The organism is Methylobacterium ajmalii, from assembly GCF_016613415.1.
Classification (GTDB): domain Bacteria; phylum Pseudomonadota; class Alphaproteobacteria; order Rhizobiales; family Beijerinckiaceae; genus Methylobacterium; species Methylobacterium ajmalii.
This window is the reverse complement of record NZ_JACWCT010000016.1, coordinates 1-51,842: the sequence shown is the minus strand read 5'-3', so window position 1 is coordinate 51,842 and position 51,842 is coordinate 1. Positions and strand designations below refer to the sequence as shown.

Here is a 51,842-nt window from a genome sequence, read left to right as displayed (position 1 = left end):
CGGCGTCGGCCGGACCCGCGCGGCGAGGGGCGCCGGCCCGGCGAACGCCCGGTCGAGGAGGCCTTCCAGGCGGCCGGGGCCCCTGCGATCCGGCAGGGCCTCGGCGGCGGCCACGAGATCGCCGTCCCGCCCGACCGCGCGGCAGGCCTCCTCGCTGCCGCTCGCCGCCATGGCGTCGAGGACGAGGCGGCCGAGATCCGCCAGGGTGGCGTCGTCGGTGCCCAGGAAGGCCGTCCGGATCGCGCCCGCGGCCTCGGCCCGGATGAGGTCGAGCCCCTCGCTCTCGCTGCGGCCCTGGCGGTAGGCGTCGCGGTAGCGGGCGGCGATCCCGTCGAGCACCCCCGGCCGCTGCGCCGCGAACGGGGCGAGGAGGTCGACGGCGCGAAGCACCGCCGCACGGGCGCCGGCGAGGGAATCGTCGTCGTCGAGGGTCGAATCCGGCAGGTCGCCCGGCCCGACCACCCGGGTGACGACGCCTGCGGCGCGCAGGCGCGCCGCGTCGGGGATCCAGATGTCGCGGGAGGGGGTGGCGAGGGCCTGATCGACGAAGCCGGGCTCGAGGCCGGCGGCGAGGTAGCGGCCGCGCTCCTCGGTCGAATCGACCTGGACCATGCTGCCGAAGGCGCCCGGCTCGTAGGGGGCATGGAAGCCGAGCCGGCTGTCCTCGACGATCAGGCGTTCGCGGCCGCGCACGAAGGCGAGGGTGCAGGCCGAGACGCAGTAATCCGGCACGTAGGTGACGAGACCCCGCTCGGCCACCAATTCGCCGATCGCCACCCCCTCGTCGACGAGCCCGCCGTCGCTGGTCAGGTGCAGGCGGGCCACGCCCGGGTTGGCGTCGAGCACGCGGCGCAGCCGCGCGGCGGCGCCGTCGTTGAGGTCGCCCCACAGGCGCACGTCGCGCCCGCCCGGGCCGAGCGTGATCCGGGTCGGCGGCCCGTCGGGCGCGGTGTCGGGGGGAGCCTCGGCGGGGCGGGGCAGGACGGCGAGCGCCGGGACCCCGGCCCGGTCGGCGAAGCCGAGACCCGCGAGGACGACGGCCAGCATGCCGGCCCACACACCCGCCCGCGCGCCGGACCATGCCCGGCGCCGCCGCACATCCGCTCCCACCATCCCGGACCCCCATATGCCCGCTTTTCGCGATGCCTTACGGCTTGACCCCAGTCAGCCACATCGCCGGAGCGATGCGAAGACCCTGGGGCATGGGCAAGGGTCAGCAAGATCCGGGCCGAACTGCGGCCGGAGCATGGTTCGTTTCGCCAGTGCGGCCCGAGAGCGAACAGAGTTGTCGAAATGCGGCGACGCGGGAGAAACTTGCGCCTTGCCCCGCGCCACCATGTCGCTGTGGCGGCTATGCCTCAATCCTTCAGCGGATCATGGCCCCAGTTCATGAGGGAGTAGCGCCAGCGCGAGGTCTCGGCGTCCTTCTCCGGCCCGCCCTGGGCGAGATGACGTTTGACGTAGGGCGCGACCTTGCGCATGTCGGCGTAATCCTCGTCGGTGAGGTCCGCCTTCTTGGTGTGCTTGATCTCGACGATCCGGCGCCCCTGGTGATGGCCGACCGATTCGCCGCCCTTGTCGCTCTCCTTCTTGGCGCCGTCGCTCCAGCCGACCGAGCGGCTCTCCTCGGTGTCGAGCCATTTCTCGAGCTCGCCCGGGCTCATGTTCACCGCCTCGCGGAAGGCCGTCCAGGTTTCCTCGTGGTCGCTCTTCTCGTGATCCTTATCGGATGCCGCCTGCTTGCTCATGCGTCGTCTCCTGCTCGATTCCGGTCGCGCATCAACGTCGCGGGCGCCCCGGCGTTCGTCGTCGCGCGCGGATCTTCGGCGGGCCGCGAGGCGGGCCGCCGGCGGAGCGGCACCGCACTGCCGATTCGCGCGTCGTTCGCCCGCTCCACCGGTGACCGTCCCGGCGAATGATGCTTAGGCTCGGGCGCAGAAGCCCACCCGGATGCGCCCGCCATGACCGAGACCGACGAACTGCTCCACGAGGTCGACGAGGCGGGCATCGCCCGCATCACCCTCAACCGGCCGCAGGCGCGCAACGCCCTCACTTTCGCGATGTACGAGCGGCTGCACGGCCTCGCCGAGGCGATCGATGCCGACCCGGCGGTCCGCGCGGTGGTGATCCAGGGTGCGGGCGGGCGCGCCTTCGCGGCCGGCACCGACATCGCCCAGTTCCGCGCCTTCTCGACGGCGGAGGACGCGCTCGGCTACGAGCGATTCATGGACCGGGTGCTCGGCGCGCTCGAGCGCTGCGCTAAGCCGACCATCGCGGCGATCGCCGGGGCCTGCACCGGCGGCGGCGCGGCGATCGCCGCGACTTGCGACCTGCGCATCGCCACCCGCGACGCCCGGTTCGGCTTTCCCATCGCCCGCACCCTCGGCAACTGCCTGTCGGTCGCCAACCTGCGCCGGCTCTCGGCCCTCGTCGGCGCCGCCCGGGTCAAGGAGATGATCTTCACCGCCCGCCTGATCGAGGCCGAGGAGGCGCGGGCGATCGGGCTGGTGAGCGAGGTGGTGGAGGATGCCGCGGCGTTGGCCGAGCGGGCGAGCGCCCTGGCGCATCTGGTGGCCGGGCACGCCCCGCTGACGCTCGCCGCCACCAAGGAGGGGCTGCGCCGCGTGCGCGACGAGGCGCCGTCCGAGGCCGGGGACGACCTGATCCTGAGCTGCTACACGAGCGCCGATTTCCGCGAGGGGATGGAGGCGTTCCTGGGCAAGCGCCCGCCGCGCTGGACGGGGCGCTGACCCCTTCGCGAAAATTGCCTATCCGGGCACCATGCCCTCCGGCAGCGCCATCGCATGGTCGGCGATGGCGCCGGGGCGGGTGATCCACACCGCGTCCCGGGCCTCGGCGATGTGCGCCAGCGCCCGGCGCAGGGGCCGCAGCCGGTGCGGCTGGCCGACGAGGTAGGGATGGAGCGAGATGCCCATCACCAGCGGGGCGGCCTCGGCGGCGGCGCGCATCTCCTCGAAGGTGTCGACGATCATCTCGGCGAATTGCGCGCCGGAATCCTTGCGCCCGACGATCGACGGGATGTCGTTCAGCTCCTGCGGGTAGGGCACCGAGAGGATGCGGCCGCCGCCGCGGGTCGTGAACCAGGTCGGCTGGTCGTCGTGGCACCAGTCGAGGAGGTAGCGGTACCCGGCCTCGGCGAGGAGGTCCGGGGTGGCGCGGCTCTGCGAGATCCAGGGGCCGAGCCAGCCGGCCGGCGCCTTGCCCTCGGCCCGGGCCAGGACCGCGGTCGCCTCGGCGATCAGCGCCCGCTCCTCGTCCTCGGGCAGGGTGCCCTGGCGCTCGGCGTTGCTGCGGCCGTGACCGACCACCTCGTCTCCGCGGGCGCGAAACACCTCCATCAGGCCGGGACACTCGGCGTAGATGCGGCTGTTGACGAGGATCGAGGCCGGCAGCGACACCTCGTCGAACAGCTCCGCCAGGCGGAAGACGCCGACGCGGTTGCCCCAGTCGCGCCAGGCGTAGTTCAGCACGTCGGGCTGCGGCCCGCCCGGGGCCAGCTCGGCCCCGAGCCCGCCGCCGAACGCGAAGCACTCGACGTTGAGGGCGACGTAGACCGCCAGCCGCTTCCCCCCGGGCCAGTCGTAGACCGGGCGCTGCGGCAGGGCGCTGTAGCCGTAGCGCCCGTGCGGGCGGGTCTCGTCGCTCATCCGTGTCTCCGTGCCGGTCAGGGCTGCTTGGGGGGCGCCGGCGCCTCGGCCGGGGCGGCGGGCAGGAGGATGCCCGGGACGACCTTGCCCTCGGGGCCGTATTCGCCGGCCACCGCCAGGCAGGCGGCGTCCCGGTTCTGCATCATCTGGTTCGACATCAGGGTGAAGATCGTCTGGACCTTGGCGCCGAAGGGCCCGCGCGGCGGGCGCACGTCGTCGATCGTCACCTGGTAGCGGGCGAGCAGCGCCTCGAACGCCTCGGTGCCGATGCGGTAGCCGCAGACGTTAGCCGCCGCGAAGATGTAGGCCGCCGTCTCCAGCGCCCGCGGCGGCGGCGCATTGCGGATACCCTGGGCGGCGGCCCCGCCGCAGGAGAGCGCGAGAAGGGCGCCGGTGAGGGCGGGCAGGCGGGAGAGGCGCATCGGCAAACGAATCCTCCGTCAGGGACGGCCCGGTCTGCGGCCGGGCTCGCTCGACACGAGGCGACATAGCGCGACCCCACCCGCGCGCCAGGGCGGCTATCTCGGTCGTCCCGGGGCACGCCTGTCGGCGTGATGCGGTGCACGCCGCCGCCGGGCGTCCTATAACGGGGACGGGACCCGCACCGCGCCGTTCGGTCGCCTGCCGAGGGGCATGCGGCTTGCCCCGGTGCGGATCGCGGGCCCCCGACCGACTCCGCGACCCGAGCGCCCCCCGTGCCCCGTTCCGCCCGATGAAGCCCGCCCCGATCCGCCGCGGGACCCTGCGCGAGCCCGGCCCCGACCTCGCCCGGTTGCCGATGGCCCCCGACTTCACCGGGATCAATGTGATCGAGGGCCTGCGGGCGGCCCTGGCCTTCGGGTCGATCATCCTGCTGCACACCTGGCTCGCCTGGCCGCCGCTCCTCACCATGGCGCTCGCCGCCAACCTGACCTGCTTCTGCGACATCGGCGGGTCGATCCGGCCGCGGCTGCGGGCGCTCCTCGCCTTCGCGGGTCTCGGCGGCCTGTTCTGGGGCGCCTTCGGGGTGATGGAGGGCTACGGCCCGGCCCTGGTGCTGCCGGTCGCGCTCGCGGTCATCTTCTGCTGCACCTTCGCGCGGGTCTGGGGCGTGCCGGCCCAGACCGTCGGCAACGTGCTGGTGGTGGTGCTCTGCCTCGCCCTCGACCGCGCGCTGAGCCTGCACCAGGGCGTCGTCGTCGCCGCGATGTTCTGGGCCGGCGGGCTCTGGGCGGCCTTCCTCGCCCTCGTGGTGTGGCGGCTCCACCCCTACCGGCCGGCCCATGCGGCGATCGGGGACGTCTGGCGCGGCCTGTCGCGGCTCGCCCGCGACCTGCGCCGGCTCGCGGGCGAGCCGCAGGAGACCGGTCCTGCCATCTGGGAGGCCCATGCCCGCGGCCACCGGCGGGCGGTGCGCGACGCGATCGAGGCCGCCCGCACCCTGGTGCTCGACCTCGCCCGCAGCCGGGCCCGTCTGTCGGAACGCAACGCCCGGGCGCTGATCCGGCTGGAGGCCGCCGAGCAGCTCTTCGGCACGATGATCGCCCTGTCGGACTACCTCGAGCGCGCGACCCCGGCGCAGCGGGCCGAGGCCGCCCGGCTCCTGCGCCTCCTGCCTCCGGCCCTGAAGGTGCTGTCGCGGGCGATCCGGCGCGACCGGCCGGTGGACCTCGCGCGGGTCGAGCGGGCGCTCGCCCGGGCCCGGCCAGGCCCGGGTGCCGATCCGGCGCTGCGGCGGATGGCCGAGCGCATCCTCGACCGGGTGCGGATCGGCGCCAAGCTGTCGGGGCCGGAGGACCTGGCCGGCGGCGGCGGGCTCGCCGGGTCGCCGGCCCCGCCCTGGCGCGAGACCGTGCTGCAGCCGCTGCGCGCCAACCTCACCTGGTCCTCGGCCAACCTGCGCCACGCGGTGCGGGCGACCGTCGTGGCGCTGCCGGCGCTCGCCGTCACCGCCTGGTGGCCGGGCCCGTTCACCCACTGGCTCACCATCACGGTGGTGCTGACGATGCAGCCCTTCTACGCCGCCACCTGGCAGCGGGCGCTGGAGCGGGTCGGCGGCACGGTGCTGGGCGGCTTGATCGGGGCGGTGCTGGCGTTCTACGCCACCTCGCCGCCGGTCCTCGCCGCCATGATGGTGCCGCTCAGCGTCCTCGGCTTCGCCGCCCGCGGCGTCAGCTACGGCACCTTCATCGCCTGCCTGACGCCGCTGGTCGTGGTGCTGGTGGAGCTCGTCGAGCCCGGGCACTCGTCCTGGGAGATCGTCGGGATGCGGGCCCTGTTCACGGTGCTGGGCGGGGCGGTCGCGGTGCTGGCGGGCCTGCTGCTGTGGCCGCTCTGGGAGCCGGCCCGGGTGCGCGACGCGCTCCGCACCGCCCTCGAGACCCATGCCCACTACGCCGACGCCGTGGTGGCGGAGCGCCTGGGGGAGGCCCAGTCCGCCGCCGCCGAGGCCGCCGCCCGGGCGGCGGGGCTTGCCAGCAACAACCTGGAGGCCGCGCTCTCCCGCGCCCTGCAGGAACCGCGCCGCCGCGGGCATTCCCGCATCGAGGCCGCGATGGTCGCCGACGCCACGCTCCGCCGCATGGCCGGGCGTTTGGCGATCCTGCGCCACGAACCGGAGCCCGCGGGCGCCGAGGCCGCGACGTGGCGGGCCTGGCGCGACTGGCTGTCCCGGGCGCTCGCCGCCACCGCTGCCGGCGAGCGGCTGCCGCCCAAGCCCGAGCAGGCGGAGTCGACGGCGTTCGGGCGCATCGCCGCGCAGATCGAGCTTCTGGCCGGAACGCTGAAGCGGGCCGGGATCGGCCCCCGGGAGGCCGGCAGCTCAACGTGAGGCCATTCTGATCGCCGCGTTGCCTCCGTCCTCAACAAAAGGCACGCAACACGAAACGTGATCACGGCCGACGGGAAGGCCCCGGTCGGCGACGATCCGTTACTCCCGCTGGAGCAGGAACACCCCCTGCGTGCCGACGAGGTTCCACACCCACCACGGCAGGGCGAAGCGCATCGGGTGGCCCGAGGCGTCGAGCGCCGAGGCGCGTTCGATCCGGGCGCCGACGAGGCGGCACAGGCCCACGAAGTCCCGGATCGTGCAGTGGTGAATGTTCGGGGTCTCGTACCAGGGATCCGGCAGGGTGTCGGTCACGGGCATCCGCCCGCGCAGCATCAGCTCGCTGCGCACCCGCCAATGGCCAAAATTCGGGAACGACACGATCGCGTGGCGGCCGATGCGCAGGAGGTGCTCCAGCACCGCCTTGGGCTGGCGCGTCGCCTGGATCGTCTGCGACAGGATCACGTAGTCGAAGGCGTCGTCCGGGTAGGCGGCGAGGTCGGTGTCGGCGTCGCCCTGGATCACCGGCAGGCCGTGGGCGAGGCACGCGTTGACGCCCTGACGCGAGAGCTCGATGCCGCGGCCGTCGACGCCGCGCCGGTCGCGCAGGAGCGCGAGCAGCGAGCCGTCGCCGCAGCCGACGTCGAGGACCCGGGAGCCGGGCTCGACGAGGTTCAGCATCACCAGGTGGTCGATGCGCGAGGAGCCGGTGGCGTCCTGGGGCAGGATCGCGGGGGCGAGGGGGGCGGAGGCGTTCACAGGCCGCGCTCCCGGGCGGCGGCCGCGATGAAGCCCTTGGCGGCCGAGGTCATCGCCGGCTCGTCGAGCAGGAAGGCGTCGTGACCCTTGTCGCTCTCGACCTCGACGAAGGCGACCGGCGCCGCCGCGGCGTTGAGCGCGTGGACGATCGCCCGCGAATCGGCGGTCGGAAACAGCCAGTCGGACGTGAACGACATGATGCAGAACCGCGTCCTGGTGCCCCGGAAGGCGTTGGCGAGCACGCCGCCGTGGTCGGCGGCGAGGTCGAAATAGTCCATCGCCCGGGTCAGGTAGAGGTAGGCGTTGGCGTCGAAGCGCTCGACGAAGGTGATACCCTGGTGGCGCAGGTAGCTCTCGATCTGGAAGTCGGCGTCGAACGAGAAGGTCGGGGCGTCCCGGTCCTGCAGCCGGCGGCCGAACTTGCGGTGGAGCGCCGGCTCGGACAGGTAGGTGATGTGGGCGCCCATCCGGGCGACGCCGAGTCCCTTGGCGGGGCGCGTGCCGACGTCGAGGTAGCGCCCGCCATGCCAGTTCGGATCGGCGAGGATCGCCTGCCGTCCGACCTCATGGAAGGCGATGTTCTGGGCCGAGTGGCGCGCACCCGTCGCGATCGGCATCGCGGCGAAGACCCGTTCGGGGTAGCTCGCCGCCCATTGCAGCACCTGCATCCCGCCCATCGAACCGCCGATGCACAGGAACAGGTCCTTGATGCCGAGCCGGTCGAGCAGCATCGCCTGGCCGCGCACCATGTCGCGGATCGTCACCAGCGGGAAGTCGAGGCCGTAGGCCCGGCCGGTCGCCGGGTCGAGGGAGGCCGGTCCCGTCGTGCCCATGCACGACCCGACCACGTTGGCGCAGATCACGAAGTAGCGGTCGGTGTCGACCGGCTTGCCGGGACCGACCAGGCGCTCCCACCAGCCGGGCTTGCCGGTGACCGGGTGGGTGTTGGCGACGTGCTGGTCGCCGGTGAGGGCGTGGCAGACCAGCACCGCGTTGCTGCGCTCGGCGTTGAGCGTGCCGGCGGTCTGGTAGGCGATCTGCCAGGGCGCCAGCTCCACACCGGCATCCATCATCAGCGGCGCGTCGGGCCCGAACTGGGCGACGGGGCTCGTCGGCTCGACCGCCTGGGAGGCGGCCTCGGTCCCGGGCTTCAGGAGAGGTGTGGCCATGCTTCTCACGGGGCTGGCGCCGGATGGCGGGCGTTAACGAAAAATCCGGAAGTCGTTCGTTCTCCAAACCGGACCGGCCGTTAAAGCGTCCGAAATTTCCGCTTCAACGGACGAAAGAGGTAGGGCTTCGCTGTCGCGCCGTCAATCGACGGAAGAACGATCTCCGGAGGCCCGCACGATGCCGGCCCTGGTCCGCGGGCGGCGGCGGTCGTAAGACGGATCTTCCTGCCGCCTCATCCCGCGAAGCCATGACGTCGCCCCCGCCCACCGACCTCGCCGCCCTCCGGGCCGACATCGACCGCATCGATTCGGCGATGCACGACCTCCTGATGGAGCGCGGCCGGATCATCGACCGGCTGATCGCCGTCAAGAAGACCTCCGCCTCCGGCTCGGCCTTCCGGCCCGGCCGCGAGGCCTCGATGATGCGCATGATCGCCGAGCGCCACCAGGGGCTCCTGCCGCTCGATACCGTGGAGGGGATCTGGCGCGTCATCATCGCGACCTTCACCTACGTGCAGGCGCCGTTCGCGGTCCATGCCGACGTCTCGGGCGGCGACGCGCCGATGCGCGATTCGGCCCGGTTCCATTTCGGCTTCACGGTGCCGTACCGGCCCCATCCGAGTGCGGCGGCGGTCATCGCGGCGGTCGCCGCCTCGCGGGGCGATCTCGGGGTCTTTCGCCTCGACCAGGGCGTGACCGCCGGGGCCTGGTGGCGCCAGCTCGCGGGACCGGGGCGCCCGAAGGTGATCGCCCGGCTGCCCTTCATCGAGCGGCCCGGCCACCCGGCCGGCACTCCGGTCTTCTGCGTCGCCAAGCCCCTCGACGACCCGAGTGCGGCCCAGCGCGACTGGGTGCTCTACGCCGCCCGGTTCGAGCGCTGGCGCGACGAGGCGATGGAGGCCGTCGAGGCGCTCGGGGGCGAGGTGGTGGCGAGCGCCGGCGTCAGCGGGGGCCTGAGCCAGCTCCTGGCGCTGCCCGGCGACGTGAGCCCGGAGGAGGCGCAGGCGGCGCTCGCGAAGGCCGGGGCGACGCCTGGCGCCTTCGAGGAGATCGGCAGCCACGCGGCGCGGTTCCGGGTGGGGGCCGCCTGAGGATGTGGCACTTCCCTTCCCCCCGTGGGGAGGGGCAGGGGTGGGGGTGGTGCCGGATAGAGCTCGGTGGTGCCTCCTGCACCACCCCCACGCGGGATCTTCGATCCCCACGACCCCTCCCCACAGGGGGGAGAGGAGAGGTGCTAGGCCGACACCCCGAGCCGCCGGTTGAGGCCGAGCGCGCCGAGCGTGCAGACCGCCCCCGAGAGCAGGTAGACGCCGACCCACGGCAGACCGAGGTGGCTCGAGGCGTAGAGCGCGACGAGCGGCGCGAAGCCCGCACCGACGAGCCAGGCGAGGTCCGAGGTCAGGGCCGAGCCGGTGTAGCGGTACTTGGTGCCGAAGTTCTCCGCGATGGCGCCCGAGCTCTGGCCGTAGGCGAGGCCGAGCAGCGCGAAGCCGACGACGACGAAGATCGTCTGCCCGGGCATGCTGTCGCCGAAGAGCAGCGGGGCGATGATGCTGCCCAGCGCGAACAGGCCGATCAGGGCGGCGGCGAGCGCGATGGTCGAGCGCCGGCCGATCTGGTCGGCGATCAGGCCCGACATGATGATGGTCATCGTGCAGATGACGGCGCCGGCGAACTGCACCATCAGGAACTCGCCGACCGAGCGGCCGGTGAACAGGTTGATCCAGCTGACCGGAAATACCGTGACGAGGTGGAACAGGGCGTAGCAGGCCAGCGGCACGAAGGCGCCGACCAGGATGTTGCGGCCGCTCGCCCGCACCGTCTCGACGACCGGCTCGGGCTCGAGCTCGTCGGCCTCGAGCAGGCGGCGGAACTCTTCCGTTGCGACGAGGCGAAGGCGCGCGAACAGGGCCACGACGTTGATCGTGAAGGCGACGAAGAACGGGTAGCGCCAGCCGAAGCCCATGAAGTCGGCATCCGACAGCTGGAGCTGGAAGAACGCGAACAGCCCGCTCGCCAGCATGAAGCCGACGGGAGCGCCGAGCTGCGGCAGCATCGCGTACCAGCCGCGGCGGGTCTTGGGGGCGTTGAGGGCCAGCAGCGAGGCGAGCCCGTCCCAGGCGCCGCCGAGCGCCAAGCCCTGGCCGATGCGGCACAGGCCGAGCAGCACCGCCGACCAGTGGCCGATGGTCTCGTAGCCCGGCAAGAAGGCGATGAGGCAGGTCGAGAGGCCGAGCAGGAACAGCGCGATGGTGAGCTTGGTCGCCCGGCCATAGCGCCGGTCGATCGCCATGAACAGCACCGAGCCGATCGGGCGGGCCACGAAGGCGAGGGCGAACAGCCCGAAGGAATAGAGCGTGCCGGTCACCGCGTCGGCCCACGGGAACACGAGGCGCGGGAAGACCAGCACGCAGGCGAGGCCGAACACGAAGAAGTCGAAGAACTCGGAGGTGCGGCCGATGATGACCCCGAGGGCGATCTCGCCGGGGGCGACGCGGCCGGGCTCCGACGAGGCCAGGCGGGCGTCCCGTTCCGGCTTGGAGGAGGAGGCGGCGGCAGCGTCCGCCGAGATCGTGGCCATATCGGAATCCTGCTCCGTCACTCTACGAAGGTCTCTTCCTTAGAGGAGAACCGGCCGTTTGGGGGCCTGGACAAAACGTCCAATCCCGCGGGGGCCGCGGTCGGCGTACAGGACAGGAGCCGAAAGCTGATCGTCCGGGCTGCCCGTGAAACACTTGCGCCTCCTCCTCGTACTTCCGTTCATCCTCCTCACCGGAGGATGCAATATGGTGCTGCTCTCGCCGTCCGGCGACGTGGCGCTGCAACAGCGTAACCTGCTGATCGCCTCCACGGTGCTGATGCTCCTCATCATCGTTCCGGTGATGGCGCTCACGGTCGCCTTCGCCTGGCACTACCGCGAGGGCAACAAGAAGGCGGTCTACGATCCCGATTTCCATCACTCGACCGGGCTCGAGGTGGTGATCTGGTCGGCGCCGCTCCTGATCATCATCGCGCTCGGCGCGCTGACCTGGCTCGGCACCCACCTGCTCGACCCCTACCGGCCGGTCAGCCGCATCAGCGCGTCGAAGCCGATCGTGTCGAGCGTCGGCGATCCGATGGTCTCGGGCAAGCCCCTGGTGGTCCAGGTCGTCGCCCTCGACTGGAAGTGGCTGTTCCTCTACCCCGAGCAGGGCATCGCCTCGCTCAACGAGGTCGCCGCGCCCGTCGACCGGCCGATCGAGTTCCGCATCACCTCCTCGTCGGTGATGAACTCGCTGTTCATCCCGGCGCTCGCCGGCCAGATCTACGCCATGCCGGGCATGCAGACGCGGCTCAACGCCGTGATCAACAAGACCGGCGACTACGAAGGCTTCTCGGCCAACTACAGCGGCGCCGGGTTCTCGCACATGCGCTTCACCTTCAAGGGCCTCGACGAGGGTGCGTTCAGCGCCTGGGTCGCCAAGGTCAAGCAGGACGGCGGCGGCCTGAACCGGGCCGACTACCTGAAGCTCGAGCGCCCGAGCGAGAAGGAGCCGGTGCGCTACTACAAGACCGTCGACGCCGACCTCTACGACGCGATCCTCAACATGTGCGTCGACCGCGCCAAGATGTGCATGCACGACATGGCGGCGATCGACGCCCGCGGCGGCGGCGGCCGCGAGGGCCTGCACAGCGTGATGAGCCTGACCTACGACAAGGCGGTGCGCCGCGGCACCGGGGCGACCCAGCAGGCGACCTTCGTCACCGCGCTCTGCACCCCGGCCGACGCCTACGGCCTCGGCAACGCCAAGACGGCCGCCGCCAACGCGACGCCGCGCCTGAACTGAGCCGCTTCCGCCGGACCGGTCACCGGTCCGGCGGCGACACTGACGCGGGAACGACGCGCCTCCCGGAACCGCCCCGCGCGGGTCCGCCGGCCCGGACCCCCGACGACGCTACCTGCACTCCAGGCTGAACCATGAACTCCGAGCACAATCCGATCGAAGCCTACCCGCACTGGTGGCGGCTGCTGTTCGGCCGCTTCACCCTCGAATCCCTGCCGCTCCACGAGCCGATCGTGGTGGTGACCTTCCTGGCGGTGGCGGTCGGCGGCCTCGCCGTCGTCGGCCTCCTGACCCGCTACCGGCTCTGGGGCCCGCTGTGGCGCGACTGGCTGACCAGCGTCGACCACAAGAAGATCGGGATTATGTACATGGTCCTCGGGCTCGTCATGCTGCTGCGCGGTTTTGCCGACGCGGTGCTGATGCGCTCGCAGCAGGCGATCGCGCATGGCGGCGCCGAGGGTTTCCTGCCGCCGCACCACTACGACCAGATCTTCACCGCCCACGGCGTGATCATGATCTTCTTCGTGGCGATGCCGCTGGTCACCGGGCTGATGAACTTCGTGGTGCCGCTGCAGATCGGCGCCCGCGACGTCGCCTTCCCGTTCCTCAACAACTTCAGCTTCTGGATGACCGCCGGCGGCGTCGTGCTCACGATGATGTCGCTGTTCGTCGGCGAGTTCGCGGCCACCGGCTGGCTCGCCTATCCGCCGCTGTCGAACATCGCCTACTCGCCGAGTACCGGCGTCGACTACTACATCTGGGCGCTGCAGATCGCGGGTGTCGGCACGACGTTGTCGGGCGTCAACCTGATCGCCACCATCGTCAAGATGCGGGCGCCGGGCATGTCGATGATGAAGATGCCGGTCTTCACCTGGACCTCGCTCTGCACCAACATCCTGATCGTCGCCTCCTTCCCGGTGCTCGGCGCGGTGCTGGCGCTGCTCACCCTCGACCGCTACGTCGGCACCAACTTCTTCACGAACGATCTCGGCGGCAACCCGATGATGTACGTGAACCTGATCTGGATCTGGGGTCACCCCGAGGTCTACATCCTGGTGCTGCCGGCCTTCGGCATCTTCTCCGAGGTGACCTCGACCTTCTCGGGCAAGCGCCTGTTCGGCTACGCCTCGATGGTCTACGCCACGGTCGTCATCACCATCCTGTCCTACCTGGTCTGGCTGCACCACTTCTTCACCATGGGGTCGGGGGCGAGCGTCAACTCGTTCTTCGGCATCACCACGATGATCATCTCGATCCCGACCGGCGCGAAGATCTTCAACTGGCTGTTCACGATGTATCGCGGCCGGATCCGCTTCGATCTGCCGATGATGTGGACGGTCGCCTTCATGCTGACCTTCGTCGTCGGCGGCATGACCGGCGTGCTGCTCGCCGTGCCCCCGGCCGACTTCGTGCTGCACAACTCGCTGTTCCTGGTCGCGCACTTCCACAACGTGATCATCGGCGGCGTGCTGTTCGGCCTCTTCGCCGGCATCTACTACTGGTGGCCGAAGGCCTTCGGCTTCCGCCTCGACCCGTTCTGGGGCAAGGTCTCGTTCTGGTGCTGGGTCGTCGGCTTCTGGGTCGCCTTCACGCCGCTCTACATCCTCGGCCTGATGGGCGTGACCCGGCGCATGAGCTCGTTCTCGGGCACGGAGTACCAGCCGCTCTTCGTCATCGCGGCCTTCGGCGCGGCGCTCGTCGCCTGCGGCATCGGCGCGATGCTGGTCCAGTTCGCCGTCAGCATCCTGCGGCGCGAGCAGCTGCGCGACGTCACCGGCGACCCGTGGGGCGGCCGCACCCTGGAATGGGCGACCTCCTCGCCGCCGCCGGCCTACAACTTCGCCTTCACGCCGATGGTGCATGACGGCGACGCCTGGTGGGACATGAAGAGCCGCGGCTACAAGCGTCCGCTGGAGGGCTACAAGGCCATCCACATGCCCAAGAACACCGGCGCGGGCCTCATCATCTCGGCCATCGCCACCGTGTTCGGCGTCGCCATGGTGTGGCACGTCTGGTGGCTCGCGGCGCTCACCTTCGTCGGCGTGATCGCGGCCGCCATTACCCACACCTTCAACTACGACCGCGACTACTACATTCCCGCCGACGAGGTGACGCGGAGCGAGGACGAGCGCACCCGCGCGCTCGCCACCGCCCCGGCCGCCACCCCCGTCGGAGCCTGAGGACCCCGCCATGGCACACTCACACACGGCCGCAGCGGACGACGGCGAGCTGCACTTCTACGTCGCCGACGAGCACGGTCACGCCGAGGGCGGGACCATGCTCGGGTTCTGGCTCTACCTGATGAGCGACTGCCTGATCTTCGCGATCCTGTTCGCGACGTACGGCGTGCTCGGACGGAACTACGCGGCGGGGCCGTCCGGCACGGACCTGTTCGACCTCAAGCTCGTGGCGGTGAACACCTCCATGCTCTTGTTCTCCTCCATCACCTACGGCTTCGCCATGCTGGAGATGGAGAAGGGCGACCAGCGCATGACCCAGCGCTGGCTCGCGGTCACGGGCGCCTTCGGCCTCTGCTTCATCGGCCTCGAGCTCTACGAGTTCGCCCACCTGATCCACGAGGGCGCCACGCCCCAGCGCAGTGCCTTCCTGTCGTCGTTCTTCACCCTGGTCGGAACGCACGGCGTCCACGTCACCTTCGGGTTGATCTGGCTCGTGACCCTGATGGTGCAGGTGCACCAGCGCGGCCTGATCCCGGCCAACCGCCGCCGGCTGATGTGCCTGAGCATGTTCTGGCACTTCCTCGACGTGATCTGGATCGGCGTCTTCACCTTCGTCTACCTGATGGGGTCCCTGAAATGAGCGCCCGCGCTCCCGTCTCCGACAACGTGCACGTCGAGGTCGTCCACGACCATCACGAGGCCGGCCACGGCAGCCGGCGGGAATACATCACCGGCTTCGTCCTGTCGGTGATCCTGACGGCGATCCCGTTCTGGCTGGTGATGGCGGAGGTCTTTTCGGACTCCCGCGTCACCTCGCTCGTCATCATGGCCTTCGCGGTGGCGCAGATCGTAGTCCACATGGTCTACTTCCTGCACATGAACGCGCGGTCGGAAGGCGGCTGGACCATGATGGCGCTGATCTTCACGGTCGTGCTCGTGGTGATCGCGCTCTCGGGCTCGCTCTGGGTGATGTACCACCTCAACACCAACATGATGCCGATGTCGCCGGGCGACATGCGCAACATGCCGTGACGGTGGCCGACGGCGACCTCGCGAACCCTGCCGGGGCGGCCGCGCCGCCCCGGTCCAAGCGCCTCCTGCTGGTTGCGCTCTGCCTCCTGGCGACGGCCCTGTTCGTCGCCCTCGGCATCTGGCAGGTCGAGCGCCGGGCCTGGAAGCTCGACCTCATCGCCCGCGTCGAGGCACGGCTCGCCGCCCCCCCGGTTCCGGCGCCGGGCCGCGCCGACTGGCCACGAATCACCCGCGACGCCGACGAGTATCGGCGGGTGACGGCGACCGGCCGCTTCCTGTCCGACCGCGCCGTGCGCACCACGGCCCTGACCGAGAGGGGCGCCGGCTCCTGGCTGCTCGTGCCGCTCGTCACGCCCGCCGGCGACACGATCCTGGTCAATCGCGGTTTCGTGCCGCCCGACTGGCGTGCGGTGCCGCCCGACCGGGGCGCGCCGGCCGGGGACGGGGAGGGGACCGTGACGGTCGCCGGGCTCCTGCGACTTCCCGAGCCCGGCGGCGGCTTCCTGCGCAACAACGACCCCGCCCACGACCGCTGGTACTCGCGCGACGTCGCCGCGATCGCCGCCGCCAAGGGTCTCGGGGACGTGGCGCCCTACTTCATCGACGCCGACGCATCCGGCAATTGGCCGGGCGAGCCGGTCGGCGGCCTGACCGTGGTGACGTTTCGCAACCACCACCTGATCTACGCGCTGACGTGGTTTGGCCTCGCCCTGATGGCGGGATATGCGGTCTTTCGGCTGCTGCGCGAGCGGTGAGGCGGGTGTCTTCCGGGTGATGAAGTCGATGTCGGGCGCGCGGGCGAACGGGACAGCCATGACCGACTGGGCGGAACTTCGCCGCACCGCCCGCGCCACCCTGATCGCGGCCGCCCGGCACCTCGGCATCGGCTCGCTCGCGGGCCTCGGCGAGGCGGAGCCGTCCGACGACGACCAGGATGGCGGCCGGCAGAACCTGCTGCTCCTGGTGCAGCTGCGCTGGATCGCGGTGGCGGGCCAGGTCGTCACCATCGCGGTGGCGCAAGCGGGCCTCGGCATCGCCCTGCCGCTCGGGGCGATGGCGGTGGTGCTGGCCGGCCTCGTGCTCCTCAACCTCGTGAGCCTCGCCTGGATCGCCCGCGGCGGCCGCGTCACCGAGGCGACGCTGTTCGTCGCGCTCCTCCTCGACGTCGCCGCGCTCACGGCGCAGCTCTCGCTCAGCGGCGGCGCCACCAACCCGTTCACGTCGCTGTTCCTGCTCCAGCTCACCCTGGCGGCGGTGCTGCTGAGCAGCCGGGCGACGATCGGCCTCGTGGCGCTCACCACCGCGGCGCTCGGCGTGCTGATGCTGGCCTACCGGCCGCTGGTGCTGCCGCAGGGCGAGGGCGAGACCGAGCTGTTCCGGCTCTACCTCGTCGGGATGCTGGTGAGCTTCGTCATCGACGCGGCCCTGATCGCGGTGTTCGTCACCCGGGTCTCGCGCAACCTGCGCCGGCAGGATGCCCGTCTGGCCGATCTGCGCCAGCGCGCGGCGGAAGAGGACCACATCGTCCGCATGGGGCTCCTGGCCTCGGGCGCCGCGCACGAGCTCGGCACGCCGCTCTCCTCGCTCTCGGTCATCCTCGGCGACTGGCGCCGGATGCCTGAGCTCACCGCCTCGCCCGACATCGCCCGCGAGATCGAGGAGATGCAGGAGGCGGTCGGGCGCTGCAAGGCGATCGTCACCGGCATCCTGCTCGCCGCCGGGGCCGCCCGGGGGGAGGCGCCGCACCTCACCACCGTGCGGGGCTTCGTCACCGAGCTCGCCGGCGACTGGCGCCGGATGCGCTCCTGCTTCTGCCTCCAGGTCCGCGACGAGTTCGGCGACGACCAGGAGATCGTCTCCGACACCGCCCTCAAGCAGGTGCTGTTCAACGTCCTCGACAACGCCCTCGACATGTCGCCGACCTTCGTCGAGCTGGTGCTCCTGCGCGACGGCGACACCCTGCGGCTCTCGGTCACCGACCGCGGCCCGGGTTTCGCGCCCGAGATGCTGGCGCGCCTCGGCCAGCCCTATACATCGAGCAAGGGCCGCCTCGGCGGCGGGCTCGGGCTGTTCCTCGTCGTCAACGTCGTGCGCAAGCTCGGCGGCACGGTGGAGGCCCGCAACCGCAGCTATGGAGGCGCCGTCGTGACCATCAGCCTGCCGCTCGCGAGCCTGACGGTGTGAGATGGCCGACGAGGACCGCCTGCTCGTCATCGTCGAGGACGACGACCGCTTCGCCGCCACCCTGACCCGCTCGTTCGAGCGCCGCGGCTACACGGTGGTGAGCCTGCCAGGCCTCGCACCCCTCGAGGCCCTGCTCGCCGAGCGCACGCCGACCTACGCGGTCGTCGATCTGAAGCTCAACGGCGAATCGGGCCTGGCCTGCGTCAAGGCGCTGCACGACCACGATCCGGAGATCCTCACGGTGGTGCTCACGGGCTATGCCAGCATCGCCACCGCCGTCGAGGCGATCAAGCTCGGCGCCTGCCACTACCTGGCGAAGCCCGCCAACACCGACGACATCGAGGCGGCGTTCTCCAAGGCGGCAGGAGACGTCGACGTCTCCCTCGACGGCCGGCCGACCTCGATCAAGACGCTCGAATGGGAGCGCATCCACCAGACCCTGGTCGAGACCGACTTCAACATCTCGGAGACCGCCCGCCGGCTCGGGATGCACCGGCGCACGCTGGCCCGCAAGCTCGACAAGCAGCAGGTGAAGTGACCCGGCCCGTCCCGGGCCGCCAGCTTACGCGGCCTTGGGCTGCCTGCATGGCTGGGCCGTGCGGAATGCGGTTTCGCATCCTGGCGAAGGCGGCGCACCCGCGGTAACGTCCGGCCCGAAATGCAAGGAGGAGACGCCATGAACCCCCCGTCCGCCGCGGTCGCGACCCAGACCAACCTCAGCCCGGTGAAGCCCCATGAAGGCACCCGCGGCGCGTTCCGGTGGGACGACCCCTTCCTGCTCGACGACCAGCTCACCGACGACGAGCGCCTGATCCGCGATTCCGCCCGCAGCTTCGCGCAGGAGCGCCTGCTGCCCGGCGTCGTCGAGGCCTATGCCGAGGAGAAGACCGACCGCTCGCTGTTCAACGCCATGGGCGAGCTCGGGCTTCTCGGCGTCACCCTGCCGGAGGAGTACGGCTGCGCCGGCGCGTCGTACGTCGCCTACGGCCTCGTCGCCCGCGAGGTGGAGCGGATCGATTCCGGCTACCGCTCGATGATGAGCGTGCAATCCTCGCTCGTCATGTACCCGATCTATGCCTACGGCGACGAGACGCAGCGGAAGAAGTACCTGCCGAAGCTCGCCTCGGGCGAGTTCGTCGGCTGCTTCGGCCTGACCGAGCCGGATGCCGGCTCCGACCCGGCCGGCATGAAGACCCGGGCCGAGAAGATCGACGGCGGCTACCGCCTGTCGGGCGCCAAGACCTGGATCTCCAACTCCCCCATCGCCGACGTGTTCGTGGTCTGGGCGAAGTCGCCGTCCCACGACAACCAGATCCGCGGCTTCATCCTCGAGAAGGGGATGAAGGGTCTCTCGGCGCCCAAGATCAAGGGCAAGCTCTCGTTGCGCGCCTCGATCACCGGCGAGATCGTGATGGACGGCGTCGAGGTGCCGGAATCGGCGCTGCTGCCCAACGTCTCGGGGCTCAAGGGGCCGTTCGGCTGCCTCAACCGGGCCCGCTACGGCATCTCCTGGGGCGCGCTCGGCGCGGCCGAGGATTGCTGGCACCGCGCGCGGCAATACACCCTCGACCGCAAGCAGTTCGACCGGCCGCTCGCCCAGACCCAGCTGGTGCAGAAGAAGCTCGCCGACATGCAGACCGAGATCGCGCTCGGTCTTCAGGGGAGCTTGAGGGTGGGTCGGCTGTTCGACGAGGGCCGGATGGCGCCCGAGATGATCTCGCTGGTCAAGCGCAACAATTGCGGCAAGGCGCTCGCCATTGCCCGCGAGGCGCGCGACATGCACGGCGGCAACGGCATCATGGGCGAATACCACGTGATGCGCCACGCCCAGAACCTCGAGACGGTCAACACCTACGAGGGCACCCACGACGTCCACGCCCTGATCCTGGGCCGGGCGCAGACCGGGCTGCAGGCGTTCTTCTAGTCGTCGACCGCCCGTCGCCAATAGTCCAGGCTCTCCGGGTTCACCGGGGAGCCTGCCTCCGCGATGAAGCCGAGGACGGCCTCGTGGAAGCCCCGCGCCTCGTCGATCCCCGCGAGGTCGCGCAGCGCCGTAAGGATGCGGGTGATGCGCAGGTGGTTGTGGTCGAAAGCCCGCCGCCAGCCCGTCGTCCCGGCGTAGAAGCGCAGCATCCGGTCTCGGGCGGCGAGCAGCCCGGCCCGCGCCGCCGGGTCGGCCCGGATCGCCGCCGCCTCCGCGGGCCCGAGCACCGGGGCCCCCGGCACCGCCCGGCTCGCCGCGTCGAGCGGAAACAGCCACTGGATGAAGTCGTGCACGCCCTCGATCCCGGCGTCGTCGAAGGCCAGCACCTCGGCGAGGCGGCGCCCGCTCCCGTCGCGGCCGCGGCCGGCGAGGAAGGCGTGGACCGGTCCTGCCTCCGCCTCGGTCATGCTCGCCTCCCGCTGCCTTGCCGGGCCCGCTCGCCTCGTCGTTTCGATCTAAGGCGAGGCGCAGCGGCGCACAGGCGGCGCGGTCGCGCAATCGAGACTGCAGTGCTGGCGCACGCCGCAGAACCACGACAGGCTGCCGCTCTTGAGGCAGGCGCCGCCGCATTGCCGGTAGGCGCCGTAGATCGGCCGGACATAGACCGGCTCGGTCAGCGCCCGCGCCCGCTCCGCCCCCGGCATGGCGGACGCGGGCATCGCCGCGAGCGCGAGGAGGAGCAGGGTCGTGCTGGAGCGAAGGTCGATCATCACCGGGCCGCCGTGCGGAACGGCCCGATGATCGGTTCACCCGCGCGGCGGGTCGATTAAATTGCGCTTCATCGTTGCGCCGGGGAGACCGCTCAGGCGGCTTCCTTGCGCTCGGCCCGCGCCGCCTCCAGGGCCCGCACCCGCGGAATCACCTCGTCGCCGAAATACTTCACCTCCTCCTGGAAGTGCAGGAAGCCGAGCAGCGCCAGGTCGGCGCCGGCCTCCTTGAGCGCCAGGATGCGCTCGGCGATCTGGTCGGGCGTGCCGATCAGGTTGGTGCGGAAGCCGTCGTTGTACTGGACCAGGTCCTCGAAGGTGGAGTTCGCCCAATTGCCCTCGCGCTCAGGCGAGGCGGCGCCGGCATTCTTCGCCTCGTGGCCGAAGGCGCGCACGGCGTCCGGGTCGGCCTGGTCGATGATGTCCTGCAGGACGGCACGGGCCTCCTCCTCGGTGTCGCGGGCGATCACGAAGGCATTGACGCCGACCTTCACGCTGCGTCCCTCGGCGCCGGCCTTGTGGCGGATGTCGTCGACCTGGGCGCGGATCTTTTCGGGCGTGTTGCCGTTGGTGAAGTACCAGTCGGAGACCCGGGCCGCCATGTCCCGCGCCGCCCGCGAGGAGCCACCCTGGAAGATCTCGGGCAGCGGCTCGGCCGGTTTCGGCTTCAGGGTGTAGTTGCTGTATCGGTAGAAATCGCCCCGGAAGGTGAAGTTGTCCTCGGTCCAGATCCCCCGCAGGGCCCGGATGAATTCCTCCGAGCGGCGGTAGCGCTCGTCGTGGTCGAGCCACGGCTCGCCGATCGCCCGGAACTCGCCCGAGAACCAGCCGCTGACGATGTTGACCGAGATGCGCCCGTGGGTGAGCTGCGAGATCGTGGCGATCTGCTTTGCCGCGATCGTCGGGTTCCACGGCCCGGGCAGGATCGCGGCGATCACCTTCAGCTTGTCCGTGGCGGCGAGCAGCGCGTGGCTGAAGGCGACCGATTCGTGCTGGTACTCGGCGCCGTAGCCGGCGGTGAAGCGGATCTGGGTCAGGGCATAGTCGAAGCCGGCCGTCTCGGCGATGCGCGCCAGCTCGCGGTTGTAGTCGCCGTCCCAGCCCGTGCGCTGGGGGATCTTGCTGACGACGAGACCGCCGGAGACGTTCGGCACCCAGTAGGCAAAGCGAATCGGCTCGGGGGTTTGCTGCGTCATGGGCGGATCCTCGCTCGTCAATCTTTAGAAGAGCCGGCGCCGTCATGGTCGAACGGCGCGGTTGACCTTCAGTATCGAAGGCCGTTTCCGCGCCGTCAAAAGCATCGTCGTGCTTTTTTGCGGTCCGCGCGGGAAAGCCGTTCTCTCGAACGCGGCTTCCGTGCGGATGATCTTCCGTCAGGCCTTCGGCCGCTCGCGGTTGCCGTACTGCGCCAGTTCCAGCCGGGCGATCGAGCGGTTGTGGACTTCGTCGGGCCCGTCGGCGAGGCGCAGGGTCCGGATGCGGGCGTAGGAATAGGCGAGGCCGGCATCGCTGCTGACGCCGGCGCCGCCATGGGCCTGGATCGCGTCGTCGATGATCTTCAAGGCCATGCGGGGGGCCGCGACCTTGATCATCGCGATCTCGAGCTTGGCGCCCTTGTTGCCGACCTTGTCCATCATGTCGGCCGCCTTGAGGCAGAGGAGGCGGGTCATCTCGATGTCGGTGCGGGCCTCGCCGATGCGCTGCTCCCAGACCGAATGGTCGGCGATGCGCTTGCCGAAGGCGACGCGGGTCAGCAGGCGCTTGGCCATCTTCTCCAGCGCCTCTTCCGCGACGCCGATGGTGCGCATGCAGTGGTGGATGCGTCCCGGCCCGAGGCGCCCTTGCGCGATCTCGAAGCCGCGGCCCTCGCCGAGCAGAAGATTCTCGGCCGGCACCCGGACGTCGTTGAGGATCACCTCGGCATGGCCGTGCGGCGCGTCGTCGTAGCCGAAGACCGGCAGCATCCGCACCACCTCGATCCCGGGGGTGTCGAGGGGCACGAGGATCTGCGACTGCTGCTGGTGCAGAGGGGCGCTGGTGTCGGTCTTGCCCATCACGATGGCAACGGCGCAGCGCGGATCGCCGACGCCCGACGACCACCACTTGCGGCCGCTGATGACGTAGTGGTCGCCGTCGCGGCGGATGCGGGTCTCGATGTTGGTGGCATCCGACGAGGCCACGTCCGGCTCGGTCATCAGGAAGGCCGAGCGGATCTCGCCGGCCATCAGGGGGGTGAGCCAGCGCTCCTTCTGGGCCTTGGTGCCGTAGCGGTGCAGCACCTCCATGTTGCCGGTATCGGGCGCCGAGCAGTTGAACACCTCGGAGGCCCACTGGATCCGGCCCATCTCCTCGGCGCAGAGCGCGTAATCGAGGTTGGTGAGCCCGGCACCGCGGAAATCGCCGTCGTCGTGATCGGGGGAGGGCGGCAGGAAGAGGTTCCACAGCCCGGCCTCGCGAGCCTTGGGCTTCAACCGCTCGATCACCGGCACCGGCTGCCACCGGTCGGCGCCGAACGCCTCCATCTCGGCCTTGTAGGTCGGCACCGCCGGGCGGACGTGCTCGTCCATGAAGGCCCGGACCCGGTCGCGCCAGTGGCGTTGCCGCTCGGAGAGGGTGAAGTCCATGCGCGCGATCCTCCCGTGGCCGGGGTCTTCGGCCCCGGCATTCCCGGGCGGGAGCCTAGCGCCAACCGGCGCTCAACAAAACCGTCTTTTCGAAAGAGGGGAGACGCGTGGGCCGCGGCGGCGCCGTACCGAATTTTCGAAGGTGCCGCCGCTCGCTCGATGCGGCTCATCCCCTCGGTGTCATCCCGGGTTCTCGCCCTCGGCGAGCCCCCCGTATGACCCGGCGGATGTCAGTCCCGATACACCCGCGCGTAGCGCCGCCCGAGGCCGGTCAGGATCTCGTAGCCGATCGTGCCGGCGTGGCGCCCCACCGTGTCGAGATCGAGCCCGTCGCCGATGAGCGTCGCGGGGGCGCCGCGGACCGCCGCCTCGGCGGGCGCACCGGTGACGTCGAGGATGATGAGGTCCATCGAGACGTTGCCGACGAAGGGGCAGCGCACGCCGCCGACCACCGCCTCGCCGCGGCCGGTCGAGGCGCGGGGAAAGCCGTCGGCGTAGCCCAGCGACAGGGTGGCGAGGCGGCGCGGTCCGGAGGCGGTCCAGCGGGCGTTGTAGCCGGCGGTCTCGCCGGCCGCGACCTCGCGGACCTGCAGGATGGTGGCCTCGAGCCGCACCACCGGCCGCATCGGGTTGTCGTGCCCGGGCCGCGGATTGCCGCCGTAGAGCGCGTAGCCGGGACGAGCCAGGTCGGCGCGGCAGGAAGCGAGGAAATCGCCCGACGAGTTGGCGAGCGAGGCCCGGATGCCCGGATAGGCGGCGCGCACCCGGGCGAACTCGGCGGCCTGATGGTCGGTGAGGGGGTCGTGCTCGACCTCCGCGCTGACGAGATGGCTCATCAGGAGGTCGATGCCGGCCTGTGCCACCACCGGATCGCCGGCGAGCGCCAGCCCTTCGGCGACCGAGAGGCCGAGGCGGTTCATGCCGGTATCGACGTGGAGCGCCGCCGGGCGGGTCGTGCCCTCGGCCCGGTTCGCCGCCGCCCACTCGGCGACCTCCTCGATCGAGCCGAGGACCGGGCGGAGATCCGCCTCCCGGTAGGCGGGCGCGCTGCCCGGGGGAAAGCCGTTCAGCACGTAGATCGCGGCCTCCGGCAGGGCGGCCCGCGCACGCACGCCCTCCGACAGGTGGGCGACGAAGAAGGTCCGGCAGCCCTCCCGCCACAGGGCCGGGCCGGCCTCGGCGATCCCGCAGCCATAGGCGTCGGCCTTGATGACCGCCGCCGTCTCCGGGCATTGCGCCTCTTGCGCGAGGCGGCGCCAGTTCGCCCGCAGGGCCGCGAGGTCGATCGTCAGGCGGCCGCCATGGCCGAGGGAAGGGAGGTCGGTCATGCCAGCTTGTCTAGCCCGGCGCGTCCGCGCCGCCAAGGCAGCCGTGCCGCATGTCCCGTCCGTCTCCTGTCCCGGCCGGGGTGGCCATCCGGCCGTCATGGCCGAGGGCCAACCCGACGCCGCGGTAGAGGTGCAGGGACACCAGGGCGCCACTCCAGTCCGTCGTCGAACGCCACAGGCGCGGCCCGCGTGGCGAGGCCATGAGCCCCGCAACTGCGAGCGGCGCCGGATGGACGGGGTACGATCCAGGCTCAGGCCGCCCGCACGGTGGCGAGGAAGCGGGCGACCTCGGCGGACAGGTGCTCGGACTGGCGCGACAGCTCCGAGGAGGCCGACAGAACCTGGGACGCCGCCGCGCCGGTCTCCTCGGCCGCCCCGGCCACGCCCGCGATGGTCGTCGTCACCTCGCCCGCCCCGGTCGCCGCCTCGTGCACGTTGCGCACGATCTCCCGCGTCGCCGCCCCCTGCTGCTCCACCGCCGCCGCGATCGAGGACGCCACCCCGTCGATCTCGCGGATCCGCCCCTCGATCACGTCGATCGCCGTCACCGCCTGGCCGGTCGAGCCCTGGATGCGCTGGATGTGGCCGGCGATCTCACCGGTCGCCTTGGCGGTCTGGTTGGCCAGCGCCTTGACCTCGGCCGCCACCACGGCGAAGCCCCGGCCCGCCTCGCCGGCCCGCGCCGCCTCGATCGTCGCGTTGAGCGCGAGCAGGTTGGTCTGCCCGGCGATCGTCGAGATCAGCTCGACCACGTCGCCGATCTGCGACACCGCCGCCGACAATTCCCCGACGAGATGCGAGGTCCGGCCGGCCTCCGCCACTGCGCCCTGCGCCAGCGCGGCCGAGCCCGCCACCTGGCGGGCGATCTCCTGCACGCTGGTGCCGAGTTCTTCCGAGGCGACCGCCACCGTGCCGACATTGGCCGAAGCCTGCTCGGCCGCCGCCGCGACGCTGATCGATTGCGCCGCCGTCTGCGACGCGGTCGCGGTCATGACCTGGGCCGTGGCCTGCAGCTCGGTCGCCGAGGACGACACCATGCCGACGATTCCCCCGACCGCCCGCTCGAACCCGTCGGCGAGCGCCAGCATGGTGCGCCGGCGCTCGGCCTCCGCCGCCGCCTCGGCGACCCGTTTCACCTCGGCCTGCTCGCGCGCGGTACGCGCCACCATCTCCTTGATCGCCTCGACGGCGCGGCCGACCGCGCCGATCTCGTCGCGGCGCGCCGCCACGTCGATCCGGGCCTCGACGTCGCCGCCGGCCATGCGCTGCAGGACGGCGACCAGACGGTTCAACGGCCGGGCGACGGTGACCGACATCAGCCGGCTCACCACCACGGCGAGGACGAGCAGCACCAGGATCGTGGTCGCCGCGAGGGCGGTGGCCAGCCGGGTGACGGGGGCGAAGGCGTGGGCGCGGTCGACCGAGAGGGCGACGTACCAGTCGAGGGAGGCGGGGAGGTCGGGCACCCGGGCGAAGGCGGTCAGGGTCGGGCGCTCGCCCTCGCGCGTCTCGGCGGTCTCCTGGCCGATCGCCGGCAGGGGGCCGGTGATCAGGTCGGACAGGGGCTTGCCGTTGAGCTCGGCGCGGGGGTGGATCAGGATCTTGCCGGCGCGCGACACCAGGTAGGCGTAGCCGGTGCCGCCGGTGTCGACGGCATTGATCATGCGGGCGAGGGCGCCGAGGTCGAAGTCGCTGCCCGCGACGCCGAGCAGGGCGCCGTTGGCATCGCGCATCGGGGCGGCGCTGGTGATGGTCAGGCTGCCGGATCGGGCGGCGGCGCCGTAGGGCTCGGTGAGGATCGGCCCGTTGGCGGCGACGGCGGCCTGGTACCAGGGGCGCTTGCGCGGGTCGTAGCCGGGGGGCAGGTCCTCTTTGGGCATCTGCGAGAAGAAGCCGTCGGTGCGGCTGACGTAGCTGATGAGGAAGCTGTCGCGCGAGATGGGCAGGTCGAGGGCGCGGTCGGAGGCGGCATCGATGCCGTGGAGCGCGGCCTGCTGGGCGAGCATCTGGGTCAGGTCGATCTTGCCGCGCAGCCAGTTCCCGACGCTGCGCGAGGCGGTCGATCCGAGCTTGGCCATGTTGGCGGTGACGTCGCGCTGCAGGGCGTCGGCTTGCGTGACGTAGATGTAGGTCGAGCCGACGGCGAACGCGGCGCAGACGGTCGCCAGGATCATCGCCGTGGCGCGGCCAGAGACGCCGATGTATCGGCGGCCTGCGGGCGCGGCCGGGCGAATGCTGTCCGTTACGTTGAAGGCCATTTTCTCTGTCCCAGCAAACTCACCTTCCAGTGACAGATCAGAGCATAAAAATTCGTTACGAAAAATTGTCACATCTTGATATTTTTCTCGGTATGGCGGATTGATTTTGCGTCATGCGTTGCCGTATGCTCTATTTGGCGATTCATTCAAGAAAATACGCTGGAAATATAAATCGACAGACTGTTTTGTTCATCGTAATCCGGCCAAGGCAGCATCACAGGTTATTGTACCCATGGGAATCAACGCGCCGTCCGAGCCATGGCGCTTTTTAGATTGATAAAATTTCTCAGAGAGAGAAGACATCAGTGATAATCGAAGAGATAATGCGGCTCAAAATTTTGCATTTCGATCTAAGGGCGGGTCGCTTGCGTGAATCGAGCTGATCAATCAGCTCGCGGCGCCCGGCCGGGACATTCGATCCACCGCTGTGCCAGACCGGATGATTTTATTCATACGGCCGGCAGGGGTCTCGATCGAAGGTGTTTCCCTAGGTCACCGGAATAGTGACGATGCGGGGTCGGCGCGAGATCTCTGCATTTCCTGAAAATCTTGTGTCGCCAGGGAGATCGCGACCAGCGTAGCGAGCGCGAATCGGCAGTTCCTCACGATCGGCATACCTGATTGCAAGCAGGTCGTCGGTCGAGGAGCGATCCGTCCGCACCCTGCAGGTCAGTGCCGTCCCGCGGCCTTCAAAGGACGATCCCCGTCGGCGTGTTGGTGAGCAACGATGACGCCGATCATGACCGTCGGTCGAGCACATCAGGGGATGGTACGTGCCGACCTCGTACGGGAACCCGTCGGACCGGCGTGGCAGGGCCGGATCGCCGCCGACCTCGTGCTCGACCCGACGCCCGGCGGCGTCGCGGCCGACTTGGAGGCGCGGGGAGCACCGCCGCCGGGCGGTGGCGGCGTCGATCCTCTCGGGCCTGCGGCCGGTCTCCACGCCTACTGGGTCAGGCGGGCGACCTTGAGCGCCTGGTCGAACATCGCCTTGAGGGCCGCGGTGATGTCTTCGGGAGAATTGGCGGCCTTGAAGTAGCCCGGCGACGCGCAGGACTGGAGCGCCGTGCCGAGCGTCGGGCTGAAACCGTTGACCCGCTTGTTCTCCCAGGCGATGCCGCCGCCCTTGTCGGTGAACGAGATCTGGTTGTACGGGATGTAGAGGACCGAGATCGTCGCCCCGGCGGCCTTGAGGGCATCGCAGTTCTTCGCGTCGATCTGTGAGGGCTGCGAGCCGTCCCACCAGGCATCGCCCCAGCCTGGGAACTTCGACGGATTGCCCGGATAGGCGTATTGCGTGCCCGGCTTGACGAAGAAGTGCTGCCCGTTCTGCATCCCGTCTGTGACGAGGAACACGAACGGCTTGCGGTTCGTGCTCGTCGATCCGTCGCCGAAGCCGTTCTGGGTCACGATCGTCTTCATCTGCGGGAAGGCGACCTCGAAATGGGTGCCGCCCGCGCCGACGCCGGTGGTCGGGTCGTTGGGACTGTTGAGCTGGGTCGACCCGGTATCGAGGAGGTTGGTGAAGGCGAGCGGCCAGGAATTCGCGCACTGGGCGGACGTCTTCAGCGAGTTCACGTCGCCGGTGATGCCGGCCAGGGTCGCGAGCTGGTTTATGAACGGGTAGATGCCGATCCGGTACTGGTTCGGCACGGTCGGGAAGCCCGCCCTCTGCAGGAGCGCGCAGACCGCGTTGTTCACCGCGTCAGACCGCAGCTGGATCTTGCCCGCCGCTAGGCCCCAGCCCTTGTAGCCGGGGAAGTGGCAGGCGAACTGGCAGCCCTGCTTGTAGTCGCTGTACATGTCGTCGTTGTCTTTGGCGAGCTGCGTCATGCCGCTCGCCGTCGTGGGCAGGCCCATCGATCCCGACACGTCGACCATCAGGTAGAAGTCGAGGTAGCTCGGCAGGTCGACCGAGGCGGTCACCGTATTGCCCACCGTGGTGGTCGGTACCAGGAAGAGCTTCGAGAAGCTGTTCTGGATCGTTGCCGTATAGGTGATCTTGGCAGTGATGGTCTGGCCGGCGATCTGGACGTCCGGCGTCTGCAGGTTCGCGCTTCCGAGGGGCACGTTGCCGATGTTGACGTTGAAGCTGTTGACCGCCTGGGTCCGGCCCGCCGCCTTCGCGGACTCGAGCACGCCGCTCTGCGACGAGTTGGCGGCGATGTAGGTCTTGGCGGTCACGATCGCGGCGAGGGCGGCGGCATCGGCCGCCCGGTCGAGCCGCGAGCGATTGGTCACCGCGACGCCGTAATCGACCCCGAGCCCGATCAGGCCGACCATCGGGATCAGGCTGAGCCCGAACAGCATGTTGATGCCGCCGTTGCGGCAGCGGCGGAACGATGCCGCCGCGGCGGCGAACCGGGATGCGGAGGTCAGCATTTCGAGGCGATTCCGTCGTTGTTGGTTGTGTCGAAATCGACGAGCGTCGCGTAGCGCGGCTGGATGTAGGCCGTGCGCGCGATCCGCAGCGAAGGCAGGTAGTTGGCGCCGAAGGTCGGCGTGAAGGTGAATGCCACGTCGATCACCACCGCCGCCGCGGGCCCGAACAGGGAGCGCGGCAGGGCCGTGCGGCTCGGAGGGGCGGTGTTCGACGCCGCGATCTGGGGCGTGCCGCAGGGCCGGTAGGCGACCCCGGTCGCGGGCTGGGTCGTGCCCGTGCTGGTCCAGACCACGTCGGCGCGGTAGCAGGCCGACAGGTCGCTCCCATCCGTGCAGGTCGTCGCCGTCTGGGTGAACTTGATGCTGGCGTAGTTGATCGTGACGACCTGCCACCACGCCTGGCCCCGGCGGCGTCCCTCGGCCATCAGGTACGGGAACAGCACCAGCGCGGAATCGTAGCTGAAATGCAGGTCGCCCGCGTTGACCATCGCGACGGTCGAGCCGCTCGGCGGCTGGGTCTGCGAGATCATCTGGCTGATCGAACGGACCACCAGTTCGACCTTGCGCACGGCGTTGATGTACGACACGACCTGGATGCCGCCGAGCATGATCACCAGGATGACCGGCATGATCAACGCCATCTCGACGGCGGCGAGGCCGTCCTCGGCGCTTCGGAAGCGCCGGATGCGGGACACGAGGACGGACCGCATCAGTAGCTCTCGACGCGGAAGGCGGCGGTCGAGATGATGAGGTAGGCCGGCTTGCCGTTGTACATCGTCGAAGCATCGAGCCAGGCGGTCATGAACGACGGCAGGAACGTGACCGGATAGATGACCTGCAGGTACTGGTAGTCGCCCTGGCTGCCGAGGGTGAACTGGCCGCTTCCCGGCGTCAGGGCCGGCAGCGCCAGGCCGCTCTGGTCGGCCTTGACGTAGGCGTAGTAGCCCGGCGCCGTCGCTTTCGGGACGACGTAGAGGTTGACGATCACGTCGCTGCAGGACATCGCGGCCGGGAGCTTGCCGCACAGGGCCTGGGTGAAGTCCGCCAGGGTGGGCGGCGTTGCCTGCTGCTGCGCCTTGCCGACGATGACCTGACGGGACGCCTGCTCGGTGGCGAAGTCGAGCTTCTGCCCGAAGTACAGGATCTCCGCCACGACCATCGTGAACAGGATGACGGCCATGAACATCATGCCGACCAGGGCGAACTCGACCGCAGTCGATCCCTTCTCGTCACGGATGAGGCCCAGCGGATGTCGCATGGCGCGACCGTAGGGTCAGGCCGTTAAAAGCCGGATAACCGACCCCTCTAAACATGGGGTTCCGCGGCCGCATTGCGGGGCGGCACCGCCCGCGGTGCCGATGGGCTTAACGGTTGGTGGATCGATTCGCCGACAACCGGTCCCCGGCCCGCGCGGGCGGTCCGATCGAGAACACCCGTCGAGGATCGCCGCCGGGGCTTTCCGGCGCTCACGGATCCTTGGCGATCGCCTCGATGTCGCGGTCGACGCCGCTCTCGACCTTGAAGTCCTGGGTATAGACCTTGCCGTCGTGGCGGGCGATGAGCTGGTACTCGCCCTCCGCGAGCGTCACCTGCGGGAACGCGCCGATCGCCTCGCGGATCGTGTCGCCGCCCGGCGTCAGCACGCTGAAGGCGGTGCCCGCGAAGGCCTCGGTGCCCGGCGAGGCGACGAGCTTCAGGGTCACGGTGGCGGCGCGGTGGTTGAGGGTCGCATCGGTCAGCCGGCCGTTCTCGACCTTCAGGTCGGCGCGCTGGATCGCGTTCGAATCCCCCCAGGTCGAGACGACGTGGTAGGTGCCCTCGGGCAGGCGCACGATCTCGCCGGCCTTGACGCCGTCGCGAACGAGCCGCCCCTCCGGGTTGTTGCCGATCGGCACGAAGACCGAGAAGGCGAGCTGGCCGGGCTGGATCCGCGCCTCGCCGACCGCGCCCGACAGGCGCAGCGCCCCGGCATTGACGACGAGCTGCTCGATGCCCGCGCCCGAGTTCAGGGTCACGCGCTTCGAGGTGCTGACGAAGCCGTAGGTGACGTTGGCGAGGTAGCTGCCGGGCGGCAGCCGGAAGGTCGGCTGCGCCTCCTCGGAGCGGGCGAGCACCACGGGCTTTCCGCCCTCCGGCCGGTCCTCGTAGATCCGCCAGGTCAGGCCGCCGCGCAGGGGCTTGGCTTCGCTCGTCAGCACGGCCCGCAGCGACAGGCTGGCCTCGGCGGGCGCGGGAGCCGGGGGCGGCCCCTGCGTCACGCCCTGGGGCGCGACGCCTTGCGGCGCCACGCCGGGGGGCAGCGCGGGGACGGGTGCAGGAGCGGGGGCGGGACCCGGGGACTGCGCCGCGGCGGGGCCGCCGCAGAGCACGGCCAGCGCCAGGGCCTTACCGAACCGCCGTCTCGCCCGCGTCATCGTCCCTCGCCAACAATTCGCTCGCCGCCGCCACCAGGTTGTCGACCGAGAGCGGGCGGAACCTGAACTCGACCACGTGCTTGCCCGCCGGCACCTCGACCCCGCGGAAGAGCAGGTTGGTGCGCAGGATCGGGCGGCGGGCACCGTCGACCCGGGCCTGCCAGCCCGGATAGAAGATGTCGTGCAGCACCAGCACGCTGTCGCGGTCGGTCTCGACCTCCACGGTGACGACATTGCGGCGGTAGGCCAGGATCGTCGCCGTGCCCTTGGCCGCGACGACCGGCGCCGCCGGGTCCTTGAGGCCGAACTCGCCCTTGATCTTCGGCACGCTGTCGCGGTCGACGAGGGCGGTCTCGCTGCCCTCGAACTCGGGCAGTTCGTCCTGGTCGAGGACGCTCTCGGAATCGACCGGGACGAGGCGCGTCGCCAGGTAGGCCCGGGGCTTGGCCGGATCGAGGCGGTAGATCCACATCTGGCCCGAGCCGTAGAGGAGCTTGGCGCCGGTCAGCTGCGGGAAGTGCTTGGGCAGCCGCTCGGCCGGCCGGTCGAGGACGAGGTATTCGAGGCCGAGCAGGCTGGCGAGCCGCGAGCGGTAGCCGCGAAAGAGGCCCGGGAACTGGCGCAGGTTCGGGTCGGCGGCGTTCTCGCCCGGGCCGACGGCGCGCTCGTAATCGGCGAGGCGCAGCGGGTTGTAGCCGATCGTGTCCTCGAGCCCGAGAACCATCGAGGCGTTCTGCCAGGCACCGCCCAGGCCTAGGATCTCGACCCGCGGGTGCTCGCCCTTGGCGTGGCGCGCGTCGAGCTCGGCCTTGAGGGCCGTCAGCCCCTGGAGCTGCTCGGGCGGCAGTTGCTGGAACACCGCGTAGCGCCCCGCCGGCTCGGCGTTGAGCGAGTTGCCGGCGTTGCGCCAGACGAGTTCCGCGCCGAGCAGCGCGACGAGGCCGGCGGCGGCGAGCGTCCGCCGGCGCGGACCGGCCCACAGCATCGCCGCGACGGCGGCGAGCGCGATCCCGGTGCCGATCAGGCCGTCGCGCAGCGCGTCCGGCAGGTGGTGGGCCTTCGCCGCGTAGGCGTAGGACACGAACAGGATGCCGCCGAGGCCCGCGACCGCCAGGGCCGGCAGGGCGACGCGGAAGGCGGGGAGGCCGGTTCGCAGCCGGGGCGCGCCCTCCATGACGTAGCGGTGGACGAGGTAGCCGGCGGTGAGCGCGAGCCCGATATTGACGACGAAGGTCGCATCGGCGGGCCGGCGGTAGAGGTCGACGCCGGGGAAGTGGTCGAAGATAGGAGCGAAGACCGGGGTGTAGCGCCCGAGCGCGTACAGGATCGCGGCGGCGAGCACGATCACCGGGTAGCGGACCTCCCGGGCGGCGAGGCGCCCGCCGGCGATGCCGTGCCAGAGGATCAGCACCGCCGGCAGGGTGCCGGCGAAAAGGTAGTTCACCGCCCGGTCGGTCCAGGTGTTGCCGTCCATCGACTGCCAGTCGGGACCCCAGTAATCGTAGGTCCAGCGCAGCGAGCCGAACACGTCGGCGAAGAGGGCGGTGGCGAAGCTCGAGGGCGGCAGCGAGCCCATGATGGCCGCGCCGTAGCCGAAGGACGGCCGGGTCGAGGTCATCAGGAACTGCATGGTGAGGAGCGAGGGCACGGCGAGCAGCGCCCCCCCGACCACGCCCATCGCGGCGAGCACCCCGATCCGGGCGCGCAGGTAGGACAGCGGCGCCGGCGCGGTCAGGATCGCGTGGACCGCGACGCCGATCAGGCTCAGGCCGCACAGGAACGCCACCTGGTCGCGCCCCACCGTCATCACGGCGGCCACCACCGCGAAGGCGAGACCGAAGACGTAGGAGCGGCGCGCCAGCGCCTCCTCCAGCAGCCACCAGGCCAGCGGCACGAAGCCGTACGAGATGATCATGCCGGTATGCTGCAGCCGGGCCGAGGCCGAGCCGCCGAGCACGAACACCATCGCGGCCGCCACCGCGCCGACCGGGTGCCAGCCGCGGCGGCGAAACAGCAGCAGCGTCGCGACCGCGCCGGGGATCAGGTGGGCGAACACCACCGCGTCGAACAGCTCCATCGACGGCGACGGGTCGAGCCACGCGAAGAACAGCATGGTCGGGGTGAAGAGAAGCGATTGCGGATCCGCCACCGAGGGGTGGCCGGCGAAGTGGTAGGGGTTCCACAGCGGCAATTCGCCGTTCGCCAGTGCCGCGCCGAGGTAGCGCAGCATCGGGTAGAAGTGGTTCTTGGAATCCCACGGCACCACCGCGCCGGTGAGCGGCCAGACCGCGGCGGCCGCGGCCCAGAACAGCATGACGGCGGCGAGCGCCAGCCAGAAGTCCCGCGCGGTCCAGACGTGGAGCGGATGGGGGGAAGGGAGGGCTGAGCGCGTCATGGTGCAGTCGGCATCCTCGACACCGGGAGGGCCCCGGGGCGTCTCGTCACGGCCCGGCCGTGGCCGACCGGGGCGGAATGGTGCTTAAAGGGGGCATCGGGGCGCCAGGATGGCAGCCGCTCCTCCACCGTCCCGCACGATGTAGCTCAAGCCACTGAAGCCGAGATGAACGCGACCCTCGACCTTCTCCACACCCGCCGCTCGGTTCCGCCGATCCAGCTCGCCGGCCCCGGCCCCTCGCCGGAGGAGCTGGACGCCATCCTGGCGGCCGCCTCCCGGGTGCCGGATCACGGCAAGCTCGCGCCCTGGCGCTTCGTCCTGATCGAGGGCGAGGGCCGGGAGCGCATCGGCCGGGTGATCGCCGAGACCTACCGGGCCGACCACCCCGAGGCCGACGAGGCCCGCCTCGCCCTCGAGGCCAGGCGCCTCGCCCACGCGCCGCTCGTCGTCGCGATCGTGTCGCGGGCCGGGCCGCACGCCAAGATCCCCGACTGGGAGCAGGTGCTCTCGGCCGGGGCCGTAGCGATGAACCTGACCGTGGCGGCCAATGCCCTGGGGTTCCGCACGGCCTGGCTCACCGAGTGGATGGCCTACGACCGCCGCATCCTCGACGCGCTCGGCCTCGACCCGACCGAGCGCCTGGCGGGCTTCGTCCATGTCGGCCGGGCCGGGCAGGTGCCCCCCGACCGGCCGCGCCCGGCGCTCGCCGAGATCGTCACCCGGTACTGACGCCGGGCCCCGGGATGCTCTAACTGGCGGCGGCGAGCCCGCGAGCGACGGGCCGCCGCCGAGAGAGGCCGCCGATGCATTACGACGCCGAGACCCGCACCCTGCCGCACAACCCGTTCAAGGCGCTGGTCGCGCCCCGCCCGATCGGCTGGGTCAGCGCGATCGGCGCCTCCGGGGCGCTGAACCTCTCGCCCTACTCGTTCTTCAACGGCATCGGGGACAACCCCGAGATGGTGATGTTCTCGTCCTTCGGCCGCAAGGACGCGCTCACTTTCGCGGAGGAGGGCGGCGAGTTCGTGTGCAGCCTCGCCACATTCGACACCCGCGAGGGGATGAACCAGTCCTCGGCGCCGCTGCCGCGGGGCGAGAGCGAGTTCGACTTCGCCCACCTCGCCACCGCCCCCTCGCGCAAGGTCCGCCCGCCGCGGGTCGCGGACGCGCCCGCCGCCCTCGAATGCAAGTGGCTCCAGACCATCCCGCTGGTGCCGGCCGATGGCGGCGAGGCGGCCTACTTCATGGTGATCGGCCAGGTGGTGTCGATGTACATCGACGACCGCTTCGTCACCCCGGAGGGCCGGGTCGATACCGGGGCGATGCGCCCGATCATGCGCGGCGGCTACTTCGACTACTTCACGGTCGAGTCCGAGAACCGCTTCGAGATGCGCCGCCCGGCCGGCGGGGGCGACGTGCCGCGGCGGTGAGGCCGGGGCCCCGTGCCGCCCGGCGCGGGGCCACCGCCGACCGTGCAACCTGCCGGATTCGGGCACGGTTTGTGCGGGACTGACGCCGAGGCGCCCGCTTCAACCTTTCTTTACCATAACGCCAGCATCCTGCGGCCCATGAGAGAGCCGGCCCGCGCGTCGCGGTGCCGCTCCAGCGGGCCGCCATGTTCCTGTTCAGCAGCACGCCTTCGCAGGGATCGACCGGGCCCGGAGCCTCGGGGGCCGGCCGCACCGGGACGGGCAACCCGGTGATCGACGCGATCCGCCAGGGTGCCGAGAAGACCGGGGCGGCCTTCGAATACCTGCTCTCGACGGCGCAGCGCGAATCGAGCCTGAACCCGAGCGCCAAGGCCGGCTCGTCCTCGGCCACGGGCCTGTTCCAGTTCATCGAGCAGACCTGGCTCGGGGTGATGAAGCAGGACGGCCCGTCCCTCGGGCTCGGCTCGTACGCCGACGCCATCACGGCCCGGGGCTCGGGCGGCTACACCGTGAGCGACCCGGCCGCCCGGCAGGCGATCCTCGACCTGCGCCGGGACCCGGAGGTCGCCTCCGCGATGGCCGGCGCGCTCACCCGCCGCAACGCCGACGCGCTCTCGGCGGCGCTCGGACGCGAGCCGAACAAGGCCGATCTCTACGCCGCCCATCTGCTCGGGGTGCGCGGCGCGCTGACCCTGATCCGCAACGCCGAGACCGCCCCCGGTCGCTCGGCCGCCGCCGACCTGCCCGACGCGGCGTCGGGCAACCGCGGCCTGTTCTACGACCGTGCCGGCCGGGCCCGCAGCGCCTCCGAGCTCTACGCCGTGCTGGGCACCAGCCCCGGCAGCCCGGCGCCGGCCTCGACGCTGGTCGCCCAGGCCAACGCGCCGACCGCCTACGCCCCGGAGGCCGGCAGCGGCATCGGCACCCTGTTCCAGACCGATGCCCGCCGCGGCCCGGTCTCCGACAGCGTCGCGCGGCTGTGGGGCAACCGGGGAAGCGGGGGCGGGGGCAACGCCGCGCAGAGCTATTTCCCGCGCTCCTCCGAGCGGCCGCTGGTCGCCGCGGCCTCGGTCTCGGTCACCCTGCCGGCCGCCGCGCCCGCGACGCCGGACGCCGCCGACGGCGTGCCGCTGCCGCCGCCGCGACCGCCGGAATACGGTGGGCGCGGACGCTCCGCCGCCCTCGGTCCGACGTCGCTCGAATCCTGACCCACCGTCCCAGTCCTGACCGTCGCCACGGAGCCGCGCCGATGATCATCCGCCAGTTCCTGCTCTGGACGCAGCACGAATCCGCCGGCCGGCGGGCCGAGGCGGCCTCGTCGCTCGCCCGCGCCTACCTCTACGCCAACCTCGACGCCGCCGCCCGCTGGGAGGCCAAGACCGCGATCACGGCGCTCCTCGACGACCCCTCGCCGCTGGTGCGCCGGGCGCTCGCCGAGGCCTGCGCCAACGCCGCCGAGGCGCCCCGCGCCCTGGTGGTCGCGCTCGCCCAGGACCAGGCCGAGATCGCCGGCCTCGTGCTCGCCCGCTCGCCGGTCCTGTCCGACGCCGACCTCGTCGACTGCGCCGCCGTCGGCGACGAGGCCGGCCGGATCGCCATCGCGAACCGGCCCACCCTGTCGCCGATGCTGTGCGGGGCGCTCGCCGAGATCGCCGGCACCAGGGCCCTGCGGGCGCTCGCCGCCAATCCGGGCGCGCAGATCACCCGCAACAGCCTGATGCGGATCGTCGAGCGCCACGGCGACGACGCGGCGTTGCGCGAGGCGCTGCTCGCCCGGTCCGACCTGCCGGTCGACGTGCGCCAGGCGGTGACCGCCCGCCTCGCGAGCGCGCTCTCGGCCTTCGTCACCGGGTGCGGCTGGCTCTCGCCCGAGCGCAGCGAGCGGGTCACCCGGGAGGCGCGGGAGCGCACGACGCTCGGCCTCGCCGAGGGCTCGGACCGCGCCGACCTCGCGCGGCTCGTCACCTACCTGCGCCAGGCCGGCCAGCTCACCCCGGGCCTGATCCTGCGGGCGATGCTGTCGGGCCGGATGGCCTTCACCGAGGCGGCGCTGACCGACCTCTCGGGTCTCACTGCGGGCCGGGTCGCCGGGCTGCTGCACGATCCCCGCGGCAGCGGGATGGCGGCGCTCTACCGCCGGGCCGGCCTGCCGGCCGCCCTCGAGCCCGCCTTCGCGGCGGCGATGTCGGCCTGGCACGAGGAGGCGACCGGCCTGCGCGAGAGCGGAGCCGCCGGCCTGTCGCGGCGGATGATCGAGCGGGCGGTCACGGCCTGCGAGCGCCTGCCCTTCGCGGAGGCGCACGCCATCGTCGCCCTGCTCAACCGCTTCGATGCCGAGGCGGCCCGGGAAGAGGCGCGCGACCTCGCCCGGGCGCTGGCGAGCGAGGCCGCGGTCGATGCGGTGCTGGAAACGATCCCCGCAGGGCTGATGGAGAGCTACCGTCAGGACCGGCCGCGGCTGGCCGCCTGAGCGACTGCCCGGCGGTCGGCGCAGAGCACGGCGGCGGCGAGGTAGCCGGCGATCGACATCGTCACGGTGTCGGGATGGATCGGCGGGATGAAATGGGCGGTGACGCTCATCGAAGCCTCGCGAATCAAGATCGCGCCAAGATTACGCCGCACAACGCCCGGGTCGCAAGCCGGGCGCGGCAAACATCGTCGTGTCGAGGGACGGAGGAAACCGGCGGCGCTCCACGTGCGCCGCCGTCGGACGTTCGCTCCGTCAGACCGGCACCGCCGCGGCCCCGCTCCGGGGCGCCAGGGCGGCGAACAGGAGCGCATCCTCGTCCGGCTCGGCGTTCGGAGTGGTCAGCAGGGTGTCGCCGGCGAAGATCGAGTTCGCGCCGGCGAGGAAGCACAGGATCTGCGCCTCCCGCCCCAGCTGCGAGCGGCCCGCCGACAGCCGGACGATCGAGCCCGGCAGGACGAGGCGCGACGTCGCCACCATGCGCACGAGATCGAGGGGATCGATGTGCGGGCGCGCGGCGAGCGGCGTTCCCTCCACCGGGACCAGGGCGTTGATCGGCACGCTTTCCGGATGGGGCGCCATCCCGGCGAGCACCCGCAGCAATCCGGCCCGGTCCGCCACCGCCTCGCCCATGCCGACGATGCCGCCGCAGCACAGGCCGATGCCGGCCTCCCGCACCGTCGCGAGCGTATCGAGCCGGTCCTGGTAGGTCCGGGTGGTGACGATCCGGTCGTAGTAATCCGGGCCGGTATCGAGGTTGTGGTTGTAGGCGGTGAGTCCGGCCTCGGCCAGTCGCGCGGCCTGGTGGGCCTTGAGCATGCCGAGGGTGACGCAGGCCTCCATCCCGAGCGCCCGCACCCCCTCGACCATCGCCACCACCGCGTCGAACTCGGCGCCGTCGCGCACCTGGCGCCAGGCCGCCCCCATGCAGAACCGGTCGGCCCCCGCCGCCTTGGCGCGGGCGGCTTCGGCCAGCACGACGGCCGGGTCCATCAGCCGGTCGCGGGTCAGGTCGACCTCGCGGTGATGCGCCGATTGCGGGCAATAGGCGCAATCCTCCGGGCAGCCGCCGGTCTTCACCGACAAGAGGCTCGCCCGCTGGATCCGGTTCGGATCGTTGTGGCGGCGGTGGACCGCGTTGGCGCGACCGACCAGCTCCAGGAGCGGCAGGTCGTGCAGCGCCACGATCTCGTCGGTGCGCCAGTCGTGCCGGATCGCTCCGTCCTCGGGACTGCCGATCGCCGCGCTCATCGGGCGAGGACCCGGCGCAGGCCCGGCAGGACCGAGGACCCGGCGGCGACGAGGCCGATCTTGACGAGATCCCCGAGGAGGAAGGGCAGGAGGCCGAGGGCGATGACCCGGTCGGCCGGCACGAACAGCGCCAGCCAGGCGAGGCCGAGGGCGTAAATCACTGCGAGGCCAGCCAGCATCGCGGCGACCCGGCCGAGGAGGCCGCGGCCGGCGGCGAGGGCCCCGGTCAGCCCGGCGGCGAGAAGGTAGCCCGCGAGGTAGCCGCCGGTCGGTCCCGCCATGTAGGCGAGCCCGATGCCGCGCTCCGGCGTGCCGGAGAAGACCGGCAGGCCGGCGGCGCCCGCCGCGAGGTAGCCGAGCATCGTCGCGACGGCAAAGCGTGGTCCGAGGCCCACGGCCAGCGCCATGATGGCGAGGGTGTGCAGCGTCATCGGCACCGGCCAGAACGGGATCTGCACCTTGGCGGCGAGCGTGACGAGCAGCACGCCGGCGACGACGACGGCGAGGCTGCGGGCGGCGCGCAGGGGCGCGGCGCCGACGACGAGGGCGGTCATCGGGATCTCCTTTTTATAGATAATTAAATCGACTCGACGACGGCAGAGATCCACAGTGGCGCATCAAATGCAATAATGACGATAGATAATAGATAATTTTCGATCAGCCGGCTTGGCGGGCGGCCGTGGGGCCGGGACGGTGCCCGACCCACTGGACGTGACGGGCGAGGACCGCCGCCGCGGCATCGAGGTCGCCGGCCCGCAGGGCGACCAGGATCGCCCTGTGGTCGCGGTCGGTCGGCGCCTCCCACTCGGCGCGCCAGCCGGCGAACAGGAAGCGGGCGCTCGCCGCCTGGAGGTCGTCGATGGTCTTCAGCAAGCGTGGCATGCCGCAGGGAGCGAGGATCAGGCGGTGGAAGCTGCGGTTCGCCTCCTCCCAGGCCTGCACGTCGCCGCCGGCACGGTCGCCGGCCCTGGTCGCCGCCTCGGCCCGGTCGAGGATCGCCGCGGTGAGGTGCGGGGCGGCATGGCGCAGGGCCAGCACCTCGAGGGCGGCGCGCATCTCGGCGACCTCGCGCACCTCGTCGGGGCTGAAGCCGGCAACGCGAACGCCGCGGCGCGGCTCGCTCACCACCAGCCCCTGGGCTTCGAGGCGGCGGAAGGCCTCCCGCACCGGGACGTGACTGGCGCCGAACTCGTCCGCGATCGCGTCCTGGCGCAGGCGCGATCCCGCCGCCAGCGTTCCCGCAATGATACGCTCGGCCAGGGCCCGGCTGATGCGCACGGCAATCGGTTCGTCTTTGGCTGTCGTCATGAATTATCGATAATCGACCGGAGGCGGGGCGTCACCCGGGAGGTGGCAGGCCCGATCGCTCGTGCGAAACTCTGCCCTCGGGGAATCTGCCATGGGGGATTCTCCCCGACGGAATCAGCGAGGTCCGCGATGAGCAACGGCTGGGACGAGTCCGCCGCCGCCTGGATCGCCGATATGGGCGAGACCGGCGATTTCGGCCGCGCCAGCGTGCTCGACGCGCCGATGCTCGCCCGGCTGTCGGGGAGGGGCTTTCGCCGGGCCCTCGACGTCGGCTGCGGCGAGGGCCGCTTCTGCCGCCGGATGCAGGACCTCGGGGTCGCGACCGTCGGGATCGATCCGACCGACGCTCTGCTGCGCCGCGCGCGGGACCGCGATCCCACCGGTACCTACGTCCCGGGCCGCGCCGAGGCCTTGCCCTTCGCCGACGGAGCCTTCGACCTCGTGGTGAGCTACCTGACGCTGATCGACATCCCGGATGTCCGTGCGGCGATTCCCGAGATGGCCCGGGTGCTCGCCCCCGGCGGCACGCTCCTGATCGCCAACCTGAACGGCTTCGCCACCGCCGGCGGTTGGGCCGAGGATCCCGACGGGCACCGGCGCTTCCGGATCGACCGCTACACGGAGGAGCGGGCGGAATGGGCGGAGTGGCACGGCATCCGCGTCCGCAACTGGCACCGGCCGCTCTCGCTGTACATGGGCCTTCTGCTCGGACAGGGACTGGTCCTGCGGCACTTCGGCGAGCCGATGCCGCAGGGCGGCGACCCGGCGAAGGTCGCGCGCTACGCCCGCGTGCCGTGGTTCCTGGTGATGGAGTGGGAGAAGGCGGCCGCATGAACCGTCACCCCCGACGAGGACGATCCCGATGTCGCAGAAGGTGGCCGTTTGTCTCGCCCAGTCATCCGATGCCGTGACGGCGGTTCTGACGGCGAGCGACCCGGTCCTGATGAACGCCTCCTACGATGCCGCGATGCTGGCCCGGGCGCTGCCGCTGATGGTTTACGCCAATCCGGCCCTGCTCGCCTCCGGCAGTGTCCATCTGGCGGAAGTCTCGAGCGAGGTCGTCGGGGTCGGAGGCTGGACGCCGGAGCGGCCCGGGACCGGCGAGGTCGAGCCCGGCCTCGGCCATATCCGCCACTTCGCCGTGCACCCGGCCCGGACCGGGCGCGGCGTCGGGCGCAGCCTATTCGCCGCGTGCCGAAGCCAGGCCGGAGGCCGCGGCTTTTGCGTCTTCGAGTGCTATTCCAGCCTCAACGCCGAACCGTTCTACCGCGCCCTCGGCTTCCACGCGCTGGAGCGGCGGGAGATCCCGATGGGCGACACGGTCCGGTTCCCGGCCGTGCTGATGCGGTGCCGGTTCTGAGCGCGCCCCGCGCCACCCCGTCCCGACCCGGACGGGGTGGCGATGGATCATCCGCCCAGCCGCGCCAGCCGGTCGAGCAGCGCCCGGTCGTGCAGCAGCACCATCTTCTCCTTGGCGTTCAGCCAGTCGGCCGCCTCGTCGATCGTCTCGGCCTCCACCACCTTGGCCTGGGCCATGACGTGGTCCGCTTGCGGTGCGCCGCGGGACCGGCGCTCGGCCGGGGGCAGGAAGACGAGGTGGCCGGCCTGGAGGTCCGGATCGGCATGGAGCGCCCGCAGGCCGTCGGCGTCGTCGTAGCCGAGCGCCGCGTTGCGCGCCTCGATCGCCTTGGCGGCGGTCGCGATCGCCGGGGGCTCGCGCTCCTCGGGCGTCATCAGCAGGCCGGCGCGCTTGAGCGCCAGGCCGAGGAAGAGCTGCCCGCTCGCCCAGGAGATCGGGATCGCCAGAACGAGGCCGAGGATCGTCGGCGACATCCAGAGGAACAGCGAGGTGGCGATGGCGAAAGCCGAGATGCCGGCGACCAGCCCCAGGATGGTGTGCCAGCGGTGCCGGCGCACGATGTCGGCGAGCGGGATCGAGCCGTCGTCGCGCCGCTGCGGGTTCCAGCCGGCATCGCGCCGGAGCAGGATCTGGATCACCGAGCCGGACTGGACCAGCATCGCGATCGGGGCGATCAGCGCCGACAGCAGGGTCTCGATCAGCGCCGAGAGCACGAGGCGCACCCCCCCGCCGCTCGCGCGGCGCACCTCGCGGTCGAGGAGGCCAAGGATCAGCCCGAACAGCTTCGGCGCGAGCAGGATCGCCATGGTGATCCCGAAGAGCTGGAGCGCGCGGACGGGGTCGAAGCGCGGCCAGACCGGGTAGAGGCGGAACTCGGTCGAGAAGTATTCGGGGCGGATGTAGGCGGTCTGGAGGGCGAGCGCGATGCCGACGACCAGCTGCGCCGCCCAGAGCGGCGAGGCGAGGTAGCCGGCGATGCCGGTGGCGAAGTGCTGGCGCGACGCGAGCTTTAGGCCCGCCGTGCCGATGATCCGGCTGTGCTGCAGGTTCCCTTGCGCCCAGCGCCGGTCGCGGATCGCGACGTCGATCAGCGAGGGCGGGCTCTCCTCGTAGGAGCCCTGGAGCTCGGGGAGCATGTAGACGCTCCAGCCCGCGCGCCGGATCAGGGCCGCCTCGACGAAGTCGTGGCTCAGCACGTGGCCGCCGAAGGGCGGCTTGCCGGAGAGGTCGGGCAGGCCGCAATGGTCGGCGAAGGCCCGCGTGCGGATGATCGCGTTGTGGCCCCAGTAGTTGCCGTCGCGGCCCGACCAGAGCGCCAGGCCGGTGGCGATGACGGGCCCGTAGATGCGCGCCGCGAATTGCTGCACCCGGGCGAACAGGGTGTTGCGGTTGATGATGAGCGGCAGCGACTGGATGATGCCGGAATCCGGATCCGCCTCCATGGCGCGGGCGAGCGTCAGCACGCAGTCGCCGCTCATCAGGCTGTCGGCGTCGAGGACCAGCATGTGGTCGTAGTGCCCGCCCCAGCGGGTCACGAAGTCGGCGATGTTGCCGGCCTTGCGGTGGTGGTTCTTCTGGCGGTGGCGGTAGTAGAGGCGCGCGCCCTCGCCGAGGCGGGCGCGCAACGCGAGATAGGCCCGCTCCTCGGCGATCCAGGCGTCGGCCTGGGTCGAATCCGACAGGATCCAGTAGTCGAAGGCCGCGCCCTCGCCGGTCGCCTCGATCGAGTCGCGGATCGCCTCCACCGCCGCGAAGGTGCGGGCGGTGGCCTCGTTGTAGACCGGCATCACCACGGCGGTGCGGGTGGTCAGCGGGCCTGCCTGGACCTCCGGCCGGCGCCGGCGCAGGAGCGCCAGGAAGCCGAGCAGGCCCGAGGTGAAGGCGAGCGCGATCCACGAGAAGTTGAGCGCGAACAGCGCGAGCAGCAGCCACTGCAGCCAGGTCGTCGAGCCGGCGACCGACACGACCTCGTACATCTGCACCGCGCCGTAGGCGGTGAGCAGGGCGCCGCCGCCGAACACGAAGGCGCGGGCGCCCCAGGGCGACCGGCGGCCCGGCACCGGGTGGGCGTCGGCGTCCGACCACCGGGTCAGGTCCTGCACCGGCATGGCGAGGGGCGATTCCGGCGGGACCGCGGGGGCGACCGGGGCGACCGGGGCGGGATTCGGCATGGCGCGCGACGGCGCGTCGAGGTCGAGGGTCACGGGGTCCACCGGTACAGCCATGTCTCAGTCACGGGTTTGTCGCCGGCCTTGACGACCAGGCGCAGCTCGCAGGACGTGTCGTTGCCGGGATCGAGCTCGAAGACCACCCGGAGGGTTTTGCGTTCCGGGTAGGCGTAGAGCCGCTGGCGCGCCAGGGTGCCGGGGGCGGTGCCGAGCGCGAGCTGCAGCGCGTTGGGGTCCATCCCCTCAGCGAACGGCGCCTCGCCGGTGAAGTCGACGAGGAAGAGCCGGCGCTTGCCGCCCGCACCCTTGCCGACCCGGGTGCCCGAGCAGGCGGCGAGCGGCGGTGCGCCCGGCACGCTCCAGCACCAGAACTGGCGGTAGCTGAAGGCGGTCTCCTTGGCGACCGGCTCCTTCGGCCGCCAGTAGGCCAGGATGTTCTCGTTGACCTCGGACTCGCTCGGGATCTCGATGAGCTGGACCGCGCCGGCCCCCCAGCCGTGCTGCGGGACCCCCGGCCCCCAGCTGCCGAGCGGCTCGATCCACAGGCTCGGGCGCTTCTCCCAGCGCTGCACGTCGTCCTGGTAGTCGCCGTAGGCGCGGGCGCGCTGGACCAGGCCGAAGCCCTTCGGGTCCTGGTCCATGAAGGCGGAGATCTGCAGGGTCTCGGGGTTCTGCACCGGGCGCCAGATCGCCTCGCCCCAGCCGTTGCGGATCTGCAGCCCGTCGACCTCGTGGGCGGCCGAGCGGGCGTCGTCGACGCCGCGGCGGTCGGTCGGCCCGAACAGGTAGGCGCCGGTCATGCCGGCGATTCCGACGTGTTCCAGCGCCGTGCGCGGGCACAACGTCGCCTCGACGTCGACGATGGTGGCGTCGCCCGGGCGCAGGGTCATGCGCATCGCCGCGGTGGCGGATTCGGAATCGACGAGCGCGTGGATCACGATCTGGCCGGTGCCCGGCCCCGGCCGCTCGAGCCAGAAGGCGCGAAACAGCGGAAACTCCTCGCCCTTGGCCTCCGCGGGCTTCAGCGTGAGGGCGCGCGCGGTGACGCCGTAGCTCTGGCCGGCGGCGAGCGCCCGGAAGAACGAGGCGCCCTGGAAGATCGCGCAGTCGGTGGGGGCCGCGCCGTTGAAGCTCGCGTAGAGCCGGAAGCCCGAGAAGCCGATGTCGCGGCCCTCCTCGGGAGGCGCCACCTTGCCGAAGCTGAAGCGATTGCGGTCGTAACCGACCCGGCGCACCACCCCGTCCTCGACGGCGTGCAGCGCCACCGGCGTGGTGAAAACGAAGCCGCGGTGCAGCGGCTCGACCACGAAGCCCCGGCCCTCGCCGGCCCAGAGCAGGGCGGTGGGTTGCGCCCGCACGCCGATATATTGCTCGTAGGTGAGGTTCTTGAAGGCGTCCGGCAGGTCCGCCGCCGGGGCGGCGTAGGGCTTCTTCGCCAGCGCCCGGGCGAGCTCGACCACCTGGCCGGGATCGAAGCGCTGCCCGTCCGACAGGGGGGCCGGCTCCGTCGGCTGCGCATGGGCGGCACCGATCGCGGCGAGCGTCAGCCCGCTTCCGGCGAGCGCCAGCATCGCGCGTCGGTCGAGGTCGGGGCAGGGGGGCGGGGCGGGCGGAAGCTCGGTCGTCAAGGCCAGGGATACCGTACCGGGTCGAAGGGGCGCCGGCCGTTTACCACGATCCGGCGTGAACCGGAGGTTAAGAATCGCCCGTCCGGTGCCGTTGGGGAGAGGTGCGCCGGCGCATGTCCCGGCGGGTCGATCGGCTGGAGCGTCGTCCGGCGAAAGGGGCCCGGTTCGTCGATGGAAAGTGAGCCGACGGCGAAGACCTGGAGCGGGGTCCGGTTGCGGAGCGATCGGGCGCTGCTCTAGACGGGCGGCAGATTTCCGCCACACGCCACGGGCCGCCGATGACCACCACCTCCTCGCCCGCAGGGGCCCGCTCGCTCCTCGCCGTCGTCCTCGCCGCCGGCAAGGGCACGCGGATGCGCTCCGACCTGCCGAAGGTGCTCCACCCGATCGCCGGCCGCTCGATGCTCGCCCACGTGCTCGCCGCCGTGGCGAAGGCCGGGGCGGGGCGCCTCGCCGTGGTGGTCGAGCCCGGCCGCGACGACGTCGCCGAGGTTGTCGCGGGTTTCCCCGGCGCCGAGACCTTCCCGCAGGCCGAGCGCCTCGGCACCGCCCATGCGGTGCTGGCGGCCCGCGCCGCCCTGGCCTCCGGCGCCGACGACGTGGTCGTGGCCTTCGGCGACACGCCGCTCGTGACCGCCGAGACCTATGCCCGCCTGCGCGCGCCGCTGGCCGAAGGGGCGGCGGTCGCGGTCCTGGCCTTCGAGGCCCGCGACCCCGCCGGCTACGGCCGGGTGCTGGTCGAGGACGGCCGGGTGACGGCGATCCGCGAGGAGAAGGACGCGAGCGCGGCCGAGCGCCGCGTCACCCTGAGCAATGCCGGGCTGATGGCCCTCTCGGGCCCGCTGGCCCTCGGGCTCCTGGAGCGGATCGGCAACGCCAACGCGGCCGGCGAGTACTACCTGCCCGACGCGGTGGCGCTGGCGGTGGCCGACGGGCACCGGGTCGCGGTGGTGCCGGTGGACGAGGCCGAGGCGCAGGGGATCAACGACCGGGTGCAGCTCAGCGTCGCCGAGGCGACCGTGCAGGCGCGGCTGCGCCGGAACGCCATGCTGTCGGGCGCCACCCTGGTCGCCCCCGAGACCGTGTTCTTCAGCCATGACACGGCGCTCGGCCGCGACGTGGTGGTCGAGCCCCACGTCGTGTTCGGCCCCGGCGTGGTCGTCGGCGATGGTTGCACCATCCATGCCTTCTCGCATCTCGAGAAGGCGACGCTCGCCGAGGGCGTCCAGATCGGCCCCTATGCCCGCCTGCGGCCCGGCGCGGTGCTTGAGCGAGGCGCCCGCATCGGCAACTTCGTCGAGGTGAAGAACGCGGCGATCCGGGCCGGCGCCAAGGTCAACCACCTGTCCTACGTGGGCGATGCCGAGATCGGGGCGGGGGCCAATCTCGGGGCCGGCACCATCACCTGCAACTACGACGGCGTGAACAAGCACCGCACGGTGGTGGGAGCGAGTGCCTTCGTCGGTTCGAACTCGGCGCTCGTCGCCCCGGTGACCGTCGGAGACGGCGCCTTCGTCGGCTCCGGCTCGGTCATCACCGACGACGTGCCCCCCGGCACCCTCGCGATCGGCCGCGGCCGCCAGGTGGTGAAGGCCGGCTGGGCGAAGCCGACGAAGCGGTAGCCCGCGATCCGCCTGCTCGCGATCGCCATCGTGCCGGTGGTCCGCCGGGCGCGATTGATCTATGGCAGCATTCCGGAGGGGGCGGCGCGGAGCGCCCCCGGGACAGGAACGATGGTGCGCGTCGAGGATCGCCTCACCCGAGATCGGCCCGACGACGAGGCGGCGGTCCTGGCGGACCTGATCGCCCTGGTCGCGACCGGGCGGCAGGACGCCCTGCGGGCGCTCTACGACCGGACCGCCCCGAAACTTTTCGGGCTGATCCTGCGTATCGTCCGGGATCGGGGCGCGGCCGAGGACGTGCTGCAGGACGCCTACCTGCGGGTCTGGCAGGGCGCGGCGGGCTACGCCCCGGAGGCGGGACGGCCGATGGCCTGGCTCGCCGCGATCGCGCGCCACCGCGCCATCGACCTGGTACGCCGGAGGGGCGAGGTGACGATGCCTGCGGGCGAGGACGACGAGGAGGACTGGCTCGCCCGCATCGCCGATCCGCGCGACAGCGAGGCCGAGTTCCTGGACCGCGACGCGCTCCTCGCCTGCCTCGGCCGGCTCGAGCCGGCGCAGCGCGACTGCATCGTGCTGGCCTATTGCGAGGGCCTGTCGCGCGAGGAACTGGCCGCCCGCTACGACCGGCCGGTCAACACCGTGAAGACGTGGCTGCATCGCGGGCTCGCCTCGCTGCGGGGCTGCCTGGACGCCGTCGCATGAGCACGTCCGACACCACCCCTTCCGACGAGGCCGACCTGCGGGCCGCCGAGTACGTGCTGGGCACCCTGGGCCGGGTAGAGCACGAGGCCTACCGGCGGGAGCGCGCCGGCTCTAAGTCCCTCCAGGCGGCCGAGCGCGCCTGGGAGGCGCGCCTCGCCCCGCTGGCCGCGGCCGTGCCGGAGGCCGCCCCGCCGCCCGGCGCCTGGGACGGGATCGCCGCGCAACTGCCCGGCCAGGCGCCGCGCCCCACCGTCCAGATCGTCGATCTGCGACCGGCGCTCCGGCGCTGGCGCCGCGCCGCCCTGGCGGCGGGGGCGCTGGCCGCCGGCCTCGCCCTGTTCATCGCCGTCGAGCGCTTCGCGCCGGCTCCCGAGACGACGCAGTACCTCGCGGTGGTGAACCGGGGCGGGGAGCTGCCGGCTCTGGTGGTGCGGGTCGATCCGCGGGCCGGCACGGTTCAGGTCCGGTCGCTCGCCGCCGAGGCGCCCCGCGACCGCAGCCTCGAACTCTGGGTAGTGCCGGCCTCCGGCGCCCCGCGTTCGCTCGGCCTCGTCCACAAGGCGGCCGGCACCCGGCTGCCGCTGCCGGCCGGCGACCGTGCGCTCCTCGACGGAGCCAGCCTCGCGGTCACTCTGGAGCCGCCGGGCGGCTCGCCGTCGGGCTCTCCGACCGGCCCGGCGGTCTATAGCGGCCGCCTGGTGCGCGAGGAGGCGCGCTAGAAAATTCGGGGGGCGCACGAAAAAATCGCGAGGCGCCCGAAACTTTCCCGTCCGGCCCTCCGTACCGGCCCTCGACCCCGACGAGAGCGGGGCTGACACGAGAGACGGAACGAACCCCATGACGATCCGGACCCACGCCCGCACCCTGGTTCTCGCCCTCGCCCTCGCGGCGACCGCCGGGGCCGCCCAGGCGAAGAACCCGATGGTCGGCGGCGCGCCGATGTACGCCTCGAAGTCGATCGTCGAGAACGCGGTCAACTCGAAGGACCACACCACGCTCGTCGCCGCCGTGAAGGCCGCCGGCCTCGTCGACACGCTCGCCGGCCCCGGCCCGTTCACGGTCTTCGCCCCGACCAACGCCGCCTTCGGCAAGCTGCCGGCCGGCACGGTCGAGTCCCTGGTCCAGCCGCAGAACAAGGCGACGCTGACCAAGATCCTGACCTATCACGTCGTGCCCGGCACCTACACCGCCCAGGACCTGACGGCCCTCGTCAAGAAGGGTGGCGGCCAGGCCGAGCTGAAGACCGTCGAGGGCGACAACCTGACGGTGATGCAGAAGGGCAAGCGGCTCTTCGTCGCCGACGACAAGGGCAACACCGCCCGGGTGACGATCGGCAACGTGATGCAGTCGAACGGCGTGATCCACGTCATCGACACCGTGATGATGCCCTGACGGGCTCGGCCGGGCGGAGGCTCCGCCCGACCGCCGCACGATGCAGCCGGGCCGCGAACCTTGGCCGTCACAATCCGTTACGGAAGTTGACTCGCCTCGGGACCGGCCGGTCCGGTAGAACGGCCCCAGAGCGTGGCGGGGGCGGTCCGGCAGGAAATCTGCTCCACCGCCCCCATATGGCCTCGTGCGTCCCGGTCCGGGACGCGCGGCCGAACGACATCTGAGGCGGTGAGCATGTGCGGGATCGTTGGAATCGTCGGCCGGAATGCCGTGGCGGGACAGGTGGTCGACGCGCTGCGCCGGCTCGAGTACCGCGGCTACGACTCGGCCGGCATCGCCACCCTGGAATCCGGCAAGCTCGAGCGCCGGCGCGCCGAGGGCAAGCTGTCGAACCTCCAGCTGAAGCTGCTGCAGAGCCCGCTCTCGGGCGCCATCGGCATCGGCCACACCCGCTGGGCCACCCACGGCCGGCCCAACGAGATCAACGCTCACCCGCACGCCACCGAGCGCCTGGCGGTGGTCCATAACGGCATCATCGAGAATTTTCGCGAATTGAAGGGCGAGCTCCAGGCCGAGGGCTGCGTCTTCGAGACCGAGACCGACACCGAGGTGGTGGCCCAGCTCGTCAGCCACCTGATGCGCGGCGGCCTCGGCCCCGTCGCCGCCGTCGAGGCGGCCCTGCCGCGGCTGCGCGGCGCCTTCGCGCTCGCCTTCCTGTTCGCCGGCGAGGAGGACTTTTTGATCGGCGCCCGCCACGGCGCGCCGCTCGCGGTCGGCTTCGGCGACGGCGAGACCTATCTCGGCTCCGACGCGCTGGCGCTCGCCCCCTTCACCGACGAGATCACCTATCTCGACGAGGGCGACTGGACGATCCTGACCCGCGACGGCGCCGAGATTCGCGACCTCGCCGGCAACGTCGTCGCCCGGCCGCGCCAGAAGATCGCCACGCAGGCCTTCCTGGTCGACAAGGGCAACTACCGCCACTTCATGGCGAAGGAGATCTACGACCAGCCGGAGGTGGTGGGCCGCACCTTCGCCCATTACGTCGACCTCGCCGCCGGCCGGGTCGCCCTGCCGGAGGCGCTGCCCTTCGACTTCGCGAAGCTCAGCCGGATCTCGATCACCGCCTGCGGCACCGCCTACTACGCCGGCCTCGTCGCCAAGTACTGGTTCGAGAAGCTCGCCCGCCTACCGGTCGAGATCGACGTCGCCTCCGAGACCCGCTACCGCGAGCCGCCGCTGGAGCAGGGCGGTCTGACCATCGTCATCTCGCAATCGGGCGAGACCGCCGACACCCTGGCCTCGCTGCGCTACGCCAAGGCGCAGGGCCAGCACACGCTCGCGGTCGTCAACGTGCCGACCTCGACCATCGCCCGCGAGGCTTCCGCGGTGGTGCCGACGCTCGCCGGGCCCGAGATCGGGGTGGCCTCCACCAAGGCGTTCTCGTGCCAGCTCACGGTGCTGCTCTGCCTGGCGCTCGCGGCGGGCCGGTCGCGGGGCACCCTCGACGAGGCGGAAGAGAAGCGCCTCGTCGACGCGCTGATGAAGGTGCCGGGCCTGATGGCCGAGGCGCTGAAGCGCGAGGAGGAGATCGAGGTCCTGGCCCGCGAGATCGCGAAGGCCCGCGACGTGCTCTATCTCGGCCGCGGCACCGCCTACCCGATGGCGCTCGAGGGCGCGCTGAAGCTCAAGGAGATCTCCTACATCCACGCCGAGGGCTACGCCGCCGGCGAGCTGAAGCACGGCCCGATCGCGCTCATCGACGACGCGGTGCCGGTGATCGTGATCGCGCCCCACGACGCCACGTTCGAGAAGACCGTCTCGAACATGCAGGAGGTCGCGGCCCGCGGCGGGAAGATCGTGCTGATCGGCGACGCGCGCGGCGCCGACGCGGCCGGCCTCGACACGCTGGCCACCCTGATGATGCCCGACCTCGACCCGGTGGTGGCGCCGATCGTCTACGCGGTGCCGGTGCAGCTCCTCGCCTACCACACCGCCGTGGTCCTCGGGAAAGACGTCGACCAGCCGCGCAACCTGGCGAAGTCCGTCACCGTGGAGTGAGGGCGGCGCCCCGGCGGGCGGCGCACGGGACGACGACAGGGCGCGGTCTCCCGCAGGGACCGCGCCCTGTCGCATTTTGGGACGCGGCGGAGCGCCCGTGCCCCGCGCCATCAGGACGCCATGAATTCTACGGATTCTCTCGATGTCATTTAGCCGGGATTAACCAAGAGGCCGCTCAATACGGGGGCTTAAGGTTGATCCTTTCCTAAACGGCCGAACTCTCCGGCCCGCCGCGCACCCGTGCGCCGGCGGCCGGCCGGGCGGGCCCGTGCGGGACAAGCCATCGAGTACAGGCCGCATGGACCTCGTCGCGTATTCGTCCGGTCGCCTCGCCCCGGGCTCCCTCCGCCGTCGCCGCCGCAACCGGCGGCTCATCGGTATCGCCGCCGCGCTCGCCGGGATCGGTGCCGCCGCCGGGCTGGCGCCGCGCGAGGAGGCCCGGCTGACGGTGGCGGAGACGGCGGTTCCCGCGTCTCCGGCCGCCCAGGCCCCGCTGCCCCGGTCGGTCGTGGCACAGGCCGAGCTCGGCTGGATGCTGGCGCCGCTGCCGACCCTGGGGCGCGACGCGGCGGGCTTCACCCGCGAGGTCCTTCCGGAGGCGAGCCGGACCGTCGCCGCCCTGACGCCGCCGGCCCCCGAGACGGCACCGACCGTCGCGGCTCTGCGCGCGGCCGTCGTGCCGGCGGCACCCGCGCCCGGTCCGCTCGCCCTGGCCGAATCCCCCGGTGCGGCGCCC

General features: G+C 71.6%; 47 protein-coding genes and 1 pseudogene. 23 read left to right on the top strand and 25 right to left on the bottom strand.

Annotated elements, in window-relative coordinates; all coding sequences use genetic code 11:
* Nucleotides 1-1,047, bottom strand: a 1,047-nt coding sequence (locus HPY23_RS02900; protein ID WP_200649554.1) for a COG3904 family protein, incomplete at its 3' end; no start/stop codon positions are given.
* Between the two features lie 311 nt (nt 1,048-1,358).
* Nucleotides 1,359-1,748 carry a DUF3140 domain-containing protein gene (locus tag HPY23_RS02895; RefSeq protein WP_091890480.1) on the bottom strand — a complete coding sequence of 130 codons (390 nt, stop codon included), beginning with the start codon at nt 1,746-1,748 and terminating at the stop codon, nt 1,359-1,361.
* Between the two features lie 213 nt (nt 1,749-1,961).
* Here HPY23_RS02895 and HPY23_RS02890 point away from each other — a divergent pair, with 213 nt between their 5' ends.
* Complete coding sequence (locus HPY23_RS02890; RefSeq protein ID WP_060846496.1) at nt 1,962-2,750, top strand: enoyl-CoA hydratase; 789 nt, start codon at nt 1,962-1,964, stop codon at nt 2,748-2,750.
* A gap of 18 nt (nt 2,751-2,768) precedes the next feature.
* Here HPY23_RS02890 and HPY23_RS02885 read toward each other — a convergent pair whose 3' ends face one another.
* Nucleotides 2,769-3,668: a polysaccharide deacetylase family protein gene (locus HPY23_RS02885; RefSeq protein WP_060846495.1), complete on the bottom strand. Its 900-nt coding sequence runs from the start codon at nt 3,666-3,668 to the stop codon at nt 2,769-2,771.
* Between the two features lie 17 nt (nt 3,669-3,685).
* On the bottom strand, nt 3,686-4,090 hold the full coding sequence (locus HPY23_RS02880; protein WP_091890477.1) for a hypothetical protein: 405 nt from the start codon (nt 4,088-4,090) through the stop codon (nt 3,686-3,688).
* Nucleotides 4,091-4,380: 290 nt separating this feature from the next.
* Between HPY23_RS02880 and HPY23_RS02875 the strand changes: the two genes are divergently transcribed.
* On the top strand, nt 4,381-6,477 hold the full coding sequence (locus tag HPY23_RS02875) for an FUSC family protein (protein ID WP_200602103.1): 2,097 nt from the start codon (nt 4,381-4,383) through the stop codon (nt 6,475-6,477).
* A gap of 99 nt (nt 6,478-6,576) precedes the next feature.
* On the opposite strand, the gene metW is transcribed toward HPY23_RS02875, so the two are convergent.
* Both metW and metX read right to left on the bottom strand, forming a co-directional pair.
* Nucleotides 6,577-7,233 carry a methionine biosynthesis protein MetW gene (gene metW, locus HPY23_RS02870; protein WP_091890471.1) on the bottom strand — a complete coding sequence of 219 codons (657 nt, stop codon included), beginning with the start codon at nt 7,231-7,233 and terminating at the stop codon, nt 6,577-6,579.
* Nucleotides 7,230-8,402, bottom strand: a complete 1,173-nt coding sequence (gene metX, locus HPY23_RS02865; protein ID WP_060846491.1) for a homoserine O-acetyltransferase MetX — start codon at nt 8,400-8,402, stop codon at nt 7,230-7,232. The genes metW and metX overlap by 4 nt, the downstream gene beginning before the upstream one ends.
* Before the next feature lie 248 nt (nt 8,403-8,650).
* Here metX and HPY23_RS02860 point away from each other — a divergent pair, with 248 nt between their 5' ends.
* The gene (locus tag HPY23_RS02860; RefSeq protein ID WP_060846490.1) at nt 8,651-9,493 is read left to right on the top strand and encodes a chorismate mutase; all 843 of its coding nucleotides are present in this window, start codon (nt 8,651-8,653) and stop codon (nt 9,491-9,493) included.
* A 143-nt stretch (nt 9,494-9,636) separates the two neighbouring features.
* Here HPY23_RS02860 and HPY23_RS02855 read toward each other — a convergent pair whose 3' ends face one another.
* Complete coding sequence (locus HPY23_RS02855) at nt 9,637-10,983, bottom strand: MFS transporter (protein WP_060846489.1); 1,347 nt, start codon at nt 10,981-10,983, stop codon at nt 9,637-9,639.
* Nucleotides 10,984-11,128: 145 nt separating this feature from the next.
* Here HPY23_RS02855 and cyoA point away from each other — a divergent pair, with 145 nt between their 5' ends.
* From cyoA to HPY23_RS02815, 8 genes are all read left to right on the top strand, one after another.
* On the top strand, nt 11,129-12,229 hold the full coding sequence (gene cyoA, locus HPY23_RS02850; RefSeq protein ID WP_091890468.1) for a ubiquinol oxidase subunit II: 1,101 nt from the start codon (nt 11,129-11,131) through the stop codon (nt 12,227-12,229).
* A gap of 131 nt (nt 12,230-12,360) precedes the next feature.
* Nucleotides 12,361-14,406: a cytochrome o ubiquinol oxidase subunit I gene (gene cyoB, locus HPY23_RS02845; protein WP_060846487.1), complete on the top strand. Its 2,046-nt coding sequence runs from the start codon at nt 12,361-12,363 to the stop codon at nt 14,404-14,406.
* A 10-nt stretch (nt 14,407-14,416) separates the two neighbouring features.
* Complete coding sequence (cyoC, locus tag HPY23_RS02840; protein ID WP_091890464.1) at nt 14,417-15,046, top strand: cytochrome o ubiquinol oxidase subunit III; 630 nt, start codon at nt 14,417-14,419, stop codon at nt 15,044-15,046.
* Nucleotides 15,043-15,438: a cytochrome o ubiquinol oxidase subunit IV gene (gene cyoD / locus HPY23_RS02835; protein ID WP_060846485.1), complete on the top strand. Its 396-nt coding sequence runs from the start codon at nt 15,043-15,045 to the stop codon at nt 15,436-15,438. Before cyoC ends, cyoD begins: the two co-directional genes overlap by 4 nt.
* Nucleotides 15,435-16,193 carry an SURF1 family protein gene (locus HPY23_RS02830; protein ID WP_459564371.1) on the top strand — a complete coding sequence of 253 codons (759 nt, stop codon included), beginning with the start codon at nt 15,435-15,437 and terminating at the stop codon, nt 16,191-16,193. The genes cyoD and HPY23_RS02830 overlap by 4 nt, the downstream gene beginning before the upstream one ends.
* A 58-nt stretch (nt 16,194-16,251) precedes the next feature.
* Nucleotides 16,252-17,622 (top strand): ATP-binding protein, encoded by a 1,371-nt coding sequence (locus HPY23_RS02825; protein WP_091890514.1) that lies wholly within the window; start codon nt 16,252-16,254, stop codon nt 17,620-17,622.
* A gap of 1 nt (nt 17,623) precedes the next feature.
* Entirely contained in the window at nt 17,624-18,160 is a 537-nt protein-coding gene (locus tag HPY23_RS02820; protein WP_060846483.1) for a response regulator transcription factor, read from the top strand.
* A 138-nt stretch (nt 18,161-18,298) separates the two neighbouring features.
* Nucleotides 18,299-19,546: an acyl-CoA dehydrogenase gene (locus HPY23_RS02815; protein WP_210344673.1), complete on the top strand. Its 1,248-nt coding sequence runs from the start codon at nt 18,299-18,301 to the stop codon at nt 19,544-19,546.
* Here HPY23_RS02815 and HPY23_RS02810 read toward each other — a convergent pair.
* The 12 genes from HPY23_RS02810 to HPY23_RS02760 all read right to left on the bottom strand — a co-directional run bounded on the left by HPY23_RS02810 (nt 19,543) and on the right by HPY23_RS02760 (nt 33,714).
* Nucleotides 19,543-20,013 (bottom strand): opioid growth factor receptor-related protein, encoded by a 471-nt coding sequence (locus tag HPY23_RS02810; RefSeq protein ID WP_091890461.1) that lies wholly within the window; start codon nt 20,011-20,013, stop codon nt 19,543-19,545. The genes HPY23_RS02815 and HPY23_RS02810 overlap by 4 nt on opposite strands.
* Nucleotides 20,014-20,061: 48 nt before the next feature.
* Nucleotides 20,062-20,316: a hypothetical protein gene (locus HPY23_RS02805; RefSeq protein ID WP_091890458.1), complete on the bottom strand. Its 255-nt coding sequence runs from the start codon at nt 20,314-20,316 to the stop codon at nt 20,062-20,064.
* Nucleotides 20,317-20,408: 92 nt separating this feature from the next.
* A complete protein-coding gene (sfnG, locus tag HPY23_RS02800; protein ID WP_200602102.1) occupies nt 20,409-21,509 on the bottom strand; it encodes a dimethylsulfone monooxygenase SfnG in 1,101 nt (366 codons plus the stop codon).
* A 177-nt stretch (nt 21,510-21,686) separates the two neighbouring features.
* Nucleotides 21,687-22,937, bottom strand: coding sequence for an acyl-CoA dehydrogenase family protein (locus HPY23_RS02795; RefSeq protein WP_091890452.1), 1,251 nt, complete (start codon nt 22,935-22,937; stop codon nt 21,687-21,689).
* Nucleotides 22,938-23,167: 230 nt separating this feature from the next.
* Entirely contained in the window at nt 23,168-24,265 is a 1,098-nt protein-coding gene (gene alr / locus HPY23_RS02790) for an alanine racemase (RefSeq protein WP_091890449.1), read from the bottom strand.
* 10 nt (nt 24,266-24,275) lie between these two features.
* Nucleotides 24,276-24,407: a hypothetical protein gene (locus HPY23_RS33510; protein ID WP_268926724.1), complete on the bottom strand. Its 132-nt coding sequence runs from the start codon at nt 24,405-24,407 to the stop codon at nt 24,276-24,278.
* Between the two features lie 109 nt (nt 24,408-24,516).
* Nucleotides 24,517-26,523: a methyl-accepting chemotaxis protein gene (locus HPY23_RS02785; protein ID WP_236012980.1), complete on the bottom strand. Its 2,007-nt coding sequence runs from the start codon at nt 26,521-26,523 to the stop codon at nt 24,517-24,519.
* A 945-nt stretch (nt 26,524-27,468) separates the two neighbouring features.
* Nucleotides 27,469-28,905 (bottom strand): pilus assembly protein TadG-related protein, encoded by a 1,437-nt coding sequence (locus tag HPY23_RS02780; protein ID WP_200602101.1) that lies wholly within the window; start codon nt 28,903-28,905, stop codon nt 27,469-27,471.
* Entirely contained in the window at nt 28,899-29,615 is a 717-nt protein-coding gene (locus tag HPY23_RS02775) for a TadE/TadG family type IV pilus assembly protein (protein ID WP_091889451.1), read from the bottom strand. The genes HPY23_RS02780 and HPY23_RS02775 overlap by 7 nt, the downstream gene beginning before the upstream one ends.
* Nucleotides 29,615-30,163, bottom strand: a complete 549-nt coding sequence (locus HPY23_RS02770) for a TadE/TadG family type IV pilus assembly protein (protein WP_060846474.1) — start codon at nt 30,161-30,163, stop codon at nt 29,615-29,617. Before HPY23_RS02770 ends, HPY23_RS02775 begins: the two co-directional genes overlap by 1 nt.
* Before the next feature lie 208 nt (nt 30,164-30,371).
* On the bottom strand, nt 30,372-31,319 hold the full coding sequence (locus tag HPY23_RS02765; RefSeq protein ID WP_091889453.1) for a hypothetical protein: 948 nt from the start codon (nt 31,317-31,319) through the stop codon (nt 30,372-30,374).
* A complete protein-coding gene (locus tag HPY23_RS02760; protein WP_236012979.1) occupies nt 31,291-33,714 on the bottom strand; it encodes a glycosyltransferase family protein in 2,424 nt (807 codons plus the stop codon). The genes HPY23_RS02765 and HPY23_RS02760 overlap by 29 nt, the downstream gene beginning before the upstream one ends.
* A gap of 165 nt (nt 33,715-33,879) precedes the next feature.
* Here HPY23_RS02760 and HPY23_RS02755 point away from each other — a divergent pair, with 165 nt between their 5' ends.
* The 4 genes from HPY23_RS02755 (at nt 33,880) to HPY23_RS02740 (ending at nt 37,614) form a co-directional block, all read left to right on the top strand.
* The gene (locus tag HPY23_RS02755; RefSeq protein ID WP_060846471.1) at nt 33,880-34,443 is read left to right on the top strand and encodes a nitroreductase family protein; all 564 of its coding nucleotides are present in this window, start codon (nt 33,880-33,882) and stop codon (nt 34,441-34,443) included.
* 74 nt (nt 34,444-34,517) lie between these two features.
* Complete coding sequence (locus tag HPY23_RS02750; RefSeq protein WP_060846470.1) at nt 34,518-35,144, top strand: flavin reductase family protein; 627 nt, start codon at nt 34,518-34,520, stop codon at nt 35,142-35,144.
* Nucleotides 35,145-35,413: 269 nt separating this feature from the next.
* Nucleotides 35,414-36,352: a transglycosylase SLT domain-containing protein gene (locus HPY23_RS02745; protein WP_418888675.1), complete on the top strand. Its 939-nt coding sequence runs from the start codon at nt 35,414-35,416 to the stop codon at nt 36,350-36,352.
* Nucleotides 36,353-36,393: 41 nt separating this feature from the next.
* Nucleotides 36,394-37,614 carry a DUF2336 domain-containing protein gene (locus tag HPY23_RS02740; protein ID WP_091889456.1) on the top strand — a complete coding sequence of 407 codons (1,221 nt, stop codon included), beginning with the start codon at nt 36,394-36,396 and terminating at the stop codon, nt 37,612-37,614.
* Here HPY23_RS02740 and HPY23_RS02735 read toward each other — a convergent pair.
* From HPY23_RS02735 to HPY23_RS02720, 4 genes are all read right to left on the bottom strand, one after another.
* Nucleotides 37,587-37,724 carry a hypothetical protein gene (locus tag HPY23_RS02735; protein ID WP_167543904.1) on the bottom strand — a complete coding sequence of 46 codons (138 nt, stop codon included), beginning with the start codon at nt 37,722-37,724 and terminating at the stop codon, nt 37,587-37,589. The two genes, HPY23_RS02740 and HPY23_RS02735, sit on opposite strands and share 28 nt — an antisense overlap.
* A 142-nt stretch (nt 37,725-37,866) precedes the next feature.
* Complete coding sequence (gene bioB, locus HPY23_RS02730; RefSeq protein WP_091889458.1) at nt 37,867-38,862, bottom strand: biotin synthase BioB; 996 nt, start codon at nt 38,860-38,862, stop codon at nt 37,867-37,869.
* A complete protein-coding gene (locus tag HPY23_RS02725; RefSeq protein WP_091889460.1) occupies nt 38,859-39,416 on the bottom strand; it encodes a biotin transporter BioY in 558 nt (185 codons plus the stop codon). Before HPY23_RS02725 ends, bioB begins: the two co-directional genes overlap by 4 nt.
* 103 nt (nt 39,417-39,519) lie before the next feature.
* Nucleotides 39,520-40,170 carry a GntR family transcriptional regulator gene (locus HPY23_RS02720; protein WP_091889462.1) on the bottom strand — a complete coding sequence of 217 codons (651 nt, stop codon included), beginning with the start codon at nt 40,168-40,170 and terminating at the stop codon, nt 39,520-39,522.
* A 129-nt stretch (nt 40,171-40,299) separates the two neighbouring features.
* Between HPY23_RS02720 and HPY23_RS02715 the strand changes: the two genes are divergently transcribed.
* Entirely contained in the window at nt 40,300-41,004 is a 705-nt protein-coding gene (locus HPY23_RS02715) for a class I SAM-dependent methyltransferase (RefSeq protein WP_091889464.1), read from the top strand.
* Nucleotides 41,005-41,032: 28 nt separating this feature from the next.
* Nucleotides 41,033-41,530: a GNAT family N-acetyltransferase gene (locus HPY23_RS02710; protein WP_091889466.1), complete on the top strand. Its 498-nt coding sequence runs from the start codon at nt 41,033-41,035 to the stop codon at nt 41,528-41,530.
* Nucleotides 41,531-41,577: 47 nt separating this feature from the next.
* Here the strand turns inward: HPY23_RS02710 and mdoH are convergent, their stop codons facing one another.
* A complete protein-coding gene (gene mdoH, locus HPY23_RS02705; protein WP_200602105.1) occupies nt 41,578-43,701 on the bottom strand; it encodes a glucans biosynthesis glucosyltransferase MdoH in 2,124 nt (707 codons plus the stop codon).
* A 29-nt stretch (nt 43,702-43,730) separates the two neighbouring features.
* Complete coding sequence (locus HPY23_RS02700; RefSeq protein ID WP_091889468.1) at nt 43,731-45,269, bottom strand: OpgD/OpgG family glucan biosynthesis protein; 1,539 nt, start codon at nt 45,267-45,269, stop codon at nt 43,731-43,733.
* Between the two features lie 335 nt (nt 45,270-45,604).
* Here HPY23_RS02700 and glmU point away from each other — a divergent pair, with 335 nt between their 5' ends.
* From glmU to HPY23_RS02670, 6 genes and pseudogenes are all read left to right on the top strand, one after another.
* Complete coding sequence (glmU, locus tag HPY23_RS02695; RefSeq protein ID WP_091889470.1) at nt 45,605-46,948, top strand: bifunctional UDP-N-acetylglucosamine diphosphorylase/glucosamine-1-phosphate N-acetyltransferase GlmU; 1,344 nt, start codon at nt 45,605-45,607, stop codon at nt 46,946-46,948.
* Nucleotides 46,949-47,059: 111 nt separating this feature from the next.
* Nucleotides 47,060-47,653, top strand: a complete 594-nt coding sequence (locus HPY23_RS02690) for a sigma-70 family RNA polymerase sigma factor (protein WP_060846462.1) — start codon at nt 47,060-47,062, stop codon at nt 47,651-47,653.
* Nucleotides 47,650-48,372, top strand: a complete 723-nt coding sequence (locus HPY23_RS02685) for an anti-sigma factor (RefSeq protein ID WP_091889472.1) — start codon at nt 47,650-47,652, stop codon at nt 48,370-48,372. Before HPY23_RS02690 ends, HPY23_RS02685 begins: the two co-directional genes overlap by 4 nt.
* Before the next feature lie 118 nt (nt 48,373-48,490).
* A complete protein-coding gene (locus HPY23_RS02680) occupies nt 48,491-49,045 on the top strand; it encodes a fasciclin domain-containing protein (protein WP_091889474.1) in 555 nt (184 codons plus the stop codon).
* 234 nt (nt 49,046-49,279) lie between these two features.
* The gene (glmS, locus tag HPY23_RS02675) at nt 49,280-51,106 is read left to right on the top strand and encodes a glutamine--fructose-6-phosphate transaminase (isomerizing) (protein ID WP_091889476.1); all 1,827 of its coding nucleotides are present in this window, start codon (nt 49,280-49,282) and stop codon (nt 51,104-51,106) included.
* A gap of 298 nt (nt 51,107-51,404) precedes the next feature.
* Nucleotides 51,405-51,842: pseudogene (locus HPY23_RS02670) on the top strand (hypothetical protein); the annotation flags it as partial.

Bases quoted from the DNA above. Each gene is read 5' to 3' on its own strand.
- HPY23_RS02895 (WP_091890480.1), bottom strand. From the start codon at position 1,748: ATGAGCAAGCAGGCGGCATCCGATAAGGATCACGAGAAGAGCGACCAC.
- HPY23_RS02890 (WP_060846496.1), top strand. From the start codon at position 1,962: ATGACCGAGACCGACGAACTGCTCCACGAGGTCGACGAGGCGGGCATC.
- HPY23_RS02885 (WP_060846495.1), bottom strand. From the start codon at position 3,668: ATGAGCGACGAGACCCGCCCGCACGGGCGCTACGGCTACAGCGCCCTG.
- HPY23_RS02880 (WP_091890477.1), bottom strand. From the start codon at position 4,090: ATGCGCCTCTCCCGCCTGCCCGCCCTCACCGGCGCCCTTCTCGCGCTC.
- HPY23_RS02875 (WP_200602103.1), top strand. From the start codon at position 4,381: ATGAAGCCCGCCCCGATCCGCCGCGGGACCCTGCGCGAGCCCGGCCCC.
- metX (WP_060846491.1), bottom strand. From the start codon at position 8,402: ATGGCCACACCTCTCCTGAAGCCCGGGACCGAGGCCGCCTCCCAGGCG.
- HPY23_RS02860 (WP_060846490.1), top strand. From the start codon at position 8,651: ATGACGTCGCCCCCGCCCACCGACCTCGCCGCCCTCCGGGCCGACATC.
- HPY23_RS02855 (WP_060846489.1), bottom strand. From the start codon at position 10,983: ATGGCCACGATCTCGGCGGACGCTGCCGCCGCCTCCTCCTCCAAGCCG.
- cyoB (WP_060846487.1), top strand. From the start codon at position 12,361: ATGAACTCCGAGCACAATCCGATCGAAGCCTACCCGCACTGGTGGCGG.
- cyoC (WP_091890464.1), top strand. From the start codon at position 14,417: ATGGCACACTCACACACGGCCGCAGCGGACGACGGCGAGCTGCACTTC.
- cyoD (WP_060846485.1), top strand. From the start codon at position 15,043: ATGAGCGCCCGCGCTCCCGTCTCCGACAACGTGCACGTCGAGGTCGTC.
- HPY23_RS02825 (WP_091890514.1), top strand. From the start codon at position 16,252: ATGACCGACTGGGCGGAACTTCGCCGCACCGCCCGCGCCACCCTGATC.
- HPY23_RS02820 (WP_060846483.1), top strand. From the start codon at position 17,624: ATGGCCGACGAGGACCGCCTGCTCGTCATCGTCGAGGACGACGACCGC.
- HPY23_RS02815 (WP_210344673.1), top strand. From the start codon at position 18,299: ATGAACCCCCCGTCCGCCGCGGTCGCGACCCAGACCAACCTCAGCCCG.
- HPY23_RS02810 (WP_091890461.1), bottom strand. From the start codon at position 20,013: ATGACCGAGGCGGAGGCAGGACCGGTCCACGCCTTCCTCGCCGGCCGC.
- HPY23_RS02805 (WP_091890458.1), bottom strand. From the start codon at position 20,316: ATGATCGACCTTCGCTCCAGCACGACCCTGCTCCTCCTCGCGCTCGCG.
- sfnG (WP_200602102.1), bottom strand. From the start codon at position 21,509: ATGACGCAGCAAACCCCCGAGCCGATTCGCTTTGCCTACTGGGTGCCG.
- HPY23_RS02795 (WP_091890452.1), bottom strand. From the start codon at position 22,937: ATGGACTTCACCCTCTCCGAGCGGCAACGCCACTGGCGCGACCGGGTC.
- alr (WP_091890449.1), bottom strand. From the start codon at position 24,265: ATGACCGACCTCCCTTCCCTCGGCCATGGCGGCCGCCTGACGATCGAC.
- HPY23_RS02785 (WP_236012980.1), bottom strand. From the start codon at position 26,523: ATGGCCTTCAACGTAACGGACAGCATTCGCCCGGCCGCGCCCGCAGGC.
- HPY23_RS02780 (WP_200602101.1), bottom strand. From the start codon at position 28,905: ATGCTGACCTCCGCATCCCGGTTCGCCGCCGCGGCGGCATCGTTCCGC.
- HPY23_RS02775 (WP_091889451.1), bottom strand. From the start codon at position 29,615: ATGCGGTCCGTCCTCGTGTCCCGCATCCGGCGCTTCCGAAGCGCCGAG.
- HPY23_RS02770 (WP_060846474.1), bottom strand. From the start codon at position 30,163: ATGCGACATCCGCTGGGCCTCATCCGTGACGAGAAGGGATCGACTGCG.
- HPY23_RS02765 (WP_091889453.1), bottom strand. From the start codon at position 31,319: ATGACGCGGGCGAGACGGCGGTTCGGTAAGGCCCTGGCGCTGGCCGTG.
- HPY23_RS02760 (WP_236012979.1), bottom strand. From the start codon at position 33,714: ATGACGCGCTCAGCCCTCCCTTCCCCCCATCCGCTCCACGTCTGGACC.
- HPY23_RS02755 (WP_060846471.1), top strand. From the start codon at position 33,880: ATGAACGCGACCCTCGACCTTCTCCACACCCGCCGCTCGGTTCCGCCG.
- HPY23_RS02750 (WP_060846470.1), top strand. From the start codon at position 34,518: ATGCATTACGACGCCGAGACCCGCACCCTGCCGCACAACCCGTTCAAG.
- HPY23_RS02740 (WP_091889456.1), top strand. From the start codon at position 36,394: ATGATCATCCGCCAGTTCCTGCTCTGGACGCAGCACGAATCCGCCGGC.
- HPY23_RS02735 (WP_167543904.1), bottom strand. From the start codon at position 37,724: ATGAGCGTCACCGCCCATTTCATCCCGCCGATCCATCCCGACACCGTG.
- bioB (WP_091889458.1), bottom strand. From the start codon at position 38,862: ATGAGCGCGGCGATCGGCAGTCCCGAGGACGGAGCGATCCGGCACGAC.
- HPY23_RS02725 (WP_091889460.1), bottom strand. From the start codon at position 39,416: ATGACCGCCCTCGTCGTCGGCGCCGCGCCCCTGCGCGCCGCCCGCAGC.
- HPY23_RS02720 (WP_091889462.1), bottom strand. From the start codon at position 40,170: ATGACGACAGCCAAAGACGAACCGATTGCCGTGCGCATCAGCCGGGCC.
- HPY23_RS02715 (WP_091889464.1), top strand. From the start codon at position 40,300: ATGAGCAACGGCTGGGACGAGTCCGCCGCCGCCTGGATCGCCGATATG.
- HPY23_RS02710 (WP_091889466.1), top strand. From the start codon at position 41,033: ATGTCGCAGAAGGTGGCCGTTTGTCTCGCCCAGTCATCCGATGCCGTG.
- mdoH (WP_200602105.1), bottom strand. From the start codon at position 43,701: ATGCCGAATCCCGCCCCGGTCGCCCCGGTCGCCCCCGCGGTCCCGCCG.
- HPY23_RS02700 (WP_091889468.1), bottom strand. From the start codon at position 45,269: ATGCTGGCGCTCGCCGGAAGCGGGCTGACGCTCGCCGCGATCGGTGCC.
- glmU (WP_091889470.1), top strand. From the start codon at position 45,605: ATGACCACCACCTCCTCGCCCGCAGGGGCCCGCTCGCTCCTCGCCGTC.
- HPY23_RS02690 (WP_060846462.1), top strand. From the start codon at position 47,060: ATGGTGCGCGTCGAGGATCGCCTCACCCGAGATCGGCCCGACGACGAG.
- HPY23_RS02685 (WP_091889472.1), top strand. From the start codon at position 47,650: ATGAGCACGTCCGACACCACCCCTTCCGACGAGGCCGACCTGCGGGCC.
- HPY23_RS02680 (WP_091889474.1), top strand. From the start codon at position 48,491: ATGACGATCCGGACCCACGCCCGCACCCTGGTTCTCGCCCTCGCCCTC.
- glmS (WP_091889476.1), top strand. From the start codon at position 49,280: ATGTGCGGGATCGTTGGAATCGTCGGCCGGAATGCCGTGGCGGGACAG.